This window comes from Arthrobacter sp. T2-23 (assembly GCF_055398325.1).
The window spans coordinates 1697122-1751342 of record NZ_AP027917.1; the positions used below are offsets into that span (position 1 = coordinate 1697122).

General features: G+C 68.0%; 54 protein-coding genes, 3 tRNA genes and 1 pseudogene (2 of these 58 only partly in view). 29 read left to right on the forward strand and 29 right to left on the reverse strand.

What is annotated here, in order from left to right; translation table 11 throughout:
* The 8 genes from ACZ5Z0_RS07760 to ACZ5Z0_RS07795 all read left to right on the forward strand — a co-directional run.
* Positions 1-22 carry the end of a CoA transferase subunit A gene (locus ACZ5Z0_RS07760; RefSeq protein WP_464110604.1) on the forward strand. Its footprint begins 710 nt before the window's first position, so only the last 22 of its 732 coding nucleotides appear in the window; its start codon lies off the left edge, out of view; its stop codon occupies positions 20-22.
* A gap of 46 nt (positions 23-68) precedes the next feature.
* Complete coding sequence (locus ACZ5Z0_RS07765) at positions 69-764, forward strand: CoA transferase subunit B (RefSeq protein ID WP_464110605.1); 696 nt, start codon at positions 69-71, stop codon at positions 762-764.
* The gene (locus tag ACZ5Z0_RS07770; RefSeq protein WP_464110606.1) at positions 761-1945 is read left to right on the forward strand and encodes an acetyl-CoA acetyltransferase; all 1185 of its coding nucleotides are present in this window, start codon (positions 761-763) and stop codon (positions 1943-1945) included. The genes ACZ5Z0_RS07765 and ACZ5Z0_RS07770 overlap by 4 nt, the downstream gene beginning before the upstream one ends.
* Positions 1946-2011: 66 nt before the next feature.
* Entirely contained in the window at positions 2012-3067 is a 1056-nt protein-coding gene (locus ACZ5Z0_RS07775) for a zinc-dependent alcohol dehydrogenase family protein (RefSeq protein WP_464110607.1), read from the forward strand.
* A gap of 76 nt (positions 3068-3143) precedes the next feature.
* On the forward strand, positions 3144-3458 hold the full coding sequence (locus tag ACZ5Z0_RS07780; protein WP_464110608.1) for a hypothetical protein: 315 nt from the start codon (positions 3144-3146) through the stop codon (positions 3456-3458).
* A 10-nt stretch (positions 3459-3468) separates the two neighbouring features.
* Entirely contained in the window at positions 3469-6171 is a 2703-nt protein-coding gene (locus ACZ5Z0_RS07785; protein ID WP_464110609.1) for a PEP/pyruvate-binding domain-containing protein, read from the forward strand.
* Between the two features lie 91 nt (positions 6172-6262).
* Positions 6263-7288, forward strand: coding sequence for an alpha/beta hydrolase (locus ACZ5Z0_RS07790; protein WP_464110610.1), 1026 nt, complete (start codon positions 6263-6265; stop codon positions 7286-7288).
* Positions 7289-7350: 62 nt separating this feature from the next.
* Positions 7351-8298 (forward strand): alpha/beta fold hydrolase, encoded by a 948-nt coding sequence (locus tag ACZ5Z0_RS07795; protein WP_464110611.1) that lies wholly within the window; start codon positions 7351-7353, stop codon positions 8296-8298.
* 19 nt (positions 8299-8317) lie between these two features.
* Here ACZ5Z0_RS07795 and ACZ5Z0_RS07800 read toward each other — a convergent pair whose 3' ends face one another.
* Complete coding sequence (locus ACZ5Z0_RS07800; RefSeq protein ID WP_464110612.1) at positions 8318-9061, reverse strand: glycosyltransferase family 2 protein; 744 nt, start codon at positions 9059-9061, stop codon at positions 8318-8320.
* Between the two features lie 160 nt (positions 9062-9221).
* Here ACZ5Z0_RS07800 and ACZ5Z0_RS07805 point away from each other — a divergent pair, with 160 nt between their 5' ends.
* From ACZ5Z0_RS07805 to ACZ5Z0_RS07845, 9 genes and pseudogenes are all read left to right on the forward strand, one after another.
* The gene (locus ACZ5Z0_RS07805; protein WP_013599688.1) at positions 9222-9425 is read left to right on the forward strand and encodes a cold-shock protein; all 204 of its coding nucleotides are present in this window, start codon (positions 9222-9224) and stop codon (positions 9423-9425) included.
* 237 nt (positions 9426-9662) lie between these two features.
* Positions 9663-10298: a LysE family translocator gene (locus ACZ5Z0_RS07810; protein ID WP_464110613.1), complete on the forward strand. Its 636-nt coding sequence runs from the start codon at positions 9663-9665 to the stop codon at positions 10296-10298.
* A 188-nt stretch (positions 10299-10486) separates the two neighbouring features.
* Positions 10487-11170, forward strand: a complete 684-nt coding sequence (locus ACZ5Z0_RS07815; RefSeq protein ID WP_464110614.1) for a hypothetical protein — start codon at positions 10487-10489, stop codon at positions 11168-11170.
* A gap of 150 nt (positions 11171-11320) precedes the next feature.
* Positions 11321-13297 (forward strand): APC family permease, encoded by a 1977-nt coding sequence (locus tag ACZ5Z0_RS07820; RefSeq protein ID WP_464110615.1) that lies wholly within the window; start codon positions 11321-11323, stop codon positions 13295-13297.
* Between the two features lie 226 nt (positions 13298-13523).
* A pseudogene (locus ACZ5Z0_RS07825) lies at positions 13524-13931 on the forward strand (potassium-transporting ATPase subunit KdpA); the annotation flags it as partial.
* On the forward strand, positions 13928-16066 hold the full coding sequence (gene kdpB, locus ACZ5Z0_RS07830) for a potassium-transporting ATPase subunit KdpB (RefSeq protein WP_464110616.1): 2139 nt from the start codon (positions 13928-13930) through the stop codon (positions 16064-16066). The pseudogene ACZ5Z0_RS07825 and the gene kdpB, both read left to right, overlap by 4 nt.
* A 12-nt stretch (positions 16067-16078) precedes the next feature.
* Positions 16079-16708 carry a K(+)-transporting ATPase subunit C gene (kdpC, locus tag ACZ5Z0_RS07835; protein WP_464110617.1) on the forward strand — a complete coding sequence of 210 codons (630 nt, stop codon included), beginning with the start codon at positions 16079-16081 and terminating at the stop codon, positions 16706-16708.
* Positions 16709-16720: 12 nt separating this feature from the next.
* Entirely contained in the window at positions 16721-19396 is a 2676-nt protein-coding gene (locus tag ACZ5Z0_RS07840) for a DUF4118 domain-containing protein (protein WP_464110618.1), read from the forward strand.
* Positions 19393-20067 carry a response regulator gene (locus ACZ5Z0_RS07845; protein ID WP_464110619.1) on the forward strand — a complete coding sequence of 225 codons (675 nt, stop codon included), beginning with the start codon at positions 19393-19395 and terminating at the stop codon, positions 20065-20067. Before ACZ5Z0_RS07840 ends, ACZ5Z0_RS07845 begins: the two co-directional genes overlap by 4 nt.
* A gap of 29 nt (positions 20068-20096) precedes the next feature.
* Here the strand turns inward: ACZ5Z0_RS07845 and ACZ5Z0_RS07850 are convergent, their stop codons facing one another.
* The 7 genes from ACZ5Z0_RS07850 to ACZ5Z0_RS07880 all read right to left on the reverse strand — a co-directional run bounded on the left by ACZ5Z0_RS07850 (position 20097) and on the right by ACZ5Z0_RS07880 (position 26939).
* The gene (locus ACZ5Z0_RS07850) at positions 20097-21458 is read right to left on the reverse strand and encodes an MFS transporter (RefSeq protein WP_464110620.1); all 1362 of its coding nucleotides are present in this window, start codon (positions 21456-21458) and stop codon (positions 20097-20099) included.
* 124 nt (positions 21459-21582) lie between these two features.
* Positions 21583-22038, reverse strand: coding sequence for a MaoC family dehydratase (locus tag ACZ5Z0_RS07855; RefSeq protein WP_464110621.1), 456 nt, complete (start codon positions 22036-22038; stop codon positions 21583-21585).
* Positions 22038-23231 carry a thiolase family protein gene (locus ACZ5Z0_RS07860; RefSeq protein ID WP_464110622.1) on the reverse strand — a complete coding sequence of 398 codons (1194 nt, stop codon included), beginning with the start codon at positions 23229-23231 and terminating at the stop codon, positions 22038-22040. The genes ACZ5Z0_RS07855 and ACZ5Z0_RS07860 overlap by 1 nt, the downstream gene beginning before the upstream one ends.
* Positions 23231-24007: a 3-oxoacyl-ACP reductase FabG gene (gene fabG, locus ACZ5Z0_RS07865; RefSeq protein WP_464110623.1), complete on the reverse strand. Its 777-nt coding sequence runs from the start codon at positions 24005-24007 to the stop codon at positions 23231-23233. Before fabG ends, ACZ5Z0_RS07860 begins: the two co-directional genes overlap by 1 nt.
* 33 nt (positions 24008-24040) lie before the next feature.
* Positions 24041-25237 carry an acyl-CoA dehydrogenase family protein gene (locus tag ACZ5Z0_RS07870; protein WP_464110624.1) on the reverse strand — a complete coding sequence of 399 codons (1197 nt, stop codon included), beginning with the start codon at positions 25235-25237 and terminating at the stop codon, positions 24041-24043.
* A 45-nt stretch (positions 25238-25282) separates the two neighbouring features.
* Complete coding sequence (locus tag ACZ5Z0_RS07875; RefSeq protein ID WP_464110625.1) at positions 25283-25696, reverse strand: acyl-CoA thioesterase; 414 nt, start codon at positions 25694-25696, stop codon at positions 25283-25285.
* Positions 25689-26939: a CaiB/BaiF CoA transferase family protein gene (locus ACZ5Z0_RS07880; protein WP_464110626.1), complete on the reverse strand. Its 1251-nt coding sequence runs from the start codon at positions 26937-26939 to the stop codon at positions 25689-25691. Before ACZ5Z0_RS07880 ends, ACZ5Z0_RS07875 begins: the two co-directional genes overlap by 8 nt.
* A gap of 172 nt (positions 26940-27111) precedes the next feature.
* Between ACZ5Z0_RS07880 and ACZ5Z0_RS07885 the strand changes: the two genes are divergently transcribed.
* The 4 genes from ACZ5Z0_RS07885 (at position 27112) to ACZ5Z0_RS07900 (ending at position 31757) form a co-directional block, all read left to right on the forward strand.
* Positions 27112-28020, forward strand: coding sequence for a LysR substrate-binding domain-containing protein (locus tag ACZ5Z0_RS07885; RefSeq protein ID WP_464110627.1), 909 nt, complete (start codon positions 27112-27114; stop codon positions 28018-28020).
* 135 nt (positions 28021-28155) lie between these two features.
* On the forward strand, positions 28156-29337 hold the full coding sequence (locus ACZ5Z0_RS07890) for an acyl-CoA dehydrogenase family protein (protein ID WP_464110628.1): 1182 nt from the start codon (positions 28156-28158) through the stop codon (positions 29335-29337).
* Between the two features lie 48 nt (positions 29338-29385).
* Complete coding sequence (locus ACZ5Z0_RS07895; RefSeq protein ID WP_464110629.1) at positions 29386-29988, forward strand: DinB family protein; 603 nt, start codon at positions 29386-29388, stop codon at positions 29986-29988.
* Between the two features lie 11 nt (positions 29989-29999).
* A complete protein-coding gene (locus tag ACZ5Z0_RS07900) occupies positions 30000-31757 on the forward strand; it encodes a sensor domain-containing diguanylate cyclase (protein WP_464110630.1) in 1758 nt (585 codons plus the stop codon).
* 3 nt (positions 31758-31760) lie between these two features.
* On the opposite strand, the gene ACZ5Z0_RS07905 is transcribed toward ACZ5Z0_RS07900, so the two are convergent.
* Positions 31761-32984 carry an acyl-CoA dehydrogenase family protein gene (locus tag ACZ5Z0_RS07905; protein ID WP_464110750.1) on the reverse strand — a complete coding sequence of 408 codons (1224 nt, stop codon included), beginning with the start codon at positions 32982-32984 and terminating at the stop codon, positions 31761-31763.
* Between the two features lie 217 nt (positions 32985-33201).
* Here ACZ5Z0_RS07905 and ACZ5Z0_RS07910 point away from each other — a divergent pair, with 217 nt between their 5' ends.
* Genes ACZ5Z0_RS07910 through ACZ5Z0_RS07925 form a run of 4 tightly spaced genes read left to right on the forward strand, consistent with a single transcriptional unit; the run spans position 33202 to position 36589 of the window.
* The gene (locus ACZ5Z0_RS07910) at positions 33202-34938 is read left to right on the forward strand and encodes an AMP-binding protein (RefSeq protein ID WP_464110631.1); all 1737 of its coding nucleotides are present in this window, start codon (positions 33202-33204) and stop codon (positions 34936-34938) included.
* A 2-nt stretch (positions 34939-34940) separates the two neighbouring features.
* Complete coding sequence (locus ACZ5Z0_RS07915; RefSeq protein ID WP_464110632.1) at positions 34941-35447, forward strand: MarR family winged helix-turn-helix transcriptional regulator; 507 nt, start codon at positions 34941-34943, stop codon at positions 35445-35447.
* Between the two features lie 58 nt (positions 35448-35505).
* Entirely contained in the window at positions 35506-35934 is a 429-nt protein-coding gene (locus ACZ5Z0_RS07920; protein WP_464110633.1) for a DUF1761 domain-containing protein, read from the forward strand.
* A gap of 22 nt (positions 35935-35956) precedes the next feature.
* Entirely contained in the window at positions 35957-36589 is a 633-nt protein-coding gene (locus tag ACZ5Z0_RS07925) for a class I SAM-dependent methyltransferase (protein WP_464110634.1), read from the forward strand.
* Positions 36590-36638: 49 nt separating this feature from the next.
* On the opposite strand, the gene ACZ5Z0_RS07930 is transcribed toward ACZ5Z0_RS07925, so the two are convergent.
* Genes ACZ5Z0_RS07930 through ACZ5Z0_RS07950 form a run of 5 tightly spaced genes read right to left on the reverse strand, consistent with a single transcriptional unit; the run spans position 36639 to position 41558 of the window.
* Positions 36639-37214 (reverse strand): hypothetical protein, encoded by a 576-nt coding sequence (locus ACZ5Z0_RS07930; RefSeq protein ID WP_464110635.1) that lies wholly within the window; start codon positions 37212-37214, stop codon positions 36639-36641.
* A gap of 22 nt (positions 37215-37236) precedes the next feature.
* Positions 37237-38013 carry an enoyl-CoA hydratase gene (locus tag ACZ5Z0_RS07935; RefSeq protein ID WP_138767615.1) on the reverse strand — a complete coding sequence of 259 codons (777 nt, stop codon included), beginning with the start codon at positions 38011-38013 and terminating at the stop codon, positions 37237-37239.
* On the reverse strand, positions 38010-38999 hold the full coding sequence (mmsB, locus tag ACZ5Z0_RS07940; protein ID WP_464110636.1) for a 3-hydroxyisobutyrate dehydrogenase: 990 nt from the start codon (positions 38997-38999) through the stop codon (positions 38010-38012). The genes ACZ5Z0_RS07935 and mmsB overlap by 4 nt, the downstream gene beginning before the upstream one ends.
* Positions 38992-40059 carry an enoyl-CoA hydratase/isomerase family protein gene (locus ACZ5Z0_RS07945; RefSeq protein WP_464110637.1) on the reverse strand — a complete coding sequence of 356 codons (1068 nt, stop codon included), beginning with the start codon at positions 40057-40059 and terminating at the stop codon, positions 38992-38994. The genes mmsB and ACZ5Z0_RS07945 overlap by 8 nt, the downstream gene beginning before the upstream one ends.
* Positions 40059-41558 (reverse strand): CoA-acylating methylmalonate-semialdehyde dehydrogenase, encoded by a 1500-nt coding sequence (locus ACZ5Z0_RS07950; protein ID WP_464110638.1) that lies wholly within the window; start codon positions 41556-41558, stop codon positions 40059-40061. Before ACZ5Z0_RS07950 ends, ACZ5Z0_RS07945 begins: the two co-directional genes overlap by 1 nt.
* A 154-nt stretch (positions 41559-41712) precedes the next feature.
* Here ACZ5Z0_RS07950 and ACZ5Z0_RS07955 point away from each other — a divergent pair, with 154 nt between their 5' ends.
* Both ACZ5Z0_RS07955 and ACZ5Z0_RS07960 read left to right on the forward strand, forming a co-directional pair.
* Positions 41713-42519, forward strand: coding sequence for an exodeoxyribonuclease III (locus ACZ5Z0_RS07955; RefSeq protein ID WP_464110639.1), 807 nt, complete (start codon positions 41713-41715; stop codon positions 42517-42519).
* A gap of 31 nt (positions 42520-42550) precedes the next feature.
* The gene (locus ACZ5Z0_RS07960) at positions 42551-43474 is read left to right on the forward strand and encodes a DUF8083 family protein (RefSeq protein ID WP_464110640.1); all 924 of its coding nucleotides are present in this window, start codon (positions 42551-42553) and stop codon (positions 43472-43474) included.
* Positions 43475-43503: 29 nt separating this feature from the next.
* Here ACZ5Z0_RS07960 and ACZ5Z0_RS07965 read toward each other — a convergent pair whose 3' ends face one another.
* From ACZ5Z0_RS07965 to ACZ5Z0_RS08030, 14 genes are all read right to left on the reverse strand, one after another.
* Positions 43504-44601, reverse strand: a complete 1098-nt coding sequence (locus ACZ5Z0_RS07965; RefSeq protein WP_464110641.1) for a LacI family DNA-binding transcriptional regulator — start codon at positions 44599-44601, stop codon at positions 43504-43506.
* A 107-nt stretch (positions 44602-44708) separates the two neighbouring features.
* Positions 44709-44963 (reverse strand): hypothetical protein, encoded by a 255-nt coding sequence (locus ACZ5Z0_RS07970; protein ID WP_464110642.1) that lies wholly within the window; start codon positions 44961-44963, stop codon positions 44709-44711.
* A gap of 24 nt (positions 44964-44987) precedes the next feature.
* On the reverse strand, positions 44988-45878 hold the full coding sequence (locus tag ACZ5Z0_RS07975) for a carbohydrate ABC transporter permease (RefSeq protein ID WP_464110643.1): 891 nt from the start codon (positions 45876-45878) through the stop codon (positions 44988-44990).
* Entirely contained in the window at positions 45875-46912 is a 1038-nt protein-coding gene (locus ACZ5Z0_RS07980; protein ID WP_464110644.1) for a carbohydrate ABC transporter permease, read from the reverse strand. Before ACZ5Z0_RS07980 ends, ACZ5Z0_RS07975 begins: the two co-directional genes overlap by 4 nt.
* Before the next feature lie 6 nt (positions 46913-46918).
* The gene (locus ACZ5Z0_RS07985) at positions 46919-48211 is read right to left on the reverse strand and encodes an ABC transporter substrate-binding protein (protein WP_464110645.1); all 1293 of its coding nucleotides are present in this window, start codon (positions 48209-48211) and stop codon (positions 46919-46921) included.
* 253 nt (positions 48212-48464) lie between these two features.
* Positions 48465-49076, reverse strand: a complete 612-nt coding sequence (locus ACZ5Z0_RS07990) for a hypothetical protein (protein WP_464110646.1) — start codon at positions 49074-49076, stop codon at positions 48465-48467.
* Positions 49073-49762 (reverse strand): hypothetical protein, encoded by a 690-nt coding sequence (locus ACZ5Z0_RS07995; RefSeq protein WP_464110647.1) that lies wholly within the window; start codon positions 49760-49762, stop codon positions 49073-49075. The genes ACZ5Z0_RS07990 and ACZ5Z0_RS07995 overlap by 4 nt, the downstream gene beginning before the upstream one ends.
* Positions 49759-50127 (reverse strand): hypothetical protein, encoded by a 369-nt coding sequence (locus ACZ5Z0_RS08000; protein WP_464110648.1) that lies wholly within the window; start codon positions 50125-50127, stop codon positions 49759-49761. The genes ACZ5Z0_RS07995 and ACZ5Z0_RS08000 overlap by 4 nt, the downstream gene beginning before the upstream one ends.
* Positions 50124-50315: a hypothetical protein gene (locus ACZ5Z0_RS08005; RefSeq protein WP_349413242.1), complete on the reverse strand. Its 192-nt coding sequence runs from the start codon at positions 50313-50315 to the stop codon at positions 50124-50126. Before ACZ5Z0_RS08005 ends, ACZ5Z0_RS08000 begins: the two co-directional genes overlap by 4 nt.
* Positions 50312-50773, reverse strand: a complete 462-nt coding sequence (locus ACZ5Z0_RS08010) for an Asp23/Gls24 family envelope stress response protein (RefSeq protein WP_464110649.1) — start codon at positions 50771-50773, stop codon at positions 50312-50314. The genes ACZ5Z0_RS08005 and ACZ5Z0_RS08010 overlap by 4 nt, the downstream gene beginning before the upstream one ends.
* 98 nt (positions 50774-50871) lie before the next feature.
* Entirely contained in the window at positions 50872-51321 is a 450-nt protein-coding gene (locus ACZ5Z0_RS08015) for a hypothetical protein (RefSeq protein WP_464110650.1), read from the reverse strand.
* Between the two features lie 256 nt (positions 51322-51577).
* A tRNA-Phe gene (locus ACZ5Z0_RS08020) sits at positions 51578-51653 on the reverse strand.
* Between the two features lie 48 nt (positions 51654-51701).
* Positions 51702-51775 (reverse strand) — tRNA-Asp (locus ACZ5Z0_RS08025).
* Between the two features lie 103 nt (positions 51776-51878).
* Positions 51879-51951, reverse strand: a tRNA-Glu gene (locus ACZ5Z0_RS08030).
* A 243-nt stretch (positions 51952-52194) separates the two neighbouring features.
* On the opposite strand from ACZ5Z0_RS08030, the gene ACZ5Z0_RS08035 reads away from it, so the two are divergent.
* A complete protein-coding gene (locus tag ACZ5Z0_RS08035; protein ID WP_464110651.1) occupies positions 52195-53214 on the forward strand; it encodes a PHP domain-containing protein in 1020 nt (339 codons plus the stop codon).
* A 24-nt stretch (positions 53215-53238) separates the two neighbouring features.
* On the opposite strand, the gene ACZ5Z0_RS08040 is transcribed toward ACZ5Z0_RS08035, so the two are convergent.
* The gene (locus tag ACZ5Z0_RS08040; RefSeq protein ID WP_464110652.1) at positions 53239-53844 is read right to left on the reverse strand and encodes a LysE/ArgO family amino acid transporter; all 606 of its coding nucleotides are present in this window, start codon (positions 53842-53844) and stop codon (positions 53239-53241) included.
* 65 nt (positions 53845-53909) lie between these two features.
* On the opposite strand from ACZ5Z0_RS08040, the gene ACZ5Z0_RS08045 reads away from it, so the two are divergent.
* Positions 53910-54221, forward strand: the 5' portion of a protein-coding gene (locus ACZ5Z0_RS08045; RefSeq protein WP_464110653.1) for an ArgP/LysG family DNA-binding transcriptional regulator. Its footprint extends 570 nt past the window's final position; only the first 312 of its 882 coding nucleotides appear in the window; it begins with the start codon at positions 53910-53912; its stop codon lies off the right edge, out of view.

The following is a 54221-nucleotide window of genomic DNA, read 5'->3' on the forward strand; positions in this document are numbered from 1 at the left end:
AGCGGCCGCCGTCACCGTCTAATCCGGCCTGACCGCCGCCGCCACCCACACTTTTCAGGAGAAACATCATGGCTTGGACCCGGAATGAAATGGCCGCTATCGCGGCCGAAGAACTCAACGACGGCGATTACGTCAACCTCGGCATCGGCATCCCCACGCTCGTCGCCAACAACCTGCGCGAGGGTGTCCGCGTCGTGCTGCAGAGCGAGAACGGTCTGCTCGGCATGGGCCCGTTCCCCTACGAGGGCGAAGAGAACGCGGACCTGATCAACGCCGGCAAGCAGACCGTCACGGTCCTGCCCGGCGGCAGCATCTTCGACTCCGCCACCTCCTTCGGCATGATCCGCGGCGGCCACGTCAAGGTCGCCATCCTGGGCGCCATGCAGGTCTCCGGCGCCGGCGACCTCGCGAACTGGACCATCCCCGGCAAGATGGTCAAGGGCATGGGCGGCGCGATGGACCTCGTCGCCGGCACCCCTCGCGTCGTGGTCCTCACCGAGCACAACGCCAAGGACGGCACCGCCAAGATCGTCAAGGAATGCACCCTGCCGCTCACCGGGCTCAGCTGCGTGGACCGGATCATCAGCGACCTCGCGGTCTTTGACCTCGTGAAGAACGACGAAGACGCGGGCGGCGCCCGCCGGCTCACGCTGACGCGCCTCGCCCCCGGGGTCACGGTGGAGGAGATCCGCGAGAAGACCGAGGCAGAGTTCGCCGTCGAACTGGACAACGATTCCGCCGCCCTCGAAGGAGCCACTGCATGAGCCTCAAGGACCAGTTCGGCAAAGACGTCCTCCTCACCGGCTGGGGCCACAGCCGCTTCGGCAAGCTCACCGACGAGACGCTCGAATCCCTGATCGTCCAGGTCGCCACCGAGGCGAACGGCAACGCAGGGATCGAACCGGGCCAGATCGACGAAATCTATCTCGGCCAGTTCAACTCCGGCATGATGCCGCTGGCGTTCCCGTCCTCCCTCGCCCTGCAGGTCTCGGAGCAGTTGGCCAACGTCCCGTCCACCCGCGTCGAGAACGCCTGCGCCTCCGGCTCGGCCGCCTTCCAGCAGGGCACCAAGTCGCTGCTGGCCGGCACCGCGAAGACCGTCCTGGTCATCGGCGCGGAGAAGATGACCCACGCCGGCGCCGACGTCGTTGGCGCCGCCCTGCTCGGCGCGGACTACGACATGGCCGGCAAGCCCTCCACCACTGGATTTACGGGGCTCTTCGCCGAGGTGGCCAAGCACTACGAGAAGCGTTATGGGCCGGTGTCCGACATCCTGGGCACGATCGCGGCGAAGAACCACCGCAACGGCGTGGACAACCCGTACGCGCAGCTGCGCAAGGACCTCGGCGAGGAGTTCTGCCAGACGGTCTCGGACAAGAACCCGATGGTCGCCGACCCGCTGCGCCGCACCGACTGCTCGCCCGTCTCCGACGGCGCCGCCGCCGTCGTCCTCAGCGTGGCCCCCACCGGCGGCGCCACCGCCCCGGTCCGGCTGGCCGGTTTCGGCCATGCGAACGATTTCTTCCCGACCGACCGCCGCGACCCCACCGCCTTCGCCGCGACCCGCGCCTCCTGGCAGCGCGCGCTGGCAATGGCCGGCGTCGGGCTGGAGGAGCTGGACTTCGCCGAGGTGCACGACTGCTTCACCATCGCCGAACTGCTGATGTACGAGGCCATGGGCCTGACCGAACCGGGCCAGGGCGCCCGCGCGGTCAAGGAAGGCTGGGTCTTCAAGGACGGCAGGCTGCCCATCAACGTCTCGGGCGGGCTCAAGGCCAAGGGCCACCCGGTGGGGGCCACCGGCGTCTCGCAGCACGTCATCGCCGCGATGCAGCTCACCGGCACCGCCGGGGACATGCAGTTGGCCGCCCCGCGCCGTGCCGCGGTGCAGAACATGGGCGGCGTCGGCATCGCCAACTACGTCAGCGTGCTCGAAGCCGTCTGAGACTAGCAATGCGGGGCCCGGGCTAGACTCGATGACAACCCCATTCACCACCAGGCGAGGAGACCCATGCGCGCCACCATCATCCACGGACCCGGCGACATCCGCGTCGAAGACCGCGATTACCCCACCGTCCAGCAGCCCACCGACGCCGTCGTCAAGGTCACCGCTGCCTGCGTCTGCGGCTCAGACCTGTGGCCGTACCGCGGGGTCAAACCCACCCACAAGCCCTCCGCGATCGGGCACGAATTCATCGGCCTCGTGGAAAGCGTCGGCGACGCCGTGACCGAGCTGGCCGTGGGCGACCTGGTCATCGCGCCGTTCGTGGTCAGCTGCGGCAAGTGCCCGCAGTGCCTCAACGGCGTCACCGTCGCCTGCGACCACCTGGCCGGCTGGGGCGGCAAGGACGACGCCGGGCACGCGATCGACGGCGGCCAGGGCCAAGCCGTCCGGGTCCCGCTCGCCGATGCCACCCTTGTCAAGGTTCCGGGCGTCACCGATCCCGACGACGCCCTCCGCGCCAGCCTGCTGACCCTCTCCGATGTCATGGCCACCGGCCACCATGCCGCCCTCGCGGCGAAGGCCGGTCCCGGCCGGACCGTGGTCGTGGTCGGCGACGGCGCCGTCGGGCTCTGCGGCGTGCTGGCAGCCAAACGGCTCGGCGCGGAACGGATCATCGCCATGTCCCGGCACGCCGACCGGCAGGCCATCGCCCGCGAGTTCGGCGCCACTGACATCGTGGCCGAGCGCGGGGAGGACGGCGTCGCCAAGGTCCGCGAACTGCTCGGCGGGGTCCTGGCCGATTCCGTCCTGGAATGCGTCGGCACCAAGGAATCCATGGAACAAGCACTGCACAGTGTCCGCCCGGGCGGTGCCCTGGGCTTTGTGGGCGTGCCCACGGGCGGTGCCGAGATTCCGCTGCGCTACCTCTTTGACACCAACATCTCGATCGGCGGCGGCATGGCCCCGGCCCGGACCTACATCCCGGAGCTGCTGGCCGACGTGCTCGACGGCAGCATCAACCCTGGCCGGGTGTTCGACGTCGTGATGCCCCTGGAGGAGGCTCCCGAGGCCTACCGGGCGATGGACGAACGGCGCGCCATCAAGGTCCTGCTCACCCCGTAGCCGCGCGGTCTTGCACTGCCGGGACGGCAGGTCTAGCGTGATGCGCATCAGCACCCGCAGCCGTCAAGGAGCCGTCATGGCCAGGTTTGTGCAGATCATCGAATTCCAGTCGTCCCGCATCGACGAGATCGAGGCGCTCGGCCGGCCCTCGCGGACCGACGGGGATACCGCCCCGACCTTCCGGCGGATCCTAAACACCGCGGACCGCGACCACCCCGGCACCTACCTCACCATCGTCGAATTCGACTCGTACGAATCGGCCATGGAGAACTCCGCGCGGCCGGAGACCTCCGACTTCGCGGCGCGGATGGCTGCCCTGTGTGATTCCCCGCCGGTTTTCCGCAACCTGGATGTCCAGTGGGAGGACGCCGGCGACGCGGCGACCGCTTAGGCGGTGAGCCATGTGCTCCCAACGGGTTGACCACGTGCCGAGTGGCCAGGTACTGGACGGCTTTGTCCTGGATCTGGGCCGGGCGGGTTCCGCTCCCCTGGAGCTGGTCGGCGGCAAAGCACTGAATCTCGGAAAGCTTGCCGCCGCCGGCTTTCCCGTCCCGCGCGGCTTCTGCCTGACCACGGATGCGTACCGGCTGGCGGCCCCCGCCGGCCTGGACGCCCTGGCGGCCCGCCTCGACACCGGCGCTGACGGCGGCGCCGGAGCTCCCGGCGAGCCGGAACTTGACCAGATGGCGGCCAGCGCCCGCAGGCTGATCGGCGCCGCAGCGGTTCCTGCCGACGTCGAAGCGGCAGTGCGGGCGGCGTACGCCGCCCTGGGCGCGGATCCGGCCGTCGCGGTACGTTCTTCCGCCACCGCCGAGGACCTGCCTTTCGCCAGCTTTGCCGGCCAGCAGGACTCGTACACCGGCGTCGTCGGCCCGGACGCGGTCATCGAGGCGGTCCACCGCTGTTGGGCATCGCTGTGGAGCGACCGGGCGGTGGCATACCGGTCCGCCAACGGGATCAGCCACCGCGAGGTAGGCCTCGCCGTCGTCGTCCAGGTCATGGTCGACGCCGCCACCGCGGGCGTGATGTTCACCGCCAACCCGGTGACCGGCACGCGGACCGAGATGGTGATCAATGCCAGCCCCGGGGCGGGCCAGGCCGTGGTGTCCGGCGCGGTGAACCCGGACCAGTTCACCGTGGACACCGCGACGGCGACAGTCCTGGCCCGGGTGCCGGGCGACGACGACCCCGCACGCGGATGGAGCCTGGCGGACCCCGAACTCACCGAACTCACCCGGCTCGGCGACGCCGTCCAGCGCCTGTTCGGCACACCGCAGGATGTGGAATGGGTCTTCGATGCCGCGGGCAAGGCGTGGCTGACACAGTCCCGGCCGATCACAACGCTCTATCCGCTGGAGGATCCGTTCTCGACTGAGCCATCCGCCCTCAACCCGGACCCGTCGGGCGGAACCCGCGTCTACCTGTGCGGCACCCTGCTTCAGGGACTCACCCGCCCCATTACGCCGATCGGGCTCGCGGCCCTCGGGCTGATGCGGAACAGCAAAGGATTCTGGCGCTACGTGAACCCCGGGCTGAGGATGTACGTGGACCTGACGGCGGTGGTGCACAACAAGTGGGGCCGCCGCTACCTGCAGCGGGTTCTCCCGCTGGCGGATGGCAGATCCGCCGCTGTCTTCCCGGAACTGCTGGCCGATCCGCGCTTCGGCGTCAGGCCGAGGACCCGGAAAACTAGGCCCGGCGCCACGAGGAGGGCCGGCAACCCCCGGGCCGGGGGCGGCGAGGCACGCGCCAGCCTTGCCATGGTCCTCGGCCTGGTCCCCGCACTCATCGGGGCCGCGATCCGGCCCGAGGCGGAACTCCGGCGGGCCGAGGCCTACGGGAAACGCCTCGACGCGGAGCTGGCGCTGCCCGAGCCCGCCGCCGCCCTGCAGCGGCTGGACTTCGCGGAACAGATCACGAACCGGACCATTAACGGGCTGATCCGCGCGACCCTGCCCGGGCCATCCGTGGGCTACATCATGCTGGCCGTGGCACGGCGGCTGCTGCGCGGGATCGCACCGCCGCGCGAATTGGAGGCGGTGCTCCGCGGGCTGCCGCACAATGTAACAACCGAGATGGACTTGGCACTCTGGCAGCTGGCGGTGGACATCGGCGCCGATCCCCTCTCGCGGGACGTCTTCCTGGCCCAGGCCCCTGCCCGGCTCGCGGCGGCGTACCGCGCCGGATCGCTTCCGGAGCCGGCGCAGGCCGGGATCCGGGACTTCCTGGCCCGGTACGGCCACCGCGCGGTGGCCGAAATCGATCTCGGCATGCCGCGCTGGTCCGAGGAGCCGGACCACGTCCTCGGCATGATCTCAAATTACCTGCGCGTCGAGGACCCGGAACAAGCCCCGGACCGGCAATTCAGCCGCGCCGCCGAGCATGCGGAGGAGAGGATCCGCAGCCTCGTGGAGCGCGCCGGCGCCCATGGCAGGTGGCGCGCCCGGCTGCTCGCGCTGACCCTGCGCCGGGTCCGGGAACTGTCCGGCCTGCGCGAACTGCCCAAGTTTTACATCGTCAAGGTCCTCGGCGAAATGCACCGCCAACTGTTGCTGGTCGGCGCCGAACTGGTGCGCGACGGGGTTATCGCGGCGCCCGACGATGTGTTCTTCCTGGACTTCGCCGAACTCCGGGTGGCCCTGCGGGGCGCCGGGATGCAGGCCCTTGTCGCGGGCCGCCGCCGCCTGTACGACGTCGAACTGCGCCGCCGCCACATCCCGCGGCTGCTGCTATCGGACGGGACCGACGTGGAGGCAGCGGCAATGGCAAAGGCACCGCCCTTCGGCGCCCTCGCCGGAACCCCTGCTTCGGCCGGCACCGCCACCGGGACGGTCAGGGTGATCCTGGATCCGGTGGGCGCCCGCCTTGAGCCCGGCGAAATCCTGGTGGTCCCTTCGACCGACCCCGGCTGGACCCCCCTGTTTATGACGGCCGGCGCGCTGGTGATGGAGATGGGCGGCGTCATCTCGCACGGGGCCGTGGTCGCCCGCGAATACGGCATCCCCGCGGTGGTGGGCGTGCCGGACGCCACCACACGGCTGCACACCGGCCAGCACGTCACCGTCGACGGGGGCGCGGGCACGGTCCGGGAGCTGCCCGACTAGGCGAAGCTGCGCGGCTGCCGGGGCAGGCTACTACGGTCAGGGCAGGCCGCCCTGACCGTAGTAGCACAACCGTGCCAGCTAGAATGGAACCATGACCCCGGCGCCCCGGCCTCCCCGCCAGCCCTCCGGCGGCCCCTTCGGTGTGGCACGCCGCGCGCGCGGTTTCCTGCGTCGGGTCCCGGTCTGGGCCTGGCGGGCCCTGATGCATTCGCTGGGCCCCGCCGAAAGAACCCGCTTCAACGCCGGGCCGGTCACCGGCGTCGACTACTTCCACGACATCGACTTCGTCGGGGACGGCATCCGGGCACACCGCCTGGACGTGATCACCCCGGCCGGCGCCCGCACCGCAACGGCCAAAGACACCGGGCCGCTGCCGGTCTACGTCTATTTCCACGGCGGGGGCTGGACCTCGGGGGACAAGGCCGCGCTGACCAAGTACTGCGCGAGCCAGGCTGCGGCAGACATGGTGGCGGTCAACGTGAACTACCGCCGGGCTCCGCGCTTCCGCATGGCCCACGTCCTCCAGGACGCCAATGCGGCGCTGGGCTGGGTCCGCGAGCACATCGCGGACTACGGCGGCGACCCTGCCAGGATCGTCCTCGGCGGCGACTCCGCCGGCGGCCAGATTGCCGCCCTCCTGACCGCCGCCAGCTTCCGCCCGGAATTGGCCGGCCACTACGCGCTGACGCCGGCGACCCCGGGCTCGAGCCTGCGGGGGCTGGTGCAGCACTGCAGCGTGGTGGACTTCTCCGTGTTCTTCGAAAAGGGCTTCGTCCTCAGCCTGAACTTCGTCCGGATGCTCCTGCCCCGGGCGTCGGGGGGCCGCAGCCGCTTTGCGGAACTTCGCGACGCGGCCGGGGTCCTGTCCCCGATCGAATGGCTCGACGCCCGGTTCCCGCCGGTCTTCGTGACCACCTCGGAACGGGATTTCTTCTACACCGCCAACCTCAACTTCATCGCCCGCCTGCGGGAGCACAAGGTGCCCGTGGACACGCTGATTTACGGCTGGGACGCCCCGAACACCGAGCACACCTGGCAGCAGGACTTCCGGTATCCCGAGTCGCAGGAGGTGTACCGCCGCCTGCACGCCTTCGTGCATCGGGTGGCCGGCACCTGAGAACCCGCCAGCTGGGAACCCCTGCGGGCACCGCCGCTGGGGCCGGGGGCTATGTTTAGTCCATGGCGTCAACAGGCCGCAATCTTCCGGGAACGCCGGAACCGGACCCCGGGGTCTTCGGCTCGGGACTCATCGACGAGGCCGTCCGGCTGGACGCAGCCCTGCCCGACGTCGACTGGTTCGCCCCGCCGGCCGGAGCCGTCCGCGGCCACTTCCGGGCCCCAAGCGGCGCACTGGCCACCCTGTCGATGGGCGACCCGGCCAATCCGCGGGTCCTGATGATCCCTGGTGCTACCGGGTCGAAGGAGGATTTCTCGCTGATGCTGCCCCGGCTCTCCGCCGCCGGCTACTTTGTGCTCAGCTGCGACATCGCCGGCCAGTACGAGTCCGCCGACGCCGGGCCGGAGAACCTCGAGCCGCCGCGGAAGCACTACGATTACAGGCTTTTCGCCGATGACTTGATCGCCCTGCTCGAGTCCGGCGAAGGTGCCGCGCACGTCGTCGGGTACTCCTTCGCGGCGCTCGTCGCCCAGGTGGCGTTCGCGCAGCGTCCCGAGCTGTTCCGCAGCCTGACCCTGCTCAGCTGCCCGCCCGAACCCGGCAACAGCTTCCGGGGGGTCCAGCGGATCGGGAGGTTCAGCGGCTGGGCCAGCGGCAGGGTCGGCGCCGCCCTCATGATCTGGGGCATCCGCAGCAACATCGTCCGGGTGGCGCCGAACCGGATACGTTTTGTGCGCTACCGGTTCGGCTTCACCCGCCGGAAGTCCGTGAGCGACATCTTCGCGTTGATGCAGCATGCCCCGGACCTGCGGCCGGTGCTGGCCGCCGCGACGCTGCCGAAGTTTGTCGCCGTCGGCGAACACGACCTCTGGCCGTTGGCGCTGCACCGCCGCTTCGCGCAGGCGATCGGCGCGAAGATCGCCGTCTACCGGGGCGGCCACAGCCCCAGCGAGACCTCCCCGCACCAGATGAGCCGGGACCTGATCGCGCTCTATGCCGGCACCGAGTGACCCCGGTCCCCGGCCGCGCCTACCGGGGGTGGGCGCGTTCCCACTCCTTGCGCCGCCGGCGCCGCCGCAGCGGCGGCTCGGACCGGAACTCGATGCCAAACGTCGTCCAGGCCATCGACAGCCGGCGCCCGACGGCGTGCCGGCTCTCGAACGGCCGGGCCGAGACGCCTACCCGCAGTGTCGGTTCGCAGATCACCGCCACCTCGGGCGGAATCTGGTACGAGATGTCGAGATCGTCGTGGACCGGCGGCAGGCCCCGGTGGACGGCGCTGCGGATCCGCTCCCAGACCTCGGCCCGTAGGGCGAAGTTGGAGCCGAACAGCGGCGGGTGCCCCAGCAGGAGTCCGACGGCCCAGAAATATCCCGCGATGTAGACACTGCGGCCCACCCAGCGCGCGAAGCGGTTCCCGCCGTAAAAATCTCCGGGACCGGTGACAGCGGACAGCGGGCCGGCGCGCTCAAGGATGGCCGCCACGCGTTCCAGCCAGTCCGGCGGCGGCACCGAATCCGTGTCCAGCCTGGCGATCACGGCGGAGCGGGCCTCGTCGAAGCCGCGGGCGGTTGCCGCCGCGATCCCGGGCAGGTCAACGGCGATCCGCCGCACGCCGGCGGCCGCGCAAACCTCGGCCGTAGTGTCTGTGCTGCCGTTGTCCACCACGATGACTTCGTCGGCGCGGCGGCTCTGCCGGGCGAGGGCCGCAAGGCACACCGCCAGGAGCTGTGCGTCGTTCCGGGTGGGGATGACCACCGAGATTGTTGACATGGTGAGCCGACTATAGCTCCCGCCCGGGATTAACTCCCGCACTCAGACTCTTGCACCGCGGCCCTGCGCCCCGTACGTTGGGGACAGCGGACGAATGTCTCCGCAGCCGTTGGCCTTGCGTGGCCGCCGGAGATCAGCAGCGTTTCAGAAGGATAAAGGCATGGCTACAGGCACAGTTAAATGGTTCAACGCCGAAAAGGGTTTTGGCTTCATTGCCCCGGATGACGGGTCGGCCGACGTTTTCGCCCACTACTCGGCAATCGCTTCCAGCGGCTACCGCTCGCTGGACGAGAACCAGAAGGTCGAGTTCGACGTCACCCAGGGCCCGAAGGGCCCCCAGGCTGAGAACATCCGCCCGCTCTAAGCTTTCAGGAAGGCCCGGCCTGCCGGAACACTTCTCCTAGAAGACCACACAGCCCCTCCGGAGTATCACTCCGGAGGGGCTGTTGTGTTTCCAGACCGGGCAGCTTGCCGGGCAGTGCAGGTTTCGGGCCGTGCAGGTTTTCGGGCAGTGCCGTCCCGGCAGCCGCGGCTACACTGTGATGGCGCCGGGTGAAGGTTGGCCCGCGCCGAAGATCCACTCCTCCGGAAGCAGTCCTTGATGGTCGAACAACTCCTGGCCTTTGCGCTGACCTGCGTCGTTGTGGTGGTCGTCCCCGGCCCAGATTTCGCCCTCGTGCTCAAGAACGCGCATCGCGCCCCCGGCTCTGCGGCATCGACTGCGGGCGGGATCATGGTCGGCAACACGATCCTTGCCCTTCTTGCCGTGCTGGGTGTTACGGCGCTTCTGGGGGCGTCGGAAATCCTTGGCACGGCGGTCCGGATCGCCGGTGCTGCCTACCTGCTCTTCCTGGGGGTCAGCGCCCTGCGGGAGGCTTTCGGGCGCCCCCGCAGCCAGCCGCAGGTGTCCGAGCCGGGGCCGCGGCTCAGCGGCGGCTCGCCCTTCCTGCAGGGCGTGGTGAGCAATTTACTCAACCCCAAGGTCGCCGTGTTCTATCTGTCCCTGTTCCCTCAATTCGACCTCGGCCCGCTTCCCCCGCTGGAACAGCATGCGCTGATGGCCGGCATCTTCCTGCTCACCGCGCTTGCGTGGTACGTAGTTCTGGTGCAGGCGATCAAGAGGGTCTCCGCCGTGTTGGCCCGTCCCCGCGTGCACCGGATCGTCACCGGGGGCTCCGGTGCCGTCCTGGCCGGTGTCGGCGGGACCATCCTGACCAGATCCGTGATGTCCGCGTAGCCTTCCCCGGACCGCCAGCCGCGGCCCCGGTGTGTGCGCCGTCGAGAATTGCGCTGGTCCCCTCCGCTCGGGGCAAAAGCGGATGCGGAGAGGCGCCGGGGCGCGCACGTTAGGATTACGCAAACTTTGGGCCGTCGCGCGTATTGAATGCGTTAAGGTCGGTTCCGGCGAGGCCCTGACGTGGTGTCATGGAGGAAGAGGACGCTGCGTCACGGTGGCCGCGGTCCAATCCTCAGCAGGAGAAACCCACAATGAATACGACGCCCCGCCAGCACACAGCCATATCAGGCCCTCCGGATCCTGTCGGTGAACCCCGGGATTTCATTGCCGTCGATGACGGCGGGGATTTTTCCTTTCACCGGTCCGAACCGGATCTTTTGGCGGCGTTTGAGTACGTCGGGGAGGCCGTGTGCATCATCGACCGCAACGGCAGCGCCTACAGACTGGCCTTGGACCCAGACCGTCACCTGGTTCTTGAGCCTTCACTCGGACCGGTCGAGTTCCACTGGCTCCGCCAGGCATGGCTGGACGCCCAGAACGCCCACCCCGAGTCCCACCGGCTCCGGCGCTTTTTTCCCATCACTCTGGAGCAGGTGGTGTCGGCCGTATTCGAAACTGTCACCCTGGAGCACGGACCGGAGGCAGACGCAGGTTCGTGGTCTCTCGAGATGAACGGCATCGCATCACACCCGAGCAGCCTGGAGGACATCGACCGTTTGCTGGCTCACCAGGACCTGACGAAGCATGTCCGCGTGCAGGACCCCTTCGGGCACATTTACCGGCCTGTGCGGCACCGCAGGCACTGGTACCTGCCGGAATTCGCGGGATTTAACCTCTACGTTGAAATCCCGGCCTCGAACGCGTCAACCTGACGAAATTCCTTCTCCGGGCTGCGGTCCCGGCCTTGCGTCGACCCGGCGTTAAGGATCCGTCAAGATCGACCCAGGACTGCGATCAACGCGAGAAGCCGATGTTACTGTCGGCAGTGGACGCGATGGCTGGCATCGTGCGGAAAGGCCCGAATGACCACGATGAGCAGGCCACCTGCGGATCCTTCGGCGGCACGCCCGGGCGCCGGTGAAAACTTCAAGAGCTGGCTGCTGTTCGGTCTTCAGGATGCCAAGGGCGCCCATCAGGGTCCCGGGGCGGTGGGCGACTCGCACCTGAAGAAGCATCCATGGTGGCAAGTGATGTGCCTCACCGGCGTCGACTACTTCTCCACGCTCGGTTACCAGCCCGCCATCGCCGCTTTGGCCGCAGGCGTGATCTCCCCGCTGGCGACTATGGTACTCGTAGCCGTTACTCTGCTGGGCGCCCTCCCGGTCTACCGCCGCGTCGCCGGGGAAAGCCACCGAGGCGAAGGGTCCATCGCCATGCTGGAACGGCTGATGCCGCGCTGGGGCGGAAAGCTCTTCGTCCTGGTCCTGCTCGGCTTCGCCGCCACGGACTTCATGATCACCATGACGCTATCCGCAGCCGATGCCACCGCGCACGCACTTCAGAACCCGTTGACACCGGGCTGGTTGCAGGGCCAGAACATCCCAGTCACGCTCTTCCTGCTCGCCATGCTGGCCGCTGTTTTCCTGCGCGGATTCAAGGAGGCCATCGGCGTTGCCGTGGTCCTGGTGGGGCTCTACCTTGGACTGAACGTCGTCGTGGTCGTGACTACAATCCTCGAGGTCATGGGCCACCCGGTCGCCGTTGGAGACTGGTGGCAGGCCTTGTCCACGTCCCACGGCAACCCGCTGATGGTCGTGGGCATCGCCCTGCTGGTGTTCCCTAAGCTGGCTCTGGGCCTCTCTGGATTCGAAACCGGTGTGGCCGTGATGCCGCAGATCAAGGGCCGCCCTGGTGACACTGAAGAGCGTCCTGCCGGCCGGATCGATGGTGCCCGCCGGCTCCTTACAACCGCCGCCGTTATCATGAGCGCCTTCCTCATCACCACCAGTTTCACCACCGTGATTCTGATACCTGAGCGGGAGTTCCAGCCGGGCGGCCAAGCCAATGGCCGAGCCCTGGCGTTCCTGGCTCACGAGTATCTTGGCACCGGCTTCGGCACGGTCTATGACATCAGCACCATCGCCATCCTCTGGTTCGCCGGCGCCTCCGCCATGGCGGGGCTGCTGAACCTCGTGCCCCGGTACCTGCCCCGCTATGGCATGGCCCCGGGGTGGGCCAGAGCCGTCCGCCCCCTGGTGCTGGTGTTCACGCTCATCGGATTCTTGATCACCTGGCTGTTCAACGCCGACGTCGACGCCCAGGGCGGGGCCTACGCTACCGGCGTCTTGGTTCTGATGACCTCCGCCGCCGTGGCCGTGACATTTTCCGCCCGGCGCGGAAAGCAGCACAAGCGCACTATCGGTTTCGGCGTGATCGCCGTGGTGTTTATCTACACCACCGTAGCCAACGTCATCGAACGACCCGAAGGCATCCGGATCGCAGGATTCTTTATCGTCGGAATCATCGTGATTTCGCTGCTTTCACGAATCCGGCGGTCCTTTGAACTGCACGCGACACATGTGCATCTGGACCGGCAGGCACTGGAGTTCGTCTCCGAGGTGCTCGACGGACCCCTGGGCATCATCTCCCACGAACCCCTGCGAATCACCGCGGAGGCGTACCGGAACAAACTGGACTCCGCCATTGAGGTCAGCCACCTGCCCTTGGACCAACAGGCGCTGTTTCTGGAAGTGATCGTGGACGATTCCTCCGACTTCGAAACAGAACTCGAAGTGAAGGGCGTGACCCGGCACGGGTACCGGATTCTAGAAGTCCACGGACCCGTAGTGCCGAACACCATCGCATCCGTCTTGCTGCACATTCGGGACATCACAGGCCTGATGCCGCACATCTACTTCCGCTGGACCGAGGGAAACCCCGTCACCAACCTGCTGCGCTTCCTCGCGTTCGGGGAAGGGGAGATCGCACCCGTCACCCGCGAAGTGCTCCGCGAAGCCGAACCCGATGTAACCAGACGGCCCTGGGTCCACGTCGGCTGAACGCCGCCGCCCCGCCGTGGCGCGCAATGCGCGCAGGGACCTCTGTGCCCTGAATCGATTCCCGGCCCAGCCCTTCTTTCCCGCCGACCCCTGTTGCCGGATCCCTGCCACTTTCCGCGCACGTTAAGGCAACGTCAAGGTCGTCCCTCCAGGCGTTAAGAATCCATCAGGAACCGACTATTTGGCTCTGAAGAGGAGTTGACTGGCTGTAGCCCCGCAAGGGGGCATCCTCGTCACCCCGGCTCTGGTCCTGGCCCTGGCTGGGATCACCGTCCTGCTGCCGGATGCCATGGCCAACGCCCCGGCCACCGGCCCCCACCAGTTCAGCGAAGTGCTATATGCCTTCACCTCAGGGGCCAACAACAACGGCTCCGCCTTCGGCGGCATCACCAGCTCCGGCCCCTTCCTCTCGGTCATGATGGGCCTGGCGATGCTGCTGGGCCGGTTCCTCCCGATCGTTCTGGTCCTCGCTCTCTCCGGCTCTCTTGCCCGCCAGGGCAAGATTCCCGCCTCCGCCGGCACGGTCCCCACTCACGGCCCACTGTTCGGCAGCCTGTTGCTCGGCGTGACAGTGATCCTGAGCTACTTCCCGGCGCTCGCCTTGGGGCCGCTCGCTGAAGGACTCCTCAAATGACCCGGTCCAGCACGGCATCAACCTCGGACATCGCCGCCCAAACATACGCTGACGGCAACCCCCTTGGCACCCCCGGCGAACATAAACACCACACCAAAGCCCCAGCGAAACTCACGCCGGCCAGCGTCATCGCCGCACTACCACTGGCGTTCCGGAAAATCTCCCCGCGGCAGATGGTCCACTCCCCGGTCATGTTCACCGTGCAGGTCGGAGCCGCCCTGTGTACGGCGATCTCCCTCTATCGGCCGTCGGTGTTCGGCATCGCGGTCACGGCCTGGCTCTGGATCACCGTGCTCTTCGGGACCCTGTCCGAGTCCATCGCCGAGGGCCGCGGCAAAGCCCAGGCAGATAGCCTCCGAGCCAGCCGCAAAGGCGTCCAGGCACGGCTGCGGCAGCCCGACGGAACCGCTACGGATGTCCCGGGTACAGAGCTGCGGCGAGGCGACGTCGTAATCTGCGAAGCCGGGGACGTCATCCCCTCGGACGGTGAAATCATTGAAGGCTTGGCCAGCGTCGACGAATCGACCATCACCGGCGAATCAGCCCCGGTGATCCGCGAGTCCGGCGGCGACCGCTCCTCGGTCACCGGCGGCACGAGGGTTCTTTCGGACCGGATCGTCGTGCGCATCACCGCCGAGCCGGGGCAGACATTCATCGACCGGATGATCAAACTCGTCGAGGGTGCCGTTCGGCAGAAGACCCCTAATGAAATCGCGCTCCACGTGCTCTTGGTCTCCCTGACCATCGTGTTCTTGGCCGTCACCATGTCGCTGGCCCCGTTCGCGTCCCTGGCCGGTGCCACCCCGTCCCCGATCGTGCTGGTGGCCCTGCTGGTTTGCTTGATCCCCACCACCATAGGGGCGCTCGTGCCGGCCATCGGCATCGCCGGGATGGACAGGCTGGTCCAGCACAACGTGCTCGCCACCTCCGGCCGCGCAGTGGAAACCGCGGGGGACATCACCACCCTCCTGCTGGACAAGACCGGGACGATCACCTATGGCAACCGCCGCGCCGTCAACTTCTTTCCCGCCAACCACGTGGAACAGACCCACCTGATCGAAGCCGCCTGGGTCTGTAGCTTGGCCGATGAAACCCCCGAAGGGCGATCCATCGTGGACCTTGCCGGGAAAAAAGGCGTAACCGGGTCCGATCTGGCGGACCTCGAACGCACCAGCGGGAGTTTTGCCGTGGTCCCCTTCAGCGCCACGACGCGGATGAGCGGCCTAGACCTGGACGGCCGGCAAATCCGGAAGGGTGCCGCCTCCACCGTGGCAGCCTTCGTTGCCGAATACGGCGGGCACACGCCGGTGGAAGTCGACGACCGGGTCAACGAAATCTCGGCCCAGGGCGGCACTCCATTGCTCGTCGCCCAGGTGGACAGGGACGGGCGGGCGCGTGTCCTGGGAACGATCCACCTCGCGGACGTAGTCAAACCCGGCATGCACGCCCGGTTCGCGGAACTGCGGCAAATGGGCATCCGCACGGTGATGATCACCGGCGACAACCCCATTACCGCCAAGGCCATCGCCGGCGAGGCCGGCGTTGATGATTTCCTGGCTGAGGCCACGCCGGAGGACAAACTCGAGGTCATCAAGAAGGAACAGGCCGCAGGCCGTCTCGTGGCCATGACCGGAGACGGGACCAACGACGCGCCGGCCCTGGCAGCGGCAGACGTCGGCGTCGCGATGAACTCGGGCACCCCGGCGGCGAAGGACGCCGCCAACATGGTGGACCTCGATTCCGACCCCACCAAACTGATCAACATCGTTGGCATCGGCAAGCAGCTGCTCATCACGCGCGGCGCCCTGACCACCTTCTCGGTAGCGAACGACGTCGCCAAATACTTCGCCATCGTCCCGGCGCTGTTCACGGCGGCGTTCCCGGGGCTGGGGTTGCTCAACATCATGGGGCTCTCAACCCCGTCCTCGGCCATCCTGTCAGCCGTGATCTTCAACGCCCTCATCATCGTCGCCCTAGTTCCGCTCGCACTTCGTGGAGTGAAATACCGTGCTGTGTCCGCGAACCGTGCACTGGGGCGAAACCTGTTGATCTACGGGCTCGGAGGACTGATCGCCCCCTTCATCGGCATCAAGATCATCGACCTGATCATGTCCCTTTTCCCAGGAATCGGCTAGGAGCACGCCCTCATGAACACATTCACCGGCTATCTCCGCCAGGCAGGAACCGGCCTGCGCTTCCTCATCCTTGCCACGCTGGTCCTGGGCGTGGCCTACCCCGTGGCCGTCTTCTGCGTCGGACAGGTCCTGGCCCCCTACCAGTCCAACGGCTCCGTCATCAAAGACGCGACAGGCGCCCCCGCCGCGTCCGCCCTGATCGTCCAGGCCGCCGCCGACGACAAGGGCGTTCAGGATCCTCGCTGGTTCCATGCCCGGCCGTCGGCCGTGACGTGGGATCCGGCGACTTCCTCGGCCAGCAACCTTGGCCCCAACGATCCCAGACTCCTGACTGCGGTCAAGGCGAATCGGGCCGCCGTCGCCGCTGCGGAAGGCATCAGCGAATCCGCTGTTCCTGCCGACGCCATCACGGCCAGCGCGTCCGGACTGGACCCCGACATCTCCCCCGAGTACGCCAGGCTGCAGGTGCGACGGGTGGCGGCGGCACACGGCCTCAGTCCTGACGCTGTGGCATCACTCGTGGAGCAGCACACCACCACCGGGATATTAGCTTTCCTTGGTCAGCCATCGGTCAACGTGACGGCCCTGAACCTGGCAGTTTCCGCCGCCTCCCCGGCGTCCCAGCCGGCACAACCCAAGTGAGAGAATGACGGCATGGCACGTGGAACGCTGCGAATCTTCCTTGGGGCAGCGCCTGGGGTCGGCAAAACCTACGAGATGCTCGAAGAGGCGCACCGGCTCGGCAAGCGCGGGGCCGACGTCGTCGTCGCGTTTGCCATGGACCACGGCCGAAGCGAGACCCGCGCGCTGTTGGAGGGACTCGAAATCGTTCCCCCCAGGCTGCTGCCCTACCGGGGTACTGAATTTGAGGAAATGGACCTTGACGCAGTCCTGGCCCGCGCACCCGAAACGGCAATCGTCGACGAGTACGCCCACTCCAATGTGCCCGGCAGCCGCAACCCCAAACGCTGGCAGGACGTCGACGAGCTGCTGGAAGCGGGAATCGATGTCCTATCCACCGTCAACATCCAGCACCTCGCCTCGCTAGGAGACGTTGTCAGCGCGATCACCGATGTCCGCCAGGCAGAGACCGTGCCCGACGACGTTGTCCGCAGGGCCGACCAAATCCATCTCGTCGACATTTCACCCGAGCTGCTGCGGCAGCGCTTGGGCGACGGCAAGATCTACGCTCCCGAAAAAATCGATGCGGCACTCTCGAATTACTTCCGCTTGGGTAACCTCACTGCGCTGCGGGAACTGGCCCTCCTGTGGCTGGCCGACCGCGTAGATGAGGGCCTGGCCAAGTACCGGGAGGAGCAGGGCATCGAGGAGAGTTGGCCGGCCAGGGAAAGGATCGTGGTGGGGCTGACCGGCGGTCCTGAGGGAGATGTCCTAATTCGCCGCGGTGCCAGGATCCTCACCCGAGTCAACGGTGGTGACCTGCTGGCGGTGCATGTCCGCGTGGCCGACGGGGTGGCCAGTGAATCCCCGCAGGCGCTCGAAGCCCAACGCCATTTGATCCAGGACCTCGGCGGCAGCTACCACATCGTGACCGGCGAGGATCCTGCTGGAGCCTTGCTGGACTTCGCCCGCAGCGTCAACGCCACCCAAATCGTCGTTGGAATTTCCCGGCGTAAGAAGGTGTCGGCACTGCTGGAAAACCTGCTTGGCGGAGGCGTCGGCACGCGGGTGGTTCGGGATTCCGGCGATATCGACGTCCACATGGTCTCGCATCCGCTCGGGGGGCGTGGCTCCCGGCCACCCCGGCAACGCGATCTGGGCCGTGTCCGGATGACGGTGGGATTCGTCCTCGCCGTCGCGCTCCCGGCCGTCCTGCAGCTCTTCCTGCTGTTCCTCAACCCGGGGCGGAACGTGGCCACCGTCATGCTGGTGCAGCTCAGCGGGTCGATTGCCGTAGCCCTCGTCGGAGGCCTCTGGCCTGCAATTCTCGCCGCGCTCTGGAGCAGCCTCCTGGTGAACTACTTCTCCACTCCGCCGGTTGGCAATCTCACCATCAGCGACCCACAGAATCTCCTCGCACTGCTGGTGTTCGTTGGCGTTTCGGCAGCCGTCGCCGTCGTCGTGGACGTGTCAGCCCGGCGGTCCAAGGAGGCCACGCGCGCCCGAGCGGAAGCAGCCACCCTCAGCGACCTGGCCCGCAGTGCAGCAGGTTCGGACGACATGCTCCGCGCCCTCCTGGAGCAGGCGTTGGGTGTCTTTCAGGTCCGGGGGGCCGCCGTCTTCAGCCTCGATGATACTCAGGACGACGCCGGCCCGGCTGGCGCAGACGATCGGCGGTGGCGCCTGACCGGCGCGGCCGGGGAAGTCACCAAAGCCGACACCGACCGCGGGGGCGTCAACGGCGAGAACATCGAGGAGATCGACGCGTCCACACGCCTCGTGCTCTTCGGCCGGATCCTGCCGGCAAGCGATCGGCGCCTCTTGGGAGCCTTCGGCGTCCACCTCGCTGCCCAGCTTGAGCGCCAGCAACTCGTCGCGAGCCGCCGGCAGATGCTCCGACTCGCCGAAAGCAACACGATCCGCACGTCCCTCCTCCGCGCTGTTTCCCACGATCTCCGCACGCCCTTGGCCGGCATCAAACTCGCCGTTGGCGGCCTGCGCCATGACGGCGCCCGGTACACGCCGGACGAGCAGAAGGAGCTACTGGCAACCATCGAGGAGTGCTCGGACCGCCTGGATGCCCTCGTCGGCAACCTCCTGGATATGTCCCGGATCAGCGCAGACGCCGCCACCCCCCTGCTCAGGCCGGTGCGCTGGTTCGAGGTGATTCCGGATGCACTGCGTGCGGCGCCGAAGGGGCGCGTCCGCGTCGATCTTCCCGCCAACATGCCCGAGGTCGATGCCGACGCCGGCATGTTGGAGCGTGTCATAGCGAACATTGTCGAAAACGCAGTGAAGTACGCCCCGGATTCGGACATCGTCCTGGTGGGGGCGGGAGGCGGCCTGAGTCCGGTCGCCCTTGAGGGTCGTCCTGCCGGAGAATTGCGCATCATTGATCACGGCCGGGGAATTCCGGCGGAAAGAGTGGTGGAAATGTTCCGGCCGTTCCAGCGCCTCGACGACGCGCCGCAGACAACGGGCATCGGCCTTGGCCTGGCCGTAGCTAAGGGCTTCATGGACGCCATGGGCGGAACCCTGACCGCCGAGGCGACGCCAGGCGGCGGCTTAACCATGGTCATCCGGCTTCCGCTCTCCACCGGCGCGCCGTTCGACACAGACCGCCGGCAAGCACCGGTGCAACCGCAGTCGGCCGTCGCCCGTAGGCGGCACAGCCTGCCGCTCCCCGGATATGGGGCGGGCGCAGGATGACAGCCGTCCTCGTGGTCGACGACGACCCGCATTTGCTCAGGGCCCTGCGGATCACGCTGCAGGCACATGGCTACGAGGTGACCACCGCGGCGGACGGCCACTCGGCGTTGCTGGCGGCGACCCAGAACCCGCTGGCACTTGTCATTCTGGACCTTGGACTGCCCGATCTGGACGGCACTTCCGTGATTCGGGAACTCCGCAGCTGGAGCCAAGTGCCAGTCCTTGTGTTGTCCGCCCGTCATGGTTCAGAAGACAAAGTGGAGGCCCTGGACGCCGGCGCCGACGACTACATCACGAAGCCGTTCGGGCTCGACGAACTGCTGGCCCGGCTGCGGGCGCTCCTGCGCCGCAGCGCCGATCCGGATCACGAACCGGTCGTCGCCACCGATGCCTTCACCGTGGACCTCGGCAAGCACCGGGTCACCCGCGACGGCGAGGACGTCCGGCTCACCCCGACGGAATGGAAGATGCTTGAGGTGCTGGTGCGGAACCCCGAGAAACTCATCACGCAGCAGCAGCTGCTGTCCGAGGTCTGGGGCCCGGCCTACGCCAAGGAGACCAACTACCTCCGCGTCTACATGGCCCAACTCCGCCGCAAGCTGGAACCGGATGCCGCCGCGCCGCGGCACCTGCTCACCGAGGCGGGGATCGGCTACCGGTTCCTGCCCTAGCACGTCCGGGCGTCAGTTACGTCCGGGGGTCAGCAGGCGTCCGCCTCGGCGTTCAGGTCCCTGCCCCGGGTTTCGGGGGCGAAGAACCCGGAGACCCAGCCGATGGCTGCGTAGCTCATCAGGATCCCTGCCACGGGGAGCCATCCCGGCCCGGTTGCGGCGACCACCGCGGCGGCCAGGATGGGGCCGAGGCCGCCGGAGAGGACCGCGCCCACCTCCTTGACCGTGGTCATGAAGGAGAACCGGCGCTTGGAACCGAACATTTCAACCAGCCACGTGGATTCCACGCCATACATGTTGGGAATAGGGCCGCCAATGTAGATGACGAACACCAGAGCCACCAGGACCGGGTTCCGGGTTTCGATCAGGAGCATCGCGGGGATGGTGAAGGCGAACTGGAAGGCCGAGAGCCACAGCCACACGATTCTTCGGCCGTACTTATCGGTGAGCTTGCCGGTCAGCAGGACGGTGAGGATCCCCAGAATGGAGCCCAGAGTCACGCCGGTCGTGACCAGGTTGGCGTCCATCTTCACGACGGACACCGTCCATCCGATGAGGAAGCCCTTGACGAGGTACACCGAGCCGTTCTCGCCCAGTTTGATTCCCAGGGACACCAGGAACGGCTTCCGGGCATCTGCAGCATCGCGCCACACGCTTTGCTGCTTCGCTCCGGCGCGGGCCGCCGCCCGGCGCTGCTGGAGGACCTCGAAGACCGGCGATTCGCTGACGGTGCGACGCAGGTACAACGCGACGAGGGTGGTGGCGACGCTGAGCAGGAACGGGATACGCCAGCCCCAGCTCATGAACTCGTCCTTCGGCAGTTGCGACATCAGCAGCCACAGGGCGCTGGCCAGGAGCACACCCGTGGCGGTCCCCAGGGCCACCACCGCGCCGTAGAAGCCGCGGCGGGCGCCGGGCGCCGACTCCACCAGCAGGAGCGAGGCGCCTGAAAGTTCGGCGCCGGCGCCGAAACCCTGGATGAGGCGCAGCAGGACCAGCAGAACCGGGGCGGCGACTCCGATCTGGGCATAGGTGGGTAGCAGGCCCATCCCCAGGGTGGCGAGCCCCATCATCCCCACCGTGATGACGAGGACGGATTTGCGGCCGTACTTATCTCCCAGGTATCCGAAGTAGATGCCGCCGAGGGGCCGGACGAGAAAACCGGAACCATAGGCGGCGAAGCTGGCCAGCAGGGCCATCGCCGGGTCTGTGTTCGGAAAGAACAGCGGCCCGAAGACCAGCGCGGCTGCCAGCGTGTAGAGCGTGAAGTCCATGTATTCCAGCGCCGAGCCGAGCCAGGAGGAGATTGAGGTCCGGCGCAGTTCCGCCGGGGACACCTCCGGGTCTGCAGCAAAATTCGGTATTTCTGGCCCCGCGTATTTAACGTTCATGTTTTCAGTAACCACGGATTATCTCCCTAGTGAGGAGCCTGCAGGCAGGCTCGGCCGTAACTTCATTGTTCGGATGGTGGTGGTGCAGTTGGTGCAGTGGTGCGGAGCGGACCCGGCTGCCGCCTCAAACCCTCAGGAGGGACACGGTTTCGGCGATGCAGGCGGGCTTGTCGGAGCCTTCCAGCTCGATCCGGTGCAGGACCTTCAGCTGCCGGCCGTTGGCCGTCGCTGTCACCGAGGTCAGCGTCAGCCGGTCCCTGATCCGGGAACCGACCCTGGCCGGCGCCGGAAACCTGACCTTGTCCAGCCCGTAATTGATGATCGATTCCGCGCCCCGGACCCGGTAAACCTGCCCGGCCAGGTAAGGCAGCATTGACAGGCTCAGGTAGCCGTGGGCCACGGTGGCGCCGAAGGGACCGTGGGCGGCCCGCTCCGGGTCGGTGTGGATCCACTGCTGGTCCAGGGTGGCGTCGGCGAAGGCCTGGATCTGGGATTGCTCCAGCCGGTGCCAGCCGCTCACTCCCAGTTCCTGTCCGGCCGCCCCCTCGAGCTCGGCGACATTTTCAAACAGCCTCATCATCAGACCCTCTCCAGTAGCATCGCGACGCCCTGGCCCAACCCGACGCACATCGTGGCCAAGCCTCGAGCGGCGTTTTCGCGTTCCATCCGTCCCAGCAACGTCACGACGATCCGTGAACCGGAGGATCCCAGCGGATGCCCCAGAGCGATCGCGCCGCCGTCGTTGTTGACGGTGCCCGGATCAAGCCCCAGCAGCCGCATGCAGGCGAGTGACTGTGCGGCGAAAGCCTCATTGAGTTCGACGGCGCCCACGCCGTCCAAGCTCCAGCCGGCCTTCGCCAAAGCCTTCCGCGTGGCCGGGACTGGGCCAATGCCCATGACCTCCGGGGAAACCCCGGCCGCCTGGCTGGTGACGATCCGGGCCCGCGGCGTAAGACCCCAGCGGGCAACGGCCTCGCCGCTGGCCACCACGACGGCAGAGGCGCCGTCGTTGAGGGAACTGGAGTTGCCGGCGGTGACGATGCCGTCCTGCCTTACGATCGGTCGCAGGGCCGCGAGCGCCTCCGGGGAGGAGCCGCGGCGCGGACCCTCATCGGTGTCGACCACCGAAACTGCACCACGACGGCCGGCCACGGGAACGGGAACAATCTCGTCCCGGAACCTGCCTGCGTCGATCGCTGCCAGCGCCCGCTCATGTGAGCGCAAGGCGAAGCTGTCCGCATCGGCCCGGGAGATACATTCGCGTCCGGCCACTTCCTCAGCCGTTTCCGGCATCGAGAACCGGGCGCCGACCTGCATCCGCGGATTTACGAACCGTGCACCGATCGAGGTGTCGGACAGTTCCCCCGGCTTCGCAAACGGCTGTTCCGGCTTAGCCATCACCCAGGGTGCCCGGGTCATGGACTCGACGCCGCCGGCCACTACAACGTCGGCGTCGCCGTTGCGGACGGACTGCGCCGCCATGCTGATTGCGGTCAGGCCGGAGGCGCAGAGCCGGTTGACCGTAACCGCGGGGACCGCGTCGGGCAATCCAGCCAGCAGCACCGCCATCCGTGCAACATTGCGATTGTCCTCCCCTGCCTGATTCACACAGCCGAGGATGACCTCGTCGATCCTGTCGGGATCGATGCCCGCCCGGTCCACGGCGGCCCGCAGCACCAGGGCGGCGAGGTCGTCGGGCCGGACGGTGGCGAGGGCCCCGCCGTAGCGGCCCACGGGAGTGCGGACACCGCCAACAAGGAACACCTCCGGCATCAGCGCGCCCCGCCGTTGATGTACAGCGTCTGGCCCGAGATGTAGGAGGCGTCGTCGCTGGCGAAGAACGCCACGGCGGCGGCCACTTCTTCGGGCTGGCCAACCCGGCCCAGCGGTGTCCGGGCGGCGACCGCCGCCTGATGCTCGGCCGGGCTGCTGCCGACCCGCTCGGCTGTCGCTGCAGTCATGGAGGTGGCGATGTAGCCGGGGGCCACCGCGTTGACGGTGATGTTGAACGGGCCGAGCTCAATGGCGAGAGTAGCCGTCAGGCCCTGGATGCCGGCTTTCGCAGCCGCGTAATTCGCCTGGCCGCGGTTGCCCAGGGCGCTGCGGCTGCTGAGCGAGACAATCCGTCCGGCCCTAGCCGGGACCATGTACCGCTGCGCGGCCCGGGAACAGAGGTAGGCGCTGGTCAGGTTGGTAGTGAGCACCGAATCCCAGTCCGGACGCTCCATTTTGAAGAACAGGTTGTCGCGGGTGATGCCAGCGTTGTTGACGAGGATGTCGAGCCGGCCAAACTCCCGGTAGAGTTCGGCGAAGACCCGGTCCACGGTGGCTTCGTCGGTGACATCGCAGACGGCTGCTACGGCCCGGCCACCGGCCGAGAGGACCTGCGGATGCGCGGAGATCTGCTGCGCCGTGTCCTTGGCGCCGTCCTCGTTGAGGTCCAGGACGACGACGGCGGCACCGCCGGCCGCCAGCTTCAGTGCCGTGGCGGCACCGATCCCCTGTGCCCCGCCGGTGACGACGGCCACTTTGTTAGTGAAATTGGTCATTGATGTTTCCTTTGGTTGTGTCGGGTACCGGATCTAGCCGAAGGCTGAGATGCCGGTGATCTCCCGGCCGATGAGCAGGGACTGGATGGAGTCGGTGCCTTCGTAGGTGGACACCACTTCCATGTCCGTCATGTGCCTGGCCACGTGGTTCTCGAGCAGGACGCCGTTGCCGCCGAGCATGTCCCGGGCTTCGGAGCAGATCCACCGGGCTTTCTGCGCCGTGTGCATCTTGGCCAGCGAGGCCATGGGGCCGGTCATCCGTCCGTCTTCGGCCAGCAGCGCCAGCCGGAAGCAGATCAGCTGCATGGCCGTAAGCTCTGCCAGCATGTTGGCGAGTTTGTTCTGCACCAGCTGGAAGCTGCCGATCGCTTTGCCGAACTGCTGGCGGGTCTTCGCGTAGTCCACTGCCGCCTCGTACGCCGCCATGGCGTGGCCCAGGGATTCCCAGGCTGCGCCGCTGCGGGTGGCCGTCAGGACGCGGGTGACGTCCTTGAAGGACTGGCAGCCGGTGAGACGGTTGTCCGCCGGCACGCGGAGGTTGTCCAAGGTGATGTCCGGCTGGAGGATGGCGCGTTTGCCGATTTTTCCGGTGATGACCTCGGCGTGATAGCCGGCCGGGTAGTCTCCGTCCGCGCCGCGCTCCATGACGAAGGCTTTGACCTTGCCGTCCTCCTCGTCGCGGGCGAAGATGATGACGACGTCGGCCATGCTGGCATTGCCGATCCACCGCTTCCGGCCGTTAATGATGTAGCTGTCGCCCTCCCGCCGGGCGCTGGTCTCCAGCGCCACCGAGTCGGAGCCGTGGTCCGGCTCTGTCAAGGCGAAGGCTCCGATTTTGTCCAAGGTGGCCATCGACGGAAGCCAGCGTTCCTTTTGCTCCTCGCTGCCCAGCATGTTGATAGTGCCCATGGCAAGGCCGGACTGGACGCCGAGGAAGGTGTTGACCGAGCCGTCGCCGCGGGAGACTTCGGCCGCGACGATCCCGGCAGCTAGCCGGGTCAACCCAGGGCAGCCATAACCTTTGATGGTGGAGCCCACGATGCCGAGGGCTGCGAGCTTGGGGATGAGTTCAAACGGGAATTCCGCCCGTTCCCAATAGCCGTTGATGACCGGAAGCAGGTCCTTGTCCACGAAATTCCGCACCTTCAGCCGGAGGGCGCGGTCTTCGGCGGTAAGGAAATCGTCCATCAGGTAGAAATCAGTGCCGTTTTCGGCGGGATCGGTAGTCATTGGGTCAACTCCAGGGGTGGAATGGGAATTCTGCGGGTCGGGTGCTTAGGTGCGGCAAGGGCTGAGCTGGAACTGAACGAGCCAACACCGTTCCTCGTCCGCCAGTGGCCTGGCCGCGCCGGTCTCCGGCGAGACCGCGACCAGGACGGTCCGGCCATGCACGGCGACTTCGCCGCCCTGGGTGGCTGCGCACTCGAGGGTGTAGGAACTGGTGCCGATCCTGCTGACCGTCAGCTCGACTGTCAGCTCCTGGCCGTGGATCACGGGGCGCCGGTAGTTCAGCTCGAGGGCCGCCACCACGGTCGGCGTCGCGGCGGCAGTCCGGGGCACCGGCGTCGTCGCGCGCCACTGGATCCGGGCCTCCTCGAGCAACGTCACGACGGCGGCGTGGTTCACGTGGCCGTTGAGGTCCTGGTCCGACCAGCGCGGGGAGATCCGCGTCCGGTACGGCTCAGGCATGGGCCAGGGTTTTCTGCCGGAGCAGCCAGTCGCGGACCAGCTCGGAGCTTTCGTTGAGCTCTGGAGGCGCGAGCGGGTAGTCGACGGGGGTGCGGGAGTACTCCACGGGGTGCCGGACCGTGGGGATCCTCCGCGTCCCGCTGCCGGCCAGGACCACCGGCTGCAGTCCCAGCCGTTCGGCGAAATCGACACCGCCGCGCACGTCCTGGATCGGGGCGCACGGCAGGCCGGCGTCGGAGAGCTGCGAGAACCACTGCGCGGCGGACTGCGTTGCCAGCACGGTGTGAAGGATCTCCCGGAGTTCATCCCGGTGCGCATTGCGCTGCAGTGTGGTGGCGAAATTCGGGTCCGCGGCGACGTCGGGGATGGCCAAGGCAGCGCAGAGCCGGACGAACTGGCCGTCGTTGCCCGTCGCGATGATGATCATGCCGTCCCCGGTCTGCATCGGTGCATAGGGGTACATACTGGGATGTTCGTTGCCCATCCGGGTCGGCACCACACCACCGGTCACGTAGGCCGCGGACTGGTTGACCATGCCGGACAGAGCCGAGGTCAGCAGGTTCAGCTCCACCAACTGGCCTTCACCGGTCTGGCCCTTGTGGTGCAGAGCCCCCAGAATGCCGATGGCGGCGTGCAGGCCGGTGATGACGTCAAACAGGGCGATGCCGGCCCGGTACGGCTGCGTGGCCTGGTCACCGGTCAGGCTCATCATCCCGGAGACTGCCTGCACGAGCAGGTCATACCCCGGGATGTGCGCGCCGGCGCCGGTGCCGAACCCTGTGATGGATGCGTAGATGATGTCCGGCTTCAGCTCGGCGGCGGCGGCGTAGTCCAGCCCCAGGCGTTCCATGTTGCCCGGCTTGAAATTTTCGATCATGACGTCCGCGGAACGGATCAGCGCACGCGCCACCTCCAGGTCCTCCGGGTCCTTCAGATCCAGGGCGATCGAGTGCTTGTTCCGGTTTACCGCCAGGAAGAACGTGGCCTCGCCGTCGCGGACCGGCGGCATGTAGCTGCGCGTGTCGTCCCCCTCGGGCCCCTCAACCTTGATAACCGTCGCGCCCATATCGGCCAGCAGCATGGTGGCATAGGGGCCAGCGAGCACCCGGCTGAAGTCTGCGATCACGACGCCGGCCAGCGGGCCTGACCCTGTGCGGCCGAGCATGCCGGGGGCCTGGCTGGCAGCGTCCGGGATCGGGCCGAAGCCCGCTCCGGCGGCCGATTCAGCGTTCGGTTTTTTCATGTGGTTCCTCCGATATGTGGTCTGCATCACCTACCTTGGCAAGCCGATTGATCCGCGTCCAATACGCATTTGTGCCGAATTGATACCTCAGCCTCATCACTGCCGGCGCCGGTTTGTTCGGTATCTTGAGCAGATGAACAACGACGTTTACCTGGACCGGGCGTGAAGCGGGATGGAAATTCAACAGATACGGGCCTTCCTCGCGGTCGCTGACGAACTGCATTTCGGGCGGGCGGCAGAAAAGCTCCACATGGCGCAGCCGCCGCTGAGCCGGGCCATTCAACGTCTGGAGCACGAGCTCAAGGCACCGCTCTTTGTCCGGAATACCCGGTCGGTCCGGCTGACTGCCGAGGGCGAAGCGCTGGTGGCCCCGGCGCGGGACATCCTGGCGGCCTGCCGTCGGTCAGCCCTGGCGGTGGCCTCGGTGGGCAAGGGCGAGACGGGAAGGGTACGGGTGGCGTTCGCCGGGGTTTCCTCACACGTTATGGTCGGAAAGCTGGCCAAAAAGGTCCGGGAGACCCACCCGGGGATTGAGTTCCAGCTGTCCAGTTCGAACTTTGCCTTGCCGGCCATGGACCGGGTCATGAGGGGCGCCATGGAAGTGGGCCTTGGCCGGTGGAATTTCATTCCGGAGGCTCTGGAGTCCCGGACTGTCGCGAATGAGCGGCTCGTGGTGGCGCTGCACGAGGGCCACCGCCTGAGCCGGCGGACCTCGCTGGTGATGGCCGACCTCGCCGGCGAGCCTTTTGTCACTCTCCCCGAGCATCCCGGCGCCATCCTGCACGACTATCTTCGCCGACTGTCCAACAGCGCCGGCTATGCTCCGGACATCGTGCAGGTGGCGCCGGACTCCCAGACTCTGATGGCACTGGTCGCCGCAGAGATCGGGGTCGCGTTGACGGTGTCATCGGTGCCGGAGAACTTCAGCCACCCGGGAGTAGTTTTCCTGCCGCTGGATGATCCGGCCGACGTCATCCAGTTGCGCCTGGTTTGGCGCAAGGACAACATGAGCCCTGCGCTCCGCCAGGTCTTGCAGCTCTCCGAATCCGTCCTCCCGTCGCCGGGCCAGCCAGCGGATTGATGCGCCGCGGGTATCAGCGCGGGCACCATTCGGTATTGGAACCGTCGCAATCCGGCTGGCACAGTGGTCAGTACCTGCCGGCCGCTGCCGGAATCAATGGAGATTGCCGCCACCTACTTGCCTGGAGTTAAACCCGTGACCATAGCTGAAGCCACCCTCGTGAACGACGACGTCCTCAACCTGGACAGCCTGCTGACGGCGGAGGAGCTTGAACTGCGCGCCAGGGTCCGCGCCTTCGTGACCGAGCGCATCCGGCCCAACATCAGCGCCTGGTACGAGCAGGCGCATTTTCCGCTTGAGCTGGTACCCGAACTGGGCGAGCTCGGTGTGCTCGGGATGCACCTGGAGGGCTACGGCTGCCCCGGCCGCAGCGCCGTCGAATACGGCCTCGCCGCCATGGAACTGGAAGCCGGCGACTCCGGGCTCCGGACCTTCGTTAGCGTCCAGGGATCGCTGGCCATGAGCGCCATCCACAAGTGGGGCTCCGAGGAGCAGAAGAACGAGCACCTCCCGGCGATGGCACGGGGCGAAAAGATCGGCTGCTTCGGGCTGACAGAGCCTACTGCCGGCTCCGACCCGTCCAGTATGGCGACTTTTGCGGAGCCCGACGGCCACGGCGGCTGGATCATTAACGGCGCAAAGCGCTGGATCGGGTTGGCTTCTGTGGCGCAGATTGCCGTTATCTGGGCCAACACCAGCCAAGGTGTCCGCGGGTTCATCGTGCCAACGGACACGCCCGGGTTCACCGCGACGCCGATCGGGTCCAAGCTGTCCATGCGGGCTTCGATCCAGTGCGACATCGCCCTTGAGGACGTCCGTCTTCCCGGCGCGGCACTGCTCCCCGGCGCCCAGGGGCTCCGCGGCCCGTTCTCCTGCCTTAACGAGGCCCGCTACGGGATCATCTGGGGCGCGATGGGCGCGGCCCGGGACTCCTACGAGGCAGCGCTCACGTACTCGCTGGACCGGCTGCAGTTCGGCAAACCACTCGCCGGCTACCAGCTCACCCAGGAGAAGCTGGTCAACATGCTGCTGGAGATCCAGAAGGGGACGTTGCTGGCCCTGCATACCGGGCGCCTCAAAGATGCGGGGACGCTGGAACCGGTCCAGATCTCCGTAGGAAAATTGAACAACGTCCGCGAGGCCATCGCCATCTGCCGCGAAGCCCGTACCATCCTGGGCGGCAACGGCATTACCCTGGACCACTCCCCGCTGCGGCATGCCAATAACCTCGAATCGGTGCGTACCTATGAGGGCACCGATGAGGTCCATACCCTCATCCTGGGGCAGCGCATCACGGGAAGCTCGGCGTTCCGGTAGGAGGACCGCACCGCCAGCTCTGGCCGGCGGCCCGGTAGGATTCCGGTCATGGACGACAAGGAGATCCTGCACCGCTACCTGCGCCTGCGCCGCGCCGAACTGCTGGCCAAGCTGGACGGGCTGGACGACTACGACGTCCGCCGGCCGCTGACCCCGACCGGGACCAACCTCCTGGGCCTGGTCAAACACGTGGCCAGCGTCGAGGTCGGCTATTTCGGTGAAGTCTTCGGCCGCCCGCACGGCCAGCCGCTGCCCTGGCTGGCGGACGACGCCGAACCGGATGCCGACCTGTGGGCGTCCCCGGACGAAACGCGGGACCAGATCGTCGCACTGCACCACGCGGCGGCCGCCCACAGCGACGCCACCATTGAAGCCCTGCCCCTGGACGCCGCGGGCCAGGTTCCGTGGTGGCCGGAGGAACGCCGGGACGTCACCCTTCAGCAGATCCTCGTCCACATGTGCGTCGAAACGGCGCAACACCTGGGCCACGCCGATATCCTGCGCGAACTTATCGACGGGACGGCCGGGAAGGGCCCCGGCGACCCGAACCTGACGCCGCGCGGCGCCGAGGAATGGGCCGCGCACCGGGCACGCGTCGAGGCGGCTGCGCGGGCGGCAGACCCGGTTTCCCGTCGGACGCCGCCGCAATAGATACTGGGGCAATGAATATTCACAGCGCTCTCGCCCAGGAGAACGCACAACGGCCGCCGTTGCCGGAGGTCCCCGCCCAGATGCGGGCCGTGCTCAACGGCATCCCGGCCATGGTGGCCTATTGGGACGCCGGGTTGCGCAACCGGCTGGCCAACGACGCCTACCTCGACTGGTTCGGCGTCACATCCGACGAGCTGCACGGGATGCACATCCAGGACCTGCTCAGCGACGCCGTGCTGGCAGCCAACCAGTCCTACATCGCCAAAGTGCTCAGCGGCGAACCGCAATTCTTCAAACGAACGCTCACGGACGCCGCCGGGGCGACCCGTTTCACCGAGGTCTCCTACATGCCGGACCTGCGCGAGGGCGGGACATCCGGGTTCTTCGTGATGGTCACCGACATCACCGGGCGGGTGCTCGCCGAACGCCGCCAGCAGCGCGACACCGACCGGTACCGGGCACTCGCGCGCAGCGTCCCCGGGGTCTTTGTCCTGCTCTTCGATGCGGACCTGCGCTACCTGATCGCCGAAGGCCAGGAGCTGGAGTCCTTCGGCTACCGGTCCACCGAGCTGGAAGGCAAAACCATCCACGAGGTGCTCGACGGCGCCCTGGCCAGCGAGCTGGAACCCCGCTACCGTGCGGCCCTGTCCGGCCAGGAGGTCTCCTGGAGCCGGCGGATCGGACACCGGACCTACCGGCTGAAGGCAGGGCCCGTCTACTCCGACGACGACGCCACCGCCGGCATGGTGGTGGCCGTGGATGTCACCGAGCGCCTCCAGCAGGAACAGACGTGGGCCGCGCTGCACGAGATCGCCACCGCCGTCGCCCGCAACGCCGCCCCGGCGGACATCTCGGAGCGGGTCGCGTTCATCCTGCGGGACCTCTTCACCGTGGATTCGGCCGCCGTCGTCCGCTTCACCGGGCCGTTGTCAGCGGAGATCGTGGCGATGGCACCGGCGCTGCCGCCCACCCTGAACCGCACCCACGTTTTCTCGCTCACGGACACCTCGGCGACCGTCCGGGTCGCCGCCACCGGCAAGCCCGCCCTCGTGGTCTACGGCCCGGAGGGCGGCCCAGCCGCCGAGCAGATGCGTGCCGGCGGCTTCCAGTCCGCGGCGGCCGCCCCCATCAGGGTCCACGGCAGCCTGTGGGGCGTGGTCACCCTGACCTCGAAGTCCAGCACGGGCGTCACCGAGGCAATGCTGGATCGCCTGGCCCAGTTCGCCGAGCTGGTGGAGATCGCCATCGGCAACGCCGAGGCCCGCACCAGCCTGGAACTGCAGGCCACCACCGACCAGCTCAGCGGGCTGCCCAACCGGCGCGCGCTTGAGCAGCACCTCGCCCGCGAGATCGAACTGGCGGCATCCCGCGGCACCAGCCTCAGCGCCGTTGTCCTGGACATCGACCACTTCAAGAAGGTCAACGACACCTTCGGCCACCTCATGGGCGACGTGGTGCTGGCGGACGTCGCGGCCCGGCTCCGCGGCGTCGCCCGCCAGGACGAGATCGTTGCCCGCTTCGGCGGGGAGGAATTCGTCTGGCTGCTGCCCGGCACGGACGGCGCGGAGGCACTGCTCGCGGCGGAACGCGCCCGCGCCGCGATCGAGGCGGAGCCTTTCGGGGAGGTGGGCCCGATTACGGTCTCCGCCGGGGTCTGCGAACTGGGCGACGCCGGCAGCCACAGCCTGCTGGCCTGCGCGGACCGGGCGCTGTACGCCGCCAAGCACGCCGGACGAAACCGCAGCGAGCGCTACGGCGCAGCCGGCTGACGCCTAGACGAAGGCGGACTTTCCGGTCACGGCCCGGGCGACGATCAGGGAGTTGATCTCGTAGCTGCCCTCATAGGTGTAGAGGATCTCGGCGTCGCCGAAGAGCTTGCCCATCTCGAAGTCGCTGCTGATCCCGTTGCCGCCCATCAGCGAACGCCCCATCGCGACGGAGGCCCGCGCCAGCCGGGTGGTGGTGGACTTGGCCATGGCGGCCTGCACCATCTCCAGCTTGCCCTCCTGCTGGATCCGCGCCAGCTGGGCCATCAGCGCCAGGGAGACGCTGGCATTGCCCAGGATCTCCGCCAGCTGCTGCTGGACCAGCTGGAAGCGGGCCAGTTCCTTGCCGAACTGCTTGCGTTCCAGCGAATAGGCCCGGGCGACGTCGAACGCGGCCAGCTGGATGCCGGCGCCCTGCCAGCCCACCCACGCCCGCGAGTCCCGCAGCAGTTCATTGGCCCGGGAGAAGTCAGTGGCGCCCGGCAGCAGGTTGGATTCCGGAATGCGGACCTCGTCGAGCACGATGTCCGCGTTCTGCATGATCCGCAGCCCGATCTTGTTCGCGATCTTGGTGGCGGTGTAGCCGGGCCGGTCCGTCTCCACGATGAAGCCCTTAATCTGCTGGTCCGCGACGTCGCGCGCCCAGACCAGGGCGAAGTCGGCGATCGTGCCGGCCCCGATCCAGCGTTTGGCACCGGTGATGACCCACTCGCCGTCTTCCAGCCGCGCCGTGGTGGACAGTCCCCCGGCGATGTCCGAGCCGTGGTCCGGTTCGGTCAGGGCGAAGGCTCCGAGCTGGGTGAACGCCGTGAGCCCGGGAAGCCACCGCGCCTTCTGCTCCTCTGAGCCAAGCTCATCGATCATGCCGACGATGAGTTCGTTGTGGATGCCCACGAGGGCCGAGAGCGAGACGTCTGCGCGGGCCACCTCGACGTACATCAGGCCCTTGAAAAGCTTGGAGGTACCGTCCGTCTGCAGTCCGCCCAGGCCGTGTTTGCCCAGCTCGGCGAGCAGGCCGAAAGGGAACTCCTCGCGGTTCCAGTAGTCGATCGACGCGGCGCGGATCCGGGTCTGGAGGAACTCCCGGATCTCCTGGTAGCGCGCCCGTTCGTCCGCTGGCAGCAGGTCCACGATGTACATCAGGTCCGCGTCCGGGAACGGGGGCACCACCGGCGCCGGGGCCGGACTTTCCGCGGCGCCCCCGTGGGCGGGCGCGGCCTGGCCTGCCATTGCCTCGCCTGCCATTGCCTTGACGGCGGCTTGTCCGCTGGCACTTCCTTGTGACTGCACGGGCACGTATCCCTTCGTAATGTGCCGCGCATCGGCAGCAACATCTGCTCTTCCAAACCCTTGGATGTCCTAGTATATTGCACAGTGATGGGGATCACTAGGCCAGCGGCGGCCGCCACCGGACCGCCTGGCTGCGACCGGCTGCGAAAGGTGCACCATGACCGTCACCGAGGATTTCCGTGCCGCGAGGGACAGGCTGCTGGCCCTCCGCGGGGACTACACGGCCGCGCGCCAGGAATTTGAATGGCCGCGCTTCGCTGAGTTCAATTTCGCCCTCGACTGGTTCGACCAGATCGCGGCCGATCCCGCCAAGGCGGACCGGCCGGCCCTGGTGATCGTGGAGCAGGACGGTACGGCCACGCGGCGCAGCTTCGCTGACCTCTCGGCGCGCTCCGCGCAGGTAGCCAACTGGCTCCGCGCCCAGGGCGTGCGGCGCGGGGACCGGATGATCATCATGCTCGGCAACCAGGTGGAGCTCTGGGAACTGATGCTCGCCGGCATCAAACTCGGCATCGTGATGATCCCCACCACCACCCTGATGGGACCGGCGGACCTGCAGGACCGGGTGGAGCGCGGCGGGGCCGGCTGGGCCGCCGTCGGGAGCGCCAACATCGCCAAGTTCGCAGGCGTCCCGGGCGACTACAGGCTGATCGAAATCGGCGGCGGCGCCGGCAACGCCGAAATCAACACAGCGGCCCTGCAGTACGCGGACGCGGCGGGCGCGGCGGAGAACTTCACCCCGGACGCCCCCACCAAGGCCGACGAGACGCTGCTGCTCTACTTCACCTCCGGCACCACCTCCAAGGCCAAGCTGGTGGAGCACACGCACACCTCCTACCCGGTGGGCCACCTGTCCACCATGTTCTGGATCGGCATGGAACCGGGCGACGTGCACCTGAACGTCGCCTCCCCCGGCTGGGCCAAGCACGCCTGGTCCAACGTCTTCACCCCCTGGATCGCCGAGGCCTGCGTCTTCATCTACAACTACGACCGCTTCGACGCCAAGGCCCTGATGGAGCAAATGGACCGAGAAAAGGTCACCAGCTTCTGCGCCCCGCCGACGGTCTGGCGGATGCTGATCCAGGCCGACCTCACCCTGCTCAAAAACCCGCCCACCAAGGTGGTGTCCGCCGGCGAACCACTCAACGCCGAGGTCATCGACCAGGTCCAGCGGGCCTGGGGCCAGACCATCCGGGACGGCTTCGGCCAGACCGAGTCCACCGTGCAGATCGCCAACACCCCGGGCCAGCCGATCAAGATCGGCGCCATGGGCAGGCCGTTGCCCGGCTACGACGTCGTCCTCGTGGACCCGGCCACCGGCGAAGAGTCCGACGACGGCGAGCTGTGCCTGCGCCTGGACCCGCGCCCCGTCGGGCTGATGAAGGCCTACTACGGGGACCCGGAGAAGACCGCTGAGGCTTTCCGCGGCGGCTACTACCACACCGGGGACATGGCGAGCCGGGACGAACGGGGCATCATCACCTACGTGGGCCGCGGCGACGACGTCTTCAAGTCCTCCGACTACCGGCTCTCCCCGTTCGAGCTGGAGAGCGTGCTGATCGAGCACCCGGCGGTGGCCGAGGCCGCCGTCGTCCCCTCCCCCGACGCGCTCAAACTGTCCGTGCCCAAGGCCTTTGTGGTCCTGGCCGCAGGCCACGAGCCCGGACCCGAACTGGCCGAAGACATCCTGCGCTACTGCCGCGAGCACCTGGCCCCCTTCAAACGTATCCGGCGGCTGGAGTTTGCCGAGCTGCCCAAGACCATCTCCGGCAAGATCCGGAGGGTGGAACTGCGGCACAACGAGGAACTGCGGCACGGGGCCGGCCGGGTGCCGGAGGGACTGGGCACGGAGTACTCCGAGGCCGACTTCCCCGGGCTGAAGGGCGAGGGCTAGGCATGGGCACCCCGCTGCCGCGTGACCCGATCGCCGACGCCCAGCGCAACTGGGAGCGGCACGGCTGGGCCGACGTCGCCGCCCCGATGGCCGCCATCACCGCCATCATGCGGACCCAGCAGATCCTGCTGGGCAGGATCGAAACGGCACTCAAGCCGTTCGGACTGACCTTCGCGCGCTACGAGCTGCTGGCCCTGCTCAGCTTCGCCCGGAGCGGCGCGCTGCCCATGAACAAGGCGAGCGCGCTGCTCCAGGTCCACCCCACGTCGGTGACCAACGCCGTCGACCGGCTGCAGGAGGCCGGGCTGGTGCTCCGGTCCCCGCACCCCACGGACGGCAGGACCACGCTGATCGAGCTCACCTCCGAGGGGCGGACCCTCGCCAAGCGGGCGACGGCTGTGCTCAACGCCGAGGTCTTCGGCCAGTCCGGTTTCGAGGAGCCGGACGTGGAGCAGCTGATCCGGATCCTGGGCAACTTCCGGCGCAATGCCGGGGACTTCAGCGGCTAAGCCGTACACTTCCCTTGCGGGCACGTCGAGGGATGGGCCCGGAGCCGAGGAGAGCGCTATGATTCCGGAAATCAACATCTGGGCCGTACTGCTGGCGACCCTGTCCAGCATGGTGGTCGGATCCGTCTGGTACACGCCCAGGGTGTTCGGCAATTACTGGATGCGCGTCGCCAAGGTCACCCCCAGCGGGGACGCCAGGGACGCCGTCAAGCCCATCCTCATCACGCTGCTGGTCAGCCTCATCAGCGCGTGGGTGCTGGCCGGCTCCGCCGCCATCTCGCAGCACTTCTACGGCGGCAACTTCCTGGCCAACACGCTGGTCACCGCCCTGATTCTGTGGGCCGGATTCACCGCGGCCCGCTTCGTCACGCACGACGCCTTCGAGGGCCGCCCCGCGGGACTGACGGCACTGAACTGCGCCCACGAACTTGTGACCCTGATGGTGATGGCCCTGATCATCGGCCTGTTCGGGATCAGCGCCGGGTAAGACGGTTCCGGAGAAGAGCAGCATGGAATTCGATGAATCGTTCTGGGACGAGCGGTACCGCCAGCACGGCGAGCACGCGTCCGTGTGGAGCGGGGAGCCCAACGCCCAACTGGTGGCCGAGGCCGCGGACCTCACGCCGGGTTCCGCACTCGACGTCGGAGCGGGAGAAGGCGCGGACGCCGCCTGGCTGGCCCGGCGCGGCTGGCGGGTGACCGCGGTGGACATCTCGTCCGTGGCCCTGGCCAGGGCTGCCGCCGCGGTTCAGGACGAGCCCGAAACGGCCGCCCGGATCACCTGGCAGCACCAGGACCTCACCGCGTCACCGCCGCCGGCCGGGACCTTCGACCTTGTGTCGGCGCAGTTCCTGCACCTGCCGGCGCCGCAGCGCGACGGGGTGTACAGCCGGCTGGCCGCCTCCGTGGCGCCGGGCGGGACACTGCTGATCGTGGGCCACCACCCCTCGGACCTGGACACCAGCGTGCGCCGGCCCTCCACCCCCGGCCTGCTGTTCACCGCCGAGGAGATCGCCGCCGGCCTCGACCCCCATGAGTGGGAGATCGTGACCTGCACCGCGCGGCCGCGGGCGACCAGTGATTCCGAGGGCGCCCCGGTCACGGTCCGGGATGCCGTGCTCCGCGCCCGCCGCACGGCCTGACGCCACTGCCGGAGGCCCCGTCACGGCCGGGGGGCTCACGGAGGCCCCGTCACGGCCGGGGGCCGGCCAGCCGTTCCCTCAGCCCGGCCGCGAGTCCAGCAATGGTGAGGAGATCGAACAGGCCGCCGCCGATTTCGACGAGTCGACGGCGTTTGACCCCGGCGAGCCGGAGCCGCAGGTGCACCCGCGTCCCGGAGGCTGTGCCCTGAGGGTCAGCCTGGTCCGGCGCGGGCCGCAAGACGATCGCCCAACTGATGGCGAGTGCGCCGCGTTGCGAGCGGTGCACGAGGGCCTTGGGCGGGGCGACGGTCACGATCTCGAACGTGGCCCCGGGACCACCCCAATCGGCGATGACGTCTCCGGCGCGGAGGTCCTGCAAGGCCGGGTCTAGGGTCCGGAGGGCGCGCCGCCTCGCCGGAATGAGGGCTTCCGCCCATCGGGGCAGGTACCAGCCGGAGCGTCCCTTGCCCAGCTGGACAAACCAGGGCCAGACGGCGGCGGGCGCGGCCGGCAGGTCGAACCCCCGGTCCATCACCACGTCCGCGGCGGGGACCAGCCCGTCGCCGGGGAGCATGGCGTGGACTTCCTCCGGCCAAGCCCCAACGCCCAGAAAACCGGTGCCCATGGCGGTTCCTCCCGCGGGCCGGCTACCGGTGGGTGAAGTCGGGCTGCCGCTTCTCGCTGAAGGCGGCCATGCCCTCCTTCTGGTCCTCGGTGGCGAAGAGCGAGTGGAACACGCGGCGTTCGAACAGCACGCCCTGGGCCAGCCCGGTTTCGAAGGCGGCGTTGACGGCTTCCTTCGCCACCATGGCCACGGGCTTGGACTTGGAGGCAATCACCTCGGCCGCCTTCACGGCCTCCTCGACGACGTCGGCGGCCGGGACCACCCGGGACACCAGGCCCGCACGCTCGGCCTCCCCGGCATCCATGAAGCGTCCCGTGAGAATCATGTCCATCGCCTTGGCCTTGCCCACCGCGCGGGTGAGGCGCTGCGAGCCGCCCATGCCGGGGAGAACCCCAAGGTTGATCTCGGGCTGGCCGAACTTGGCGTTGTCCCCGGCGATGATGAAGTCGCACATCATCGCCAGTTCGCAGCCGCCGCCGAGGGCAAACCCGGACACCGCCGCCACCACCGGGATGCGCAGCCGGGTGAAGTCCTCCCAGCCGCGGAACCAGTCGGCGGCGTACATCTCCATGTAGCCCTTGGACTGCATCTCCTTAATGTCAGCGCCGGCGGCGAACGCCTTGGCCGAGCCGGTCACGACGACGGCGCCGACCTCCGGGTCGGAATCCATCGCGGACACGGCGGCCACGAGTTCGTCCATCGTCGCCTTGTTCAGGGCATTCAGCGCCTCGGGCCGGTTGAGCGTCACGAGGCCCACGCGGCCTCGGCGCTCCACCAGGATGTTTGTGTAGTCGGTCATGCCTGTCCCCTCGGCTGCTGTTCGGACTTGTCCCGGATGTCGGTGATGATGCCGGAGAAGTCCCGGCCGGCACCGCCTTCCGCGGCAAACGTATCGTAAATTTCGGAGGCCAGCGGTCCCAGCCGGGCGGCGACGCCGGTGCTTTCGAGCGCATTGAGGGCCAGTTTCAGGTCCTTGGCCATCAGCGCGCCAGCGAAGCCCGGCTGGTAGTCGCGGTTGGCCGGGCTGGTCGGCACCGGACCGGGCACGGGGCAGTTGGTGGTCAGTGCCCAGCACTGCCCGGAGGCGGCCGAGGCGACGTCGAAGAGTGCCTGGTGCGTCAGCCCGAGCTTCTCGCCGAGCACAAAAGCCTCGCTGACGGCGATCATCGAGACGCCCAGGATCATGTTGTTGCAGATCTTCGCCGCCTGTCCGGCGCCGTGCCCGCCGCAGTGGACCACCCGCTTGCCCATGACCTCCAGCATCGGCTTGACGGCGGCGAAGTCCTCGTCGGTCGCGCCGACCATAAAGGTCAGGGTTCCCGCTTCGGCCCCGACGACGCCGCCGGAGACCGGGGCGTCGACGGCCCGGTGGCCCGCCTCGACCGCCAGCGCCGAGGCTTCGCGGGCCTCGTCGACGTTGATAGTGGAGCAATCGAGGAACATCGTCCCCGGCGCCGCGGCCGCCAGAAGCCCCGGACCGCCGGGCTTGCCTGGCTGATCGAGGGTGCCGCGGTAGGCGTCCAGCAGGTGTTTGCCGCTGGGCAGCATGGTCAGCACGACGGCGGCGCCCGCGACGGCCTCCGCGGCGGTATCCGCGGTAGCGATCCCGTGGGCGCGGGCGGCTTCAAGCGCCGCCGGCACCACGTCGTAGCCGGTCACGGTGTAGCCGGCCTTGACCAGGTTGACGGCCATCGGCCCGCCCATGTGGCCCAGGCCGAGGAACGCGATGGCACCGGCCTGCGATGCGTCAGAAGGTGATGGTTCGGTCGGCGATGCTTCAGACATTGTCGTGCTCCTTCGAAAGCTTCAGTTCACGCTCGCCCAGCGGCGCGAAGTACGCCTCGACGTCGTCGCGGCTGACCTCCGCCAGGCTGGCCGGCTGCCACTGCGGGTTGCGGTCCTTGTCCACCACCTGGGCGCGGATGCCCTCGCGGAAATCCGGGCCGTCCAGGAACCGCAGACCCACCCGGTACTCCTGTTCCAGGGCCTCGGCGAGGCACAGGCCGCGGACGCGGCGCAGCGAGGCCAGCGCCACTTTGACCGCGGTCGGGGACTTGGCCGCGATGGTGTCGGCGGCGTCCGCGGCTTCCCCGCCCACGGTCCGCAGCCGGCGCAGGATCTCCTCGGCGTCGTCGGAGGAGTAGCAGGCATCGATCCATTCCTGCTGCGCCGCGAGGACCGACGGCGGGGCTTCCCCGGCGAACCGGGCGACGGCGGCGTCCGCGGGCTCGGTCTCCAGCGCCGCCGCGAGGTCCGCGAGCTGTGCGGAGGGAACGAAGGTGTCCGCGAGCCCCAGGAACAGGGCGTCGGCACCGCTCAGGTGCGCTCCGGTGAGCGCCGCGTGGGTGCCGGTTTCGCCGGGCGAACGCGACAGCAGGAGCGTCCCGCCGACGTCGGGCACAAAGCCGATCGTGGTTTCCGGCATCCCCATCTTGGTGCGTTCGGTGACGATCCGGACCGAGCCGTGTGCGGAGATACCTACCCCACCGCCCAGGACCAGCCCGTCCATCAGCGCAATGTAGGGCTTGGGGTATTCCGAGATCAGCAGGTTCAGCCGGTACTCGACGGCCCAGAAGTCTGCGGTCGCGTCGCCGCCGCCCTGCATGTCCCGGTAGATGGCCACGATGTCGCCGCCGGCGCAGAGCCCCCGTTCGCCGGCGCCGCGCACCAGGACGGCGGCGACGCCGTCGTCGTCGGCCCACACCGTGAGCTGCTCCAGCATCGCGGACGCCATGCCGGCGGTCAGCGCATTGACGGCCTTGGGCCGGTCCAGCGTGACGACGCCGAGCCGGCCGCGGCGCTCGAACCGGACCTCGGCGGGTTCTCCGCCCGTCTGCTCCGTCATCAGCTGCCTTCCGGCATCACGAAGCTGGCGCCCTGGCGGATGCCGGAGGGCCAGCGGGTGGTGACGGTCTTGGTCTTGGTGTAGAACCGGAACGCGTCGGCGCCGTGCTGGTTGAGATCGCCGAAGCCGGAGGCCTTCCAGCCGCCGAAGGTGTAGTACGCGATCGGCACGGGAATCGGGACATTGATGCCCACCATGCCGACCTGGACGCGGCTGGCGAAGTCGCGGGCGGCGTCGCCGTCGCGGGTGAAGATGGCCACACCGTTGCCGAACTCGTGCTCGCTGCACAGGCGCAGGGCCTCGTCGTAGTCTTCCGCGCGGAGCACGCTGAGCACCGGCCCGAAGATTTCCTCCCGGTAGATCTTCATGTCCTTGGTGACGTTGTCGAAGAGGGTCGGACCCACCCAGAAGCCGCCGTCGTAGCCCTCGACTTTGAGGCCGCGGCCGTCCGCGAGCAACGTGGCGCCTTCCTCGACGCCTGAGGCGATGTAGCCCTCGATCCGTTCCTTGGCGGAAGCGGCGACGACCGGGCCGAAGTCCGAGTCCTTGGCCAGGCTGTGGCCCACCTTGAGGTCCGCGACCCGCTCCTGCAGCTTTGCCACGAGCGCGTCGCCGGTGGCCTTGCCCACCGGGACAGCCACGGAGATCGCCATGCAGCGTTCGCCGGCGGAGCCGAAGCCGGCGCCGATCAGGGCATCAACTGCCATGTCCAGGTCCGCGTCGGGCATGATCACCATGTGGTTCTTGGCGCCGCCGAAGCACTGGGCGCGCTTGCCGTGCGCCGCGGCGGTGGCGTAGATGTACTGCGCGATCGGGGTGGAGCCGACGAAGCCGATGGCCTGGACGCGCGGGTCCTCCAGCAGCGCGTCCACGGCCTCCTTGTCCCCGTTGACCACATTGAAGACACCGTCCGGCAGGCCGGCCTCGGTGAACAGCTCGGCCAGCCGCAGCGGCACGGAGGGATCACGCTCGGAGGGCTTGAGGATGAAGGAGTTGCCGGCCGCCAGGGCGGGGCCGGACTTCCAGAGCGGGATCATGGCCGGGAAGTTGAACGGGGTGATACCGGCCACGACGCCGAGCGGCTGCCGCAGCGAGTGGACGTCGACGCCGGTCCCGGCGCTGTCGGAGAACTCGCCCTTGAGCAGGTGCGGGGCGCCGGCGGCGAACTCCACCACCTCGATGCCGCGCTGGATGTCGCCCTTGGCGTCCAGGAAGGTCTTGCCGTGCTCGGAGGAAAGCAGGGTGGCCAGTTCGTCCATGTTCTGGTTGACCAGGTCCACGAACTTCAGCAGGATCCGGCCGCGGCGCTGCGGGTTCATGGCGGCCCACTCCAGCTGGCCCTTCTCCGCGTTGGCCACCACGTTGCGGACTTCCTCGGCGCTGGCCAGCGGGAGGCGTGCCTGGACCTCGCCGGTGCAGGGGTCGTAGACGTCGCTGAAGCGCCCCGAGGTGCCCTCCACGTGCTGCCCGCCGATGTAATGGGAAAGCTCACGAACCATTATGGAATGCTCCTTTGCATGTGACCTAGATCATCTCTTCTCCCGAATATACTCGGACTTCCTACTAATTTCCAGACTGGCGGGCAGCGGTGACGGCCCGGGCCGGCGGCCGCGGCAGCACCGCCCGGGGCCAAGGAAAGGTAAGTTAGGAACTGTGAAGATTGCCACCTGGAATGTGAATTCGCTCCGTGCCCGTGCCGACCGCGTTGAGGCCTGGCTCCAGCGCACCGACTGCGATGTCCTGGCCATCCAGGAAACCAAGTGCAAGGACGACAACTTCCCGTGGGAGCTGTTCGAACGGATGGGCTACGAGGTCGCCCACTTCGGCCTGAGCCAGTGGAACGGGGTCGCCATCGCCTCCCGCGTGGGCCTCGACGACGTCGAACGCACGTTTATGGACCAGCCCGTCTTCGGCAAGGGCGGTAAGGAAGAAGTCCAGGAGGCCCGCGCGATCGGCGCCACCTGTGGCGGAATCCGGGTCTGGAGCCTCTACGTCCCCAACGGCCGGGCGCTCGACGATGAGCACATGCCCTACAAGCTCAGCTGGCTGGACACCCTCCGTGCCCACTCCGAGGCGTGGGTCAAGGCCGACCCGAAGGCGCAGATCGCGCTGATGGGCGACTGGAACATCGCCCCGCGCGACGAGGACGTCTGGGACATCGACTATTTCCGCACCGAGGGCCTGACCCACGTCAGCGAACCGGAACGCGCGGCCTTCCGCGCCTTCGAAGACGCCGGCTTCGCCGACGTCGTCCGCCCGTACGCGCAGGGACCCGGGGTCTACACCTACTGGGACTACACCCAGCTGCGGTTCCCGAAGAAGGAAGGCATGCGGATCGACTTCATCCTTGCCTCCCCGGCGCTGGCCGCCCGCGTGACGGGCGCCTCGATCGACCGCGAAGAGCGCAAGGGCAAGGGCGCCTCGGACCATGCCCCGGTCATCGCGGAGCTGGCCGACTGATGGACGCCCGCCGGGGAAGCGCAGGCCCGCGATGACGGGGAACCTCTACCACGGCCAGGCCGGGTTGCCGTTTTCCTCGACGCTGCGGGTCTACGAGCCCCTGGAGGCCTTCCCTGCCGAGCAGCAGGGGGCGCTGCGGGCCGCGGGCGCCCGCTCCGAGTCCCGCGCCGCCGTGGAGAACGCCGAACTGCTGGCCTCGCTGGGCCGCATCACCCGCCCCGGCGGGGATCCCTTCCCCACCGGCCAGACGGACCTGGTGCGTGTGCTGGCCGTCAGCGACGGCGGATCCCCCGGCCCCGGCAAGGCCGGCCCCGGGAACGCCGCACCCGGCAAGGCCGACGACGGGGAGGTGCTGCCGGCCAGGCTGCTGTACTGCCCCAGCCAGCTGGTGCTCCGGGCCGGCCTGGCCGCCAACGCCCTGATGGAGGGAATCCACGGCCCGCTGGCACAGCTCCTGATCCCGGAGGAACTGCGGGACCGGCACCAGGAACGCATCGACCAGGTCAAGGCACGCGAGGGCGTCGGCCGGGTCCACACTCGCGCGTCGACCTGGGGGATCCCGTTCAGCTGGTTCTGCCTGTTCCAGGAGTCCGACCCCACCGACGTCGTGGAGTCCGGCGGCCGGATCATCACCGTGCGGATCCGGGCCACGCTCGGGGCCGCACTGGAACGGGTGCGGCACGCCGTCGCCCATCTGGCCCTCGCCGCTCCGGACCTCGACATGCTGGAGGATCTGACCCAGCTCACCGAATGGCTCGAGCTCTTCCACCCGGATTCGGTCGTGGAACTCGACTACGGCGCGGTGGCCGACAAGGTTTACCCGGACGAGTCGCCGCTGGATGTGCGGCTGGGAATCGAGTGCCTGGCCGAGGGCGACATGACCGGCGCTGCGGCGGCGTACCGGCGGCTGGCCTCCCGCTGGATCCCGATCCGGCAGCTGGCACGCGCCTCCTGAGGCACCGGGGGTAACGGACGCGCCGTCGCCTAGCGGCGCCTGGCCTGCTGGCCCGACGCCGGCGCAAGCGGCTCCGCGAGGCGCGGGGCCGCCGTCGTGCTCCGCACGATCAGCCGGTGCGGGGCCACCGTGGAACGCACCGCCCCTGCGATGCCGTCGAGTTCGTCGAGCAGCATCTTGGTGCCGAGCTCGGCCTGCTCGTCGGGGCGCTGCCGCACGGTGGTGAGGCCGACGGCGGCGGAAAATTCGTGGTCATCGATTCCCACCACCGAGAGATCGTCCGGGATCCGGACGTCCGCCCGGCGGGCCTCGAAGATTACCCCCATGGCCATCTCGTCCGAAGCGCAGAAGATCGCGGTGGGCTTGGGCCCGGGCCGGTCCCACAGTCGCCGGAACGCTTCCTGGCCGCTGTGGACGGTGAAGTCCCCCCACTCGTCCCACTCGGGCCGGACGTCCAGCTCCGCCTGGGCCATCACGTCTTGGAACGCCTTGATCCGGACCCGCGGAACGTCGAAATTCAGGTCTGTTTCGTCATCGCCGTGGAGCAGCGCAATGTCCTTGTGGCCCAGGCCGATCAGGTGCCGCACCGCGGTGGACGCGGCCTCGTAGTCGTCAATTCCGATGTACGCGCAGCCCTCGACGTGGCCGCCGACGACGACGAGCGGGATGTCGATCTTCTGCAGGTGCTCCAGTTCCTCGCGGCTCAGGGCCATGCAAAGGACCAGGAGGGCGTCGATCTGCTTGTAGACCATGGTCTTGCTGAACAAACGCTCGCGGTGGCTGCCGTGGCCGCCCAGGTTGAACAGCGACAGGTTGTACTGGCGGCCGTGCAGTTCCCGGTCCGCCCCTTCGATCGCCTTGGAAAAGAACCAGCGGCTGACGAACGGGGCCAGCACCCCGATGGTCCGGGTGCGGCCGGTGGCCAGGCCGGACGCCGAGGACGAGGCCACGTAGCCCAGGGCCTGCGCGATGTCGAGGATCTTCTCCCGGGTGGCGGGCGAGACCCGGGGCAGCCCTCGAACGGCGCGGGAGACGGTGGCGGTTGAGACACCGGCTGCCGCCGCCACGTCCTCGATGCTGACGCCGGAGTGGCCTCCGCGTTGCGCCCTGTCAGTTGTCCGTGCCACCGTGTCCCCTTATCGGCCGGCCGCAGAATCGCGGCCGGCGCACCGCCCCGCGGCGCCGTTTCATCCTAGTGTCGCTGGGACACCGGCGCCGCATGTGACGCCGGCGCTCAGCGTCGCCGGGTGGCCGTCCGCCCGGGAAGCCGCCGCCGGAGCCGGATCATTCCGTACAGGGCAAGCAGCGTGGCCAGCAGCCCCAGGGCCCAGCCGAGGGCCGGCTGGGCGGTCACCTCCATCCAGACGGTGACCGCCAGCAGGACCAGGGCCCAGAAGCCCAGGAACCCGATGATGATGTCGAAGTCCTCGCCCGAGCGCACCCTGCGGTGCGTCGGATGGACCTCGCCGCGGTTCTGTCCGGCTGTCATGACAAACCCGCCGTCACGAGGCCGTCACTTGACGGCGCCCGCCGTCAGGCCCGCCACGATCTTGCGCTGGAACACCAGCACCAGGATCACCAACGGAATCGTCACGATCGTGCCGGCCGCCATGATCGCCGTGTAGGGGATCTGGTTGGGCTGCGCGCCGGCGAAGCTCGCGATGGCGACGGTGACCGGCTGGGTCTTGTCGCTGGAGAGCTGGCTGGCGATCAGGAACTCGTTCCACGAGGAGATGAACGCCAGGATTGCCGTCGTGAAGATGGCCGGCGCGGCGAGCGGCATGATCACCTTGCGGAACGCCTGGCCCTGGGTGCAACCGTCCACCCGGGCCGACTCCTCGAGCTCCCACGGCATTTCGCGGAAGAACGACGTCATGGTGTACACGGTCAGCGGCAGCACGAACGAGATGTTCGGGATGATCAGGGCCTGGTAGGTCCCCATCCAGCCGATGTTGGTGAACAACTGGAACAGCGGGGTGATGAGGGCGACGCCCGGGAACATCGAGGCCCCCAGGATGAACCCGAGCACGAGGTACTTGAACCGGAAGTTCAACCGGGCGAGGGCGTAGGCGGCGAACACCCCGATCAGCAGCGACACCACGGTCACCACGACGCCGATGAAGACACTGTTGAGCAGCGCCTGGCCGAAGTGGTTCCCGAAGGAGGTGTCGAACGCGGTGTTGAAGTTGTCCAGCGTGACGTGGGTCGGCAGGACCGAGGTGTCGTAGGTGAACCCCACCTCGCGGAAGGCCGTCACCACCATCCAGTACGCCGGGGCCAGGCACCAGATGAGGATCACGACGGCGCTGATGTAAGTCCGGCCCTGGGCCCACTTCTCGCGGTTCTGGGCGGTCTTGCGTCCCTTGTCCTGCTGCGCACGCAGCTCGGTCGCGGCGGTGGTCATTTCTTCCCCTTAGTTGCGCCGGTCTGTTGCTCCACGACATTGGCGCCGAGGAAGCGCACGAAGATGAAGGCGACAAGGAAAATGATGATGAACGTGATGGTGGACAGCGCCGCCGCAACGTTGAAGCCCTGCCTGATCTGGTTGATCACCAGGATGGACAGCGTTGTGGTGTTGTTCGCGCCGCCGGTCAGGATGTAGGGGAGGTCGAACATCCGGAGCGCGTCGAGGGTGCGGAACAGGATGGCCACCATCAGTGCCGGCTTCACCAGCGGCAGGGTGATCAGCCGGAACCGCTGCCACGCAGAGGCGCCGTCGACCTTGGCAGCTTCGTACACCTCGGCCGGTATCATCTGCAGCCCGGCCAGGATCAGCAGCGCCATAAACGGCGTCGTCTTCCAGACGTCCGCGATGATGACCGCCCACTTGGCCGGCCATTCGCTGCCGGTCCACAGGATGGAGGCGTTGAAGAGCTTGTTGGCGATGCCCTCAAAGGCGAAGATGAACAGCCACAGCTTGGCGGTGACGGCGGTGGGGATGGCCCACGGCACCAGCACGGCTGCGCGGACCAGGCTGCGGCCCTTGAAGGCGCGCGCCATGATCATGGCCATCCAGAAACCGAGCACGGTCTCCAGCGCAACGGTAACGGCCGCGAAGAAGAATGTCGTTGCCGTCGCGGACCAGAACTGGGATCCCAGAGTGCCCGGCGGGCAGGAAACGGTGCCGCCGTCCGGCGCCGCGCACTGTTGGCCGAGCCAGTTGACGTAATTCGTGAAGCCTGCGGGGCCACCCTCGGTGAAGAGGCCGGTGGCCGGATCCAGGCCGGCGTCGGCCTGGAAGGACATCACGATGGCGCTGATGATCGGGTAAACGATGACAATAGACAGCGCGATGACGGTGGGGGCCAACAGCCACGATGCCCACTTGCCCTGGCTCGCGATAACGTTGTCCTCCCCCACCCCCTTGGGTGCGCGGTGGAGCTCGGGCCCGCCCGACGCCGGCGTCTTGACCGGCGTCGGGCCTAATTCAGTTGCCATGTTGGACTACTTTGACTGGGTTTCGATGGACTTCTGCATGTCGGACAGCGCCGCGTCCACTGCTTTCTCGCCCTTGATGGCCGAGTAGGCGTTGTCCTGGATGGCCTTGGTAACGGCCGGGTAGAACGGGGTCACCGGACGCGGGACGGCGTTCTCGATCGAGGTCTTCAGCACCGGCAGGTACGGCAGCTTGGCGACCAGGTCCTTGTCCTCATAGAGCTTGGTAAGCACCGGAGCGAGCGAACCCTGCGTGGCGAAGAACTTCTGCGTCTCCTCGGTGGTGAGGAATTTCAGGAAGTCCAGGGCGGTGGCCTTGTTCTTGGAGTAAACACTCATGCCCGCGCTGTGGCCGCCGAGCGAGGAAGCACCCGGGCCGGACTTGCCGGGGAGGGCCGCCATGCCGAGGACGTCCTTGACTTTGGAGGAACCTTCAGTGGTGGCCAGGTTGTAGACGTAGGGCCAGTTGCGCAGGAACAGGAGCTTGCCGTCCTGGAACGCCTGGCGGGATTCCTCTTCCTTGTAGGTGATGGCTTCCTTAGGGATGTTGCCGTCCGCATATGCCTTCGCAAGGTTGCTGAGACCCGCCTTTGCGCCATCGGTGTTCAGGCTCGGCTTGCCGTCCTTGTCCAGCACGGAGCCGCCGGCGGAGTTGATCGCCTCGGAGGCGTTGACGGTGAGTCCCTCATACTTCGAGAACTGGCCCGAGTAGCAGCCAATGTTGTTGGTCTTGGCGATCGAGCACATGCTCATCATCTCGTCCCACGTCTTGGGCGGCGTGGGAACCAGGTCCTTGCGGTAGTAGAGAATGCCGCCATCGGAAGATTCCGGCGCGGCGTACAGGGTGCCCTTGTAGGAAGCGGCGTCGAGGGTCGGCTTCAGCATCCCGGCGGTGTCGAGCGCCGTCTTGTCCTTGAGCGGCTGGAGCCAGCCCTTGGCCGCAAACTCAGCGGTCCAGACAACGTCCACGCTGACTACGTCGTAGTTGGCGTCCTTGGCCTGGAAGTGCTGCACGAGGTCGTCGTGCTGCTGGTCGGCCTGGTCGGTCTGCTCCTTGAACGTCACCTTTTCGTTCGGGTGCGCGGCATTCCACTTTTCGATCAGCGGCCGGACGACGTTGCTGTTGTCCTTGCCCTGGACGTAGGTGATGGGGCCGCGGCCGTCCACGTTGGCTGCCGCATCGCCGCCACCCGCGGTGCTCCCGCCGCCGCCGCCGCCTCCGCCGCCGCCTGAACAGGCTGAAAGGGAGAGGGCCAGAACACCGGCCGCGGCTGCGGGAAGTAGATATTTACGGGTTTTCATACAGGTGCTCCTCGCTGAGTACCGGTTGGACCGGTGGTGCAGTTGGTGTGGTGACCATCACACTAGCGACCCGGTGGTGCGGAATGCAAGCGTTTACATCAAAGCTTTATGCAATGGAAACCGCATCGGGGACAGGCATCCGGTCCCCGAGCCCGGGGCCGCCGCGGCGGCGAGGGCGCTGGGGCCTGCGTTTCGGGTGGGGCAAGTGTTTCTAAAAAACACTGCCGGCCCCTGCGCCGCAGCGCGGGTTTGGTCAGCGCACCCGCTCGGCGCGGCCGAACCTGGACCGCGCGCCGGACCCGATATGGATCAGGACGGGCGTGCGCTTGCCGACGACGGCGTCCAGCGCCTGCACGAGGGCGGAGACGTCCGCGGCCAGGATGTGCGGGGCCACCCCCTGGCGCGGCTGCACCCGGATCCGGAGGGCAGGCTCGCCCTCGAACTCATAGGTGGCCACCGTGGCGCCGGCCAGGTCCGGCCGGTCGGCCAGCGCGGCCCGGAGCGCCTGTTCCGCCACGCCGCCGCCGATCCGGACGCTGCCGGGCACCTCGCCGGCGTCGTCCGCGGCAACGAGCAGGTTCGCCCGACCTTTGCCCTGTTGCGCCAGCCACGCCACCATGACACCGATCACCGCCAGCAGCAGGAACACCATGACAAACCACAGCCAGCTTTCGGACCGGCCGGGGAACCTGGTCTGGTCGAAAAGTCCGCGGACGCCTGCCCACAGCCCGGCGGACCAGCCCTGCCACCAGCTTCCGACCGCGGGCACCGTGGCCAGCAGGACCAGCAACGCCCCGATGACCAGGAGTTTGGCGCCGAGGACGCCGATCAGGATCCGGTTCAGGATTCGTGGCGTTCCGTTCACGCGCCGATCACCCCCGAGGCAGCCAGGTTGACGCGGACCTCGGGCATGGGCGACGGCGCCATGGCCCGCAGCTCGGCCTCGACGGCCGCCTGGACGTCGGCCTCGCGGAGCGGCACCCCGGAGGTCGGCCGGACATTGACCAGCACCTGCCTCCGTGAGACGACCACCATGACCTGCTCCTGCGTCACGTTGGCGGCCAGCCGGGCACGCCGCGCCAGCGCCGAGGCGATCACCTCGTCATCGACCACGACGGCGGCACGCGGGTCCACGAGCACGTGCCGGGCCCGCCGTCCGGGCGGCACCGCGTTGAGGAAGAAGAAGAGTCCAGCCGCAAAGACCACGGCACCGGTGACGCCGAGCAGCAGCGGGGCGACCCCGGTGGGGAGGGCAGTGATCCGGTCGGCAGCGGTTTGCGGGTCAATCAGCCACGGCGGCTGCCCGACGGCGCGCACCGCGGTCTCGAGCAGGGCGTAGCCGCACAGCCCGATAACCAGGATGGCCGCAATGACGGCGGCGAAAGCCCGGGATGAGGTGGTCTCCCGTGCCAGGACGCGTTCCATCCTGGCCCCACCGGGGAGTAGGTCGGGTCCGTGGGCCGGGGCGGTGACGGGGCCGGCGCCCGCTTCCTGGGGCGCTCCTTCGTGGGGCGCGGCATCGTGGTGGTGGCGTTCGGCGGCGTGGCTCACCGCACCCTCCCTCCGTCGCTGACGCTGGCGCCGCTGATGCGGATGTCCACCCGGCTCAGCTGTGCGCCGCTGAGTTCCGTCACGCGGCGCAGGATCTGCGCCTTAGCGGCAACCGCCCGATCCCAGATGGGGCCGCCGAAGCCGGCCACGCGGGCGGGGTCCCGCAGCACAGAGGTCAGCGACGGGACGGCGATCGGTGTGACGAGCGAGAGGGCCAGCAGGCCGCCGTCGTCGGTCCAGTCCGCCCGGACGTCCTGCGGCGGCACGCCGAGCGCCTCGGCGGCGGCGGCGCGGGCGAGGCTCGTGAGGGCCTGCGTACTGATCCGGTTGTGCCCGGCCAGCGGGCGTCCTGCGGAGACGCTCATGAGGAGGAACGCCGGCCCGTGATGGCGTCAAACACGCTGCGCAGGTCCAGTTTCCCTTCCGCCGCACGGCCCAGCAGGGCTCCGAGGGCCATGAAAAGCAGGGAGCCCAGGAAGCCCCAGACGCCGAAGGCGAAGGACATAAACGCCAGGAAGGCGCCGGCGGCCATGCCGACTACGGTCAGGTTCACTGGAGTGCCTCCCTCATGGGCCGGGCCTCGCCGGGCGCCGGGGCCTTGGGCGGGCCGGGAACGAAGACATCATGGATCTCGATGTTGACCTCGATGACCTGCAGCCCGACGAGCTCCTCCACGGCGGCGTAGACGGCCGCCCGGATCTGGTCCGCCAGGGGATGGAGCGGGGTGCCGTAGAGCGCCACGAGGTCTATGTCCACGGCCACCTGGGTCTCGCCAACCTCGGCGCGCACCCCGGCGGCGTGATCCGTGCTGCCGACGGCGTCGCGGAAGGCGCCCAGGGCCCGGGACGGGCCGCTGCCGAGGGAATACACCCCGGGTACGGCCCGGGCTGCGATGCCGGCAACCTTGGCGACGGCAGCTTCGGAAATGACGGTGCGGCCGGTCGCGGCACGGCCCGGCCCCGCCGGCACCACCTCCAGGCCTGGTGCGGACTGAGGATCCTGATACTCCATGTGGCACTCCCCCTTCTCTTTGACACCACCCTAGCCCTTGGGGACGACCGTCGGGCCAGATTTGGGGGATTTCGACAGGGCCGCCCGGGTGCAGTCGCCTACTTGCAGTTGGTGGCGATCCAGCCCGTCACGGGTGCCATAACGGCCTGGAACTTGCCGCTGGAGTAGATGGTCTGGTCGCTCAGGCCGGCCACGGCCACCTGGTTGAGTTTGGCGAAGTCGGCCTTCAGGCTGTCCGGGACGCGCTCGGCCGTGCGGCTGAGTTCGGCTTTGAGCTGCTCGAGTTCGGCGGTCTTTCCTTGGGCTGCCGAGAGCGGGAACAACGACGCGCCCGTGGCCTGCTCCGAGATTGTCTTGCAGGCCTCGGCCGCCGTCGGGAAGTCGCCGTAGGGGCCCGACGTCTTGGTCGGGCTGGGCGTTGCGGAGGCCGACGCTGCCGGGGCAGCGGACGACGACGGCGGGCTTGCCGCCTCCGGTGCCGAGCAAGCGGTCAGCGCCAGGGCGGCGAGTAGGGCGGCGGCGGTCAACGGACGTACAGTCTTTTTCAAAGTCACTCTTCTGGTCGAGATTGCGCCGCGGACCTCTCCCAGGGACCGGCCGCGGCAATGGCGTTCTTCCCCAGCGTGCGAGTCTAGCCGGGCCCGTCGGCGTGTCCCCAAACCCGCGTGCCGCCGTCGAAACGCCCCGAACCGCGTCGGTTGCTCCATAACGGCCGCTTTGACGTCCCAACAAGGCCGCTACGGAGCAGCCGATGGCCGGATTAAAGAAGAAAAGCACCAGTTCGTATGAACTGATGCTTCCCAGTGGTGGCTCCGACCGGCGTCGATCCGGTGACCTTTCGATTTTCAGTCGAACGCTCTACCAACTGAGCTACAGAGCCTAGGTGACGTGTCACCTTGACGGCCGGAATTTCTTCTGGCAATCAGAGCGACCCTGACGGGACTTGAACCCGCGACCTCCGCCGTGACAGGGCGGCGCGCTAACCAACTGCGCTACAGGGCCTTACTTTTACTACTGTTTCTTGCTGCCTGCAGTATCGCTACTGCAATTTTTCAAGGCCTTTAGCCTACCAGACTTTTTCATCCGGCCTGACCAGTTCCTTGCGTACCCCCAACGGGATTCGAACCCGTGCCGCCGCCGTGAAAGGGCGGTGTCCTAGGCCGCTAGACGATGGGGGCCAGGACGCCATCCGGTAAAACCCACTGAAACGAGGGCAAAAAACAAGGGCCTAAGCCTTCCGTTTTGCGCCCTTCGGGTTCCTCCGAACTGGACCTATAAAACTATAGGGCCAACTTCCGGAAACTCCAAAATCAGCTCAACAACGCGGGAATACGCTCCGGACCGGGTCTGGACAAGGGTCTGGACAAGGGCCTGGACAAGGGTCTGGACAAGGCCGGTGCCGTTGTGCGGATGATGGGCAGATGGATGCCGCCACTGCCCTCAATGAGATCGCTTTTTGGCTCGAACGCGAGCGTGCCACCACCTTCAAGGTGCAGGCTTTCCGGAAGGCGGCCGAGCTCATCGCCGGCCTCTCCCCCGAGGAACTTGCCGCGCGCCTGCGGGACGGCCGGCTCAAGCGCACGAAGGGTATCGGGGACCGGACGTTCGAGGTGATCGCGCAGGCCGTCGACGGCGGGGTCCCCGACTACCTCGGGGGCCTGCGCGAACGCGGCGCCGAGCCGCTTGCCGAGGGCGGCCGCGAGTTGCTGGCGGAGCTCCGCGGGGACCTGCACACGCACAGCAACTGGTCCGACGGCGGGTCGCCGATCGAGGCCATGCTGGACGCCGCCCGGATGCTGGGCCGCGAGTACGTGGCCCTGACCGACCACTCCCCCACGCTGAGGATCGCCAACGGCTTGAGCGCCGAACGACTCGGCGAGCAGTTGGACCTCGTCGCAGCGATCGACGCCGGCCGCGCCGGGATCCGCCTGCTCTCCGGCATCGAGGTCGACATCCTGGAGGACGGGACGCTGGACCAGGCTCCGGAACTGCTGGACCGCCTGGCCATCGTGGTGGCAAGCGTGCACTCGAAGCTCCGCTCGGACCGCCGGACCATGACCCGGCGGATGCTGTCCGGGATCGAGGACCCGCACACCCGGGTGCTGGGGCACTGCACCGGCCGGCTCCTGAACGGCTCGCGCGGGACGCGGCCGCCGTCGGAGTTTGATGCGAAACGGGTGTTCGCGGCCTGCGCTGAGCATGACGTCGCCGTCGAGATCAACGCGCGTCCGGAGCGCCAGGACCCGCCTGATGAACTGATCCAACTGGCGCTCGATGCCGGCTGCCTCTTCAGCGTCGACAGCGACGCGCATGCCCCGGGCCAGCTGGACTTCCTGCAATACGGGGCTGAGCGGGCGGCCCGGAACGGCGTCCCCGCGGAGCGGATCATCACCACCTGGCCGGTGGACCGGCTGCTGGAGTGGGCCGCTCGCGGCAGGTAGGGCCAGGTCAAGAACGTGCGGTGCTCAGGCCAGCAGCAGCACGGCCAGGGTAACCATCACGACGGCGATCATGGCGTCGAGCACCCGCCACGCCGCCCGGCGCCGGAACAGGGACGTCAGGAACCGCGCCCCCGCGCCGAGGGCGGTGAACCACGCAATGCTGCCCAGGCCGGCCCCGGCGGCGAACCACCACCGTCCGGACTCGCCCTGGGCTGCCGCAAGCGACCCGAGCAGCAGCACGGTATCCAGATAGACGTGCGGGTTCAGCCAGGTGAAGGCCAGACAGGTGGCGAGCACGGCCGCCCTGCTGCCCGCCGGCTTGTCTCCGGGGTGGTCCATCTGTTCCCCGCGGACCGCACGCCAGGCAGCGAGCGCCCCATAGGCGAGCAGGAACGCCGCACCGGCCCAGCGGATCATCACGAGGGCGGCAGGCGCCCGGTCCAGGAGGACGCCGATGCCCGCGACGCCCAGCAGGATCAGCAGCAGGTCCGACACGGCGCAGACCGCCACCACCATGGCGACGTGCGAGCGCTGGATGCCTTGGCGGAGGACGAAGGCGTTCTGTGCGCCGATGGCAACGATGAGGGATAACCCGGCGGAGAGGCCGGAAACCAGGGGGAAGATCACCATTCCACGGTAGGTGCCGTAGCCAGATGAAACCAGTTAAACATTCTTGGCCTACCTAAGATGGGCTAATGATCGAGATCTCGCCCGAGCAGGCCCGGACGCTGGCGGCAATCATCACGCATGGAAGCTTCGACGCCGCCGCAGCCCACCTCTCCGTCACGCCGTCGGCCATCAGCCAGCGGATCCGCGCGCTCGAGGCAGCCGTCGGCCGTCCGGTGCTGACCCGGGCACGGCCGCCGGGGCTCACCGAGTCCGGCCAGGCCGTGGTGCGGTTTGCCCGGCAGCTGGAGTTGCTCTCGGCGGACCTCGCCCAGGAGTTGGAGCCGGCGGAACCGCACGGACGGACGCGCCTGACCCTGGTCATCAATAGCGATTCACTG

Excerpts from the sequence above, each read along its gene's own strand:
- ACZ5Z0_RS07910 (WP_464110631.1), top strand. The coding sequence starts at position 33,202 with ATGACCGTCACCGAGGATTTCCGTGCCGCGAGGGACAGGCTGCTGGCC.
- ACZ5Z0_RS08010 (WP_464110649.1), bottom strand. The coding sequence starts at position 50,773 with ATGGAGTATCAGGATCCTCAGTCCGCACCAGGCCTGGAGGTGGTGCCG.
- ACZ5Z0_RS07815 (WP_464110614.1), top strand. The coding sequence starts at position 10,487 with ATGGAGGAAGAGGACGCTGCGTCACGGTGGCCGCGGTCCAATCCTCAG.
- ACZ5Z0_RS07790 (WP_464110610.1), top strand. The coding sequence starts at position 6,263 with ATGACCCCGGCGCCCCGGCCTCCCCGCCAGCCCTCCGGCGGCCCCTTC.
- ACZ5Z0_RS07985 (WP_464110645.1), bottom strand. The coding sequence starts at position 48,211 with ATGAAAACCCGTAAATATCTACTTCCCGCAGCCGCGGCCGGTGTTCTG.
- ACZ5Z0_RS07945 (WP_464110637.1), bottom strand. The coding sequence starts at position 40,059 with ATGACGGAGCAGACGGGCGGAGAACCCGCCGAGGTCCGGTTCGAGCGC.
- ACZ5Z0_RS07930 (WP_464110635.1), bottom strand. The coding sequence starts at position 37,214 with ATGGGCACCGGTTTTCTGGGCGTTGGGGCTTGGCCGGAGGAAGTCCAC.
- ACZ5Z0_RS07895 (WP_464110629.1), top strand. The coding sequence starts at position 29,386 with ATGGACGACAAGGAGATCCTGCACCGCTACCTGCGCCTGCGCCGCGCC.
- ACZ5Z0_RS07840 (WP_464110618.1), top strand. The coding sequence starts at position 16,721 with ATGGCACGTGGAACGCTGCGAATCTTCCTTGGGGCAGCGCCTGGGGTC.
- ACZ5Z0_RS07935 (WP_138767615.1), bottom strand. The coding sequence starts at position 38,013 with ATGACCGACTACACAAACATCCTGGTGGAGCGCCGAGGCCGCGTGGGC.
- ACZ5Z0_RS07850 (WP_464110620.1), bottom strand. The coding sequence starts at position 21,458 with ATGAACGTTAAATACGCGGGGCCAGAAATACCGAATTTTGCTGCAGAC.
- ACZ5Z0_RS07810 (WP_464110613.1), top strand. The coding sequence starts at position 9,663 with ATGGTCGAACAACTCCTGGCCTTTGCGCTGACCTGCGTCGTTGTGGTG.
- ACZ5Z0_RS07845 (WP_464110619.1), top strand. The coding sequence starts at position 19,393 with ATGACAGCCGTCCTCGTGGTCGACGACGACCCGCATTTGCTCAGGGCC.
- ACZ5Z0_RS07860 (WP_464110622.1), bottom strand. The coding sequence starts at position 23,231 with ATGCCGGAGGTGTTCCTTGTTGGCGGTGTCCGCACTCCCGTGGGCCGC.
- ACZ5Z0_RS07920 (WP_464110633.1), top strand. The coding sequence starts at position 35,506 with ATGATTCCGGAAATCAACATCTGGGCCGTACTGCTGGCGACCCTGTCC.
- ACZ5Z0_RS07970 (WP_464110642.1), bottom strand. The coding sequence starts at position 44,963 with ATGACAGCCGGACAGAACCGCGGCGAGGTCCATCCGACGCACCGCAGG.
- ACZ5Z0_RS07820 (WP_464110615.1), top strand. The coding sequence starts at position 11,321 with ATGACCACGATGAGCAGGCCACCTGCGGATCCTTCGGCGGCACGCCCG.
- ACZ5Z0_RS08035 (WP_464110651.1), top strand. The coding sequence starts at position 52,195 with ATGGATGCCGCCACTGCCCTCAATGAGATCGCTTTTTGGCTCGAACGC.
- ACZ5Z0_RS07800 (WP_464110612.1), bottom strand. The coding sequence starts at position 9,061 with ATGTCAACAATCTCGGTGGTCATCCCCACCCGGAACGACGCACAGCTC.
- ACZ5Z0_RS07925 (WP_464110634.1), top strand. The coding sequence starts at position 35,957 with ATGGAATTCGATGAATCGTTCTGGGACGAGCGGTACCGCCAGCACGGC.
- ACZ5Z0_RS07785 (WP_464110609.1), top strand. The coding sequence starts at position 3,469 with ATGTGCTCCCAACGGGTTGACCACGTGCCGAGTGGCCAGGTACTGGAC.
- ACZ5Z0_RS07775 (WP_464110607.1), top strand. The coding sequence starts at position 2,012 with ATGCGCGCCACCATCATCCACGGACCCGGCGACATCCGCGTCGAAGAC.
- ACZ5Z0_RS07905 (WP_464110750.1), bottom strand. The coding sequence starts at position 32,984 with ATGGCAGGCCAGGCCGCGCCCGCCCACGGGGGCGCCGCGGAAAGTCCG.
- ACZ5Z0_RS07980 (WP_464110644.1), bottom strand. The coding sequence starts at position 46,912 with ATGGCAACTGAATTAGGCCCGACGCCGGTCAAGACGCCGGCGTCGGGC.
- ACZ5Z0_RS07780 (WP_464110608.1), top strand. The coding sequence starts at position 3,144 with ATGGCCAGGTTTGTGCAGATCATCGAATTCCAGTCGTCCCGCATCGAC.
- ACZ5Z0_RS07885 (WP_464110627.1), top strand. The coding sequence starts at position 27,112 with ATGGAAATTCAACAGATACGGGCCTTCCTCGCGGTCGCTGACGAACTG.
- ACZ5Z0_RS08000 (WP_464110648.1), bottom strand. The coding sequence starts at position 50,127 with ATGAGCGTCTCCGCAGGACGCCCGCTGGCCGGGCACAACCGGATCAGT.
- ACZ5Z0_RS07805 (WP_013599688.1), top strand. The coding sequence starts at position 9,222 with ATGGCTACAGGCACAGTTAAATGGTTCAACGCCGAAAAGGGTTTTGGC.
- ACZ5Z0_RS07765 (WP_464110605.1), top strand. The coding sequence starts at position 69 with ATGGCTTGGACCCGGAATGAAATGGCCGCTATCGCGGCCGAAGAACTC.
- ACZ5Z0_RS07875 (WP_464110625.1), bottom strand. The coding sequence starts at position 25,696 with ATGCCTGAGCCGTACCGGACGCGGATCTCCCCGCGCTGGTCGGACCAG.
- ACZ5Z0_RS07960 (WP_464110640.1), top strand. The coding sequence starts at position 42,551 with ATGACGGGGAACCTCTACCACGGCCAGGCCGGGTTGCCGTTTTCCTCG.
- ACZ5Z0_RS07900 (WP_464110630.1), top strand. The coding sequence starts at position 30,000 with ATGAATATTCACAGCGCTCTCGCCCAGGAGAACGCACAACGGCCGCCG.
- ACZ5Z0_RS07880 (WP_464110626.1), bottom strand. The coding sequence starts at position 26,939 with ATGAAAAAACCGAACGCTGAATCGGCCGCCGGAGCGGGCTTCGGCCCG.
- kdpB (WP_464110616.1), top strand. The coding sequence starts at position 13,928 with ATGACCCGGTCCAGCACGGCATCAACCTCGGACATCGCCGCCCAAACA.
- ACZ5Z0_RS07795 (WP_464110611.1), top strand. The coding sequence starts at position 7,351 with ATGGCGTCAACAGGCCGCAATCTTCCGGGAACGCCGGAACCGGACCCC.
- ACZ5Z0_RS07975 (WP_464110643.1), bottom strand. The coding sequence starts at position 45,878 with ATGACCACCGCCGCGACCGAGCTGCGTGCGCAGCAGGACAAGGGACGC.
- ACZ5Z0_RS07770 (WP_464110606.1), top strand. The coding sequence starts at position 761 with ATGAGCCTCAAGGACCAGTTCGGCAAAGACGTCCTCCTCACCGGCTGG.
- ACZ5Z0_RS07950 (WP_464110638.1), bottom strand. The coding sequence starts at position 41,558 with ATGGTTCGTGAGCTTTCCCATTACATCGGCGGGCAGCACGTGGAGGGC.
- mmsB (WP_464110636.1), bottom strand. The coding sequence starts at position 38,999 with ATGTCTGAAGCATCGCCGACCGAACCATCACCTTCTGACGCATCGCAG.
- ACZ5Z0_RS08040 (WP_464110652.1), bottom strand. The coding sequence starts at position 53,844 with ATGGTGATCTTCCCCCTGGTTTCCGGCCTCTCCGCCGGGTTATCCCTC.
- kdpC (WP_464110617.1), top strand. The coding sequence starts at position 16,079 with ATGAACACATTCACCGGCTATCTCCGCCAGGCAGGAACCGGCCTGCGC.
- ACZ5Z0_RS07915 (WP_464110632.1), top strand. The coding sequence starts at position 34,941 with ATGGGCACCCCGCTGCCGCGTGACCCGATCGCCGACGCCCAGCGCAAC.
- fabG (WP_464110623.1), bottom strand. The coding sequence starts at position 24,007 with ATGACCAATTTCACTAACAAAGTGGCCGTCGTCACCGGCGGGGCACAG.
- ACZ5Z0_RS07855 (WP_464110621.1), bottom strand. The coding sequence starts at position 22,038 with ATGATGAGGCTGTTTGAAAATGTCGCCGAGCTCGAGGGGGCGGCCGGA.
- ACZ5Z0_RS07870 (WP_464110624.1), bottom strand. The coding sequence starts at position 25,237 with ATGACTACCGATCCCGCCGAAAACGGCACTGATTTCTACCTGATGGAC.